Source organism: Streptomyces sp. NPDC026092 (assembly GCF_040638605.1).
In the GTDB taxonomy this organism is placed as follows: domain Bacteria; phylum Actinomycetota; class Actinomycetes; order Streptomycetales; family Streptomycetaceae; genus Streptomyces.
On record NZ_JBEZYN010000006.1, the window covers coordinates 167433 to 223447 of the forward strand.

52 protein-coding genes and 1 pseudogene (2 of these 53 cut by a window edge) are annotated in these 56015 nt (G+C 72.9%); 29 read left to right on the top strand and 24 right to left on the bottom strand.

What is annotated here, in order from left to right:
* A protein-coding gene (locus AB0F56_RS12120; protein WP_362007318.1) for an MFS transporter crosses the window boundary here: on the bottom strand, window positions 1–714 show its 5' portion. 624 nt of this gene lie to the left of the window's left edge; only the first 714 of its 1338 coding nucleotides appear in the window; its start codon is at window positions 712–714; its stop codon lies off the left edge, out of view.
* A gap of 27 nt (window positions 715–741) precedes the next feature.
* Window positions 742–1185: a MarR family transcriptional regulator gene (locus AB0F56_RS12125; protein ID WP_362007321.1), complete on the bottom strand. Its 444-nt coding sequence runs from the start codon at window positions 1183–1185 to the stop codon at window positions 742–744.
* 132 nt (window positions 1186–1317) lie between these two features.
* On the opposite strand from AB0F56_RS12125, the gene AB0F56_RS12130 reads away from it, so the two are divergent.
* Entirely contained in the window at window positions 1318–1530 is a 213-nt protein-coding gene (locus AB0F56_RS12130; protein WP_362007323.1) for a ribbon-helix-helix protein, CopG family, read from the top strand.
* 3 nt (window positions 1531–1533) lie between these two features.
* On the opposite strand, the gene AB0F56_RS12135 is transcribed toward AB0F56_RS12130, so the two are convergent.
* A complete protein-coding gene (locus AB0F56_RS12135; RefSeq protein ID WP_362007872.1) occupies window positions 1534–2958 on the bottom strand; it encodes an NCS2 family permease in 1425 nt (474 codons plus the stop codon).
* 167 nt (window positions 2959–3125) lie between these two features.
* Between AB0F56_RS12135 and AB0F56_RS12140 the strand changes: the two genes are divergently transcribed.
* A complete protein-coding gene (locus AB0F56_RS12140) occupies window positions 3126–3392 on the top strand; it encodes a DUF2530 domain-containing protein (RefSeq protein ID WP_362007326.1) in 267 nt (88 codons plus the stop codon).
* A 104-nt stretch (window positions 3393–3496) separates the two neighbouring features.
* Window positions 3497–5905: a cation-translocating P-type ATPase gene (locus tag AB0F56_RS12145; protein ID WP_362007329.1), complete on the top strand. Its 2409-nt coding sequence runs from the start codon at window positions 3497–3499 to the stop codon at window positions 5903–5905.
* A gap of 15 nt (window positions 5906–5920) precedes the next feature.
* On the opposite strand, the gene AB0F56_RS12150 is transcribed toward AB0F56_RS12145, so the two are convergent.
* A complete protein-coding gene (locus AB0F56_RS12150) occupies window positions 5921–7042 on the bottom strand; it encodes a glycosyltransferase family 87 protein (protein WP_362007875.1) in 1122 nt (373 codons plus the stop codon).
* 356 nt (window positions 7043–7398) lie between these two features.
* Here AB0F56_RS12150 and AB0F56_RS12155 point away from each other — a divergent pair, with 356 nt between their 5' ends.
* Window positions 7399–7971 (top strand): dihydrofolate reductase family protein, encoded by a 573-nt coding sequence (locus AB0F56_RS12155; protein WP_362007332.1) that lies wholly within the window; start codon window positions 7399–7401, stop codon window positions 7969–7971.
* A 13-nt stretch (window positions 7972–7984) separates the two neighbouring features.
* On the opposite strand, the gene AB0F56_RS12160 is transcribed toward AB0F56_RS12155, so the two are convergent.
* A complete protein-coding gene (locus AB0F56_RS12160; RefSeq protein WP_362007335.1) occupies window positions 7985–11158 on the bottom strand; it encodes a molecular chaperone Hsp90 in 3174 nt (1057 codons plus the stop codon).
* A gap of 191 nt (window positions 11159–11349) precedes the next feature.
* Window positions 11350–12270 carry a DUF3027 domain-containing protein gene (locus AB0F56_RS12165; protein WP_362007338.1) on the bottom strand — a complete coding sequence of 307 codons (921 nt, stop codon included), beginning with the start codon at window positions 12268–12270 and terminating at the stop codon, window positions 11350–11352.
* Window positions 12271–12597: 327 nt separating this feature from the next.
* Between AB0F56_RS12165 and AB0F56_RS12170 the strand changes: the two genes are divergently transcribed.
* From AB0F56_RS12170 to AB0F56_RS12185, 4 genes are all read left to right on the top strand, one after another.
* Window positions 12598–13968 (top strand): MFS transporter, encoded by a 1371-nt coding sequence (locus tag AB0F56_RS12170; RefSeq protein WP_362007341.1) that lies wholly within the window; start codon window positions 12598–12600, stop codon window positions 13966–13968.
* Between the two features lie 100 nt (window positions 13969–14068).
* Window positions 14069–14551, top strand: a complete 483-nt coding sequence (locus tag AB0F56_RS12175) for a DUF2771 domain-containing protein (protein ID WP_362007342.1) — start codon at window positions 14069–14071, stop codon at window positions 14549–14551.
* 7 nt (window positions 14552–14558) lie between these two features.
* Window positions 14559–15329: a futalosine hydrolase gene (locus AB0F56_RS12180; protein ID WP_362007344.1), complete on the top strand. Its 771-nt coding sequence runs from the start codon at window positions 14559–14561 to the stop codon at window positions 15327–15329.
* Window positions 15326–16177 (top strand): 1,4-dihydroxy-6-naphthoate synthase, encoded by an 852-nt coding sequence (locus AB0F56_RS12185; protein WP_362007347.1) that lies wholly within the window; start codon window positions 15326–15328, stop codon window positions 16175–16177. Before AB0F56_RS12180 ends, AB0F56_RS12185 begins: the two co-directional genes overlap by 4 nt.
* Before the next feature lie 24 nt (window positions 16178–16201).
* On the opposite strand, the gene AB0F56_RS12190 is transcribed toward AB0F56_RS12185, so the two are convergent.
* Window positions 16202–16585, bottom strand: coding sequence for a cold-shock protein (locus tag AB0F56_RS12190; RefSeq protein WP_308354918.1), 384 nt, complete (start codon window positions 16583–16585; stop codon window positions 16202–16204).
* A 162-nt stretch (window positions 16586–16747) separates the two neighbouring features.
* On the opposite strand from AB0F56_RS12190, the gene AB0F56_RS12195 reads away from it, so the two are divergent.
* On the top strand, window positions 16748–17017 hold the full coding sequence (locus tag AB0F56_RS12195; protein WP_362007349.1) for a hypothetical protein: 270 nt from the start codon (window positions 16748–16750) through the stop codon (window positions 17015–17017).
* Here the strand turns inward: AB0F56_RS12195 and AB0F56_RS12200 are convergent.
* Complete coding sequence (locus AB0F56_RS12200; RefSeq protein WP_362007351.1) at window positions 17014–17640, bottom strand: HAD family hydrolase; 627 nt, start codon at window positions 17638–17640, stop codon at window positions 17014–17016. The genes AB0F56_RS12195 and AB0F56_RS12200 overlap by 4 nt on opposite strands.
* A 113-nt stretch (window positions 17641–17753) precedes the next feature.
* Here AB0F56_RS12200 and AB0F56_RS12205 point away from each other — a divergent pair, with 113 nt between their 5' ends.
* The 4 genes from AB0F56_RS12205 to AB0F56_RS12220 all read left to right on the top strand — a co-directional run bounded on the left by AB0F56_RS12205 (window position 17754) and on the right by AB0F56_RS12220 (window position 22143).
* On the top strand, window positions 17754–18758 hold the full coding sequence (locus AB0F56_RS12205) for an iron chelate uptake ABC transporter family permease subunit (protein ID WP_362007354.1): 1005 nt from the start codon (window positions 17754–17756) through the stop codon (window positions 18756–18758).
* On the top strand, window positions 18755–19810 hold the full coding sequence (locus tag AB0F56_RS12210; RefSeq protein ID WP_362007356.1) for an iron chelate uptake ABC transporter family permease subunit: 1056 nt from the start codon (window positions 18755–18757) through the stop codon (window positions 19808–19810). The genes AB0F56_RS12205 and AB0F56_RS12210 overlap by 4 nt, the downstream gene beginning before the upstream one ends.
* Window positions 19807–20616, top strand: a complete 810-nt coding sequence (locus AB0F56_RS12215; protein WP_362007358.1) for an ABC transporter ATP-binding protein — start codon at window positions 19807–19809, stop codon at window positions 20614–20616. The genes AB0F56_RS12210 and AB0F56_RS12215 overlap by 4 nt, the downstream gene beginning before the upstream one ends.
* A 63-nt stretch (window positions 20617–20679) precedes the next feature.
* Window positions 20680–22143: a hypothetical protein gene (locus tag AB0F56_RS12220; protein ID WP_362007360.1), complete on the top strand. Its 1464-nt coding sequence runs from the start codon at window positions 20680–20682 to the stop codon at window positions 22141–22143.
* 7 nt (window positions 22144–22150) lie between these two features.
* Here the strand turns inward: AB0F56_RS12220 and AB0F56_RS12225 are convergent, their stop codons facing one another.
* Complete coding sequence (locus tag AB0F56_RS12225; protein WP_362007362.1) at window positions 22151–23113, bottom strand: hypothetical protein; 963 nt, start codon at window positions 23111–23113, stop codon at window positions 22151–22153.
* Between the two features lie 62 nt (window positions 23114–23175).
* Between AB0F56_RS12225 and AB0F56_RS12230 the strand changes: the two genes are divergently transcribed.
* Window positions 23176–25719, top strand: coding sequence for a helicase C-terminal domain-containing protein (locus tag AB0F56_RS12230; protein WP_362007365.1), 2544 nt, complete (start codon window positions 23176–23178; stop codon window positions 25717–25719).
* A 21-nt stretch (window positions 25720–25740) separates the two neighbouring features.
* On the opposite strand, the gene AB0F56_RS12235 is transcribed toward AB0F56_RS12230, so the two are convergent.
* Window positions 25741–26319 carry a Uma2 family endonuclease gene (locus AB0F56_RS12235; protein WP_362007368.1) on the bottom strand — a complete coding sequence of 193 codons (579 nt, stop codon included), beginning with the start codon at window positions 26317–26319 and terminating at the stop codon, window positions 25741–25743.
* A gap of 112 nt (window positions 26320–26431) precedes the next feature.
* Between AB0F56_RS12235 and AB0F56_RS12240 the strand changes: the two genes are divergently transcribed.
* On the top strand, window positions 26432–28084 hold the full coding sequence (locus AB0F56_RS12240) for a DNA repair helicase XPB (protein WP_362007370.1): 1653 nt from the start codon (window positions 26432–26434) through the stop codon (window positions 28082–28084).
* A 92-nt stretch (window positions 28085–28176) separates the two neighbouring features.
* On the opposite strand, the gene AB0F56_RS12245 is transcribed toward AB0F56_RS12240, so the two are convergent.
* Together AB0F56_RS12245 and AB0F56_RS12250 are read right to left on the bottom strand one after the other, a co-directional pair.
* Entirely contained in the window at window positions 28177–29529 is a 1353-nt protein-coding gene (locus AB0F56_RS12245; protein WP_362007371.1) for a hypothetical protein, read from the bottom strand.
* A 128-nt stretch (window positions 29530–29657) separates the two neighbouring features.
* Window positions 29658–29843 carry a hypothetical protein gene (locus AB0F56_RS12250; protein WP_362007373.1) on the bottom strand — a complete coding sequence of 62 codons (186 nt, stop codon included), beginning with the start codon at window positions 29841–29843 and terminating at the stop codon, window positions 29658–29660.
* Between the two features lie 233 nt (window positions 29844–30076).
* Here AB0F56_RS12250 and AB0F56_RS12255 point away from each other — a divergent pair, with 233 nt between their 5' ends.
* Together AB0F56_RS12255 and AB0F56_RS12260 are read left to right on the top strand one after the other, a co-directional pair.
* Complete coding sequence (locus AB0F56_RS12255) at window positions 30077–32104, top strand: UvrD-helicase domain-containing protein (protein ID WP_362007375.1); 2028 nt, start codon at window positions 30077–30079, stop codon at window positions 32102–32104.
* 137 nt (window positions 32105–32241) lie between these two features.
* A complete protein-coding gene (locus tag AB0F56_RS12260) occupies window positions 32242–33831 on the top strand; it encodes a serine/threonine-protein kinase (RefSeq protein WP_362007377.1) in 1590 nt (529 codons plus the stop codon).
* 19 nt (window positions 33832–33850) lie between these two features.
* Here AB0F56_RS12260 and AB0F56_RS12265 read toward each other — a convergent pair whose 3' ends face one another.
* Both AB0F56_RS12265 and AB0F56_RS12270 read right to left on the bottom strand, forming a co-directional pair.
* Window positions 33851–34576: an alpha/beta fold hydrolase gene (locus AB0F56_RS12265; protein ID WP_362007379.1), complete on the bottom strand. Its 726-nt coding sequence runs from the start codon at window positions 34574–34576 to the stop codon at window positions 33851–33853.
* A gap of 119 nt (window positions 34577–34695) precedes the next feature.
* A complete protein-coding gene (locus AB0F56_RS12270) occupies window positions 34696–35574 on the bottom strand; it encodes an aminoglycoside phosphotransferase family protein (protein ID WP_362007380.1) in 879 nt (292 codons plus the stop codon).
* An 84-nt stretch (window positions 35575–35658) separates the two neighbouring features.
* Between AB0F56_RS12270 and AB0F56_RS12275 the strand changes: the two genes are divergently transcribed.
* The gene (locus AB0F56_RS12275; protein WP_362007383.1) at window positions 35659–36405 is read left to right on the top strand and encodes an SDR family oxidoreductase; all 747 of its coding nucleotides are present in this window, start codon (window positions 35659–35661) and stop codon (window positions 36403–36405) included.
* 116 nt (window positions 36406–36521) lie between these two features.
* On the opposite strand, the gene AB0F56_RS12280 is transcribed toward AB0F56_RS12275, so the two are convergent.
* From AB0F56_RS12280 to AB0F56_RS12290, 3 genes are all read right to left on the bottom strand, one after another.
* Window positions 36522–37274, bottom strand: coding sequence for a VOC family protein (locus AB0F56_RS12280; RefSeq protein ID WP_362007878.1), 753 nt, complete (start codon window positions 37272–37274; stop codon window positions 36522–36524).
* Window positions 37275–37460: 186 nt separating this feature from the next.
* Complete coding sequence (locus AB0F56_RS12285; protein WP_362007386.1) at window positions 37461–38150, bottom strand: copper homeostasis protein CutC; 690 nt, start codon at window positions 38148–38150, stop codon at window positions 37461–37463.
* Between the two features lie 70 nt (window positions 38151–38220).
* On the bottom strand, window positions 38221–39150 hold the full coding sequence (locus AB0F56_RS12290) for a hypothetical protein (RefSeq protein ID WP_362007389.1): 930 nt from the start codon (window positions 39148–39150) through the stop codon (window positions 38221–38223).
* Window positions 39151–39338: 188 nt separating this feature from the next.
* Between AB0F56_RS12290 and AB0F56_RS12295 the strand changes: the two genes are divergently transcribed.
* From AB0F56_RS12295 to AB0F56_RS12305, 3 genes are all read left to right on the top strand, one after another.
* Entirely contained in the window at window positions 39339–39629 is a 291-nt protein-coding gene (locus AB0F56_RS12295) for a heavy-metal-associated domain-containing protein (RefSeq protein ID WP_362007391.1), read from the top strand.
* An 89-nt stretch (window positions 39630–39718) separates the two neighbouring features.
* Entirely contained in the window at window positions 39719–42001 is a 2283-nt protein-coding gene (locus AB0F56_RS12300) for a heavy metal translocating P-type ATPase (RefSeq protein ID WP_362007393.1), read from the top strand.
* Window positions 42002–42029: 28 nt separating this feature from the next.
* Complete coding sequence (locus AB0F56_RS12305; RefSeq protein WP_015035316.1) at window positions 42030–42311, top strand: metal-sensitive transcriptional regulator; 282 nt, start codon at window positions 42030–42032, stop codon at window positions 42309–42311.
* 19 nt (window positions 42312–42330) lie between these two features.
* Here the strand turns inward: AB0F56_RS12305 and AB0F56_RS12310 are convergent, their stop codons facing one another.
* A complete protein-coding gene (locus AB0F56_RS12310) occupies window positions 42331–42486 on the bottom strand; it encodes a hypothetical protein (RefSeq protein WP_362007396.1) in 156 nt (51 codons plus the stop codon).
* Window positions 42487–42589: 103 nt separating this feature from the next.
* Between AB0F56_RS12310 and AB0F56_RS12315 the strand changes: the two are divergent.
* The 7 genes and pseudogenes from AB0F56_RS12315 to AB0F56_RS12345 all read left to right on the top strand — a co-directional run.
* Window positions 42590–42931 (top strand): annotated as a pseudogene (locus tag AB0F56_RS12315) (BlaI/MecI/CopY family transcriptional regulator); the annotation flags it as partial.
* Window positions 42932–43140: 209 nt separating this feature from the next.
* Window positions 43141–44052, top strand: coding sequence for a M56 family metallopeptidase (locus tag AB0F56_RS12320; RefSeq protein WP_362007398.1), 912 nt, complete (start codon window positions 43141–43143; stop codon window positions 44050–44052).
* 136 nt (window positions 44053–44188) lie between these two features.
* Window positions 44189–44674 (top strand): GNAT family N-acetyltransferase, encoded by a 486-nt coding sequence (locus AB0F56_RS12325; protein WP_362007401.1) that lies wholly within the window; start codon window positions 44189–44191, stop codon window positions 44672–44674.
* Window positions 44675–44852: 178 nt separating this feature from the next.
* Window positions 44853–45737, top strand: coding sequence for a class I SAM-dependent methyltransferase (locus AB0F56_RS12330; protein ID WP_362007403.1), 885 nt, complete (start codon window positions 44853–44855; stop codon window positions 45735–45737).
* 32 nt (window positions 45738–45769) lie between these two features.
* Window positions 45770–46198: a transcriptional repressor gene (locus AB0F56_RS12335; RefSeq protein WP_362007406.1), complete on the top strand. Its 429-nt coding sequence runs from the start codon at window positions 45770–45772 to the stop codon at window positions 46196–46198.
* Window positions 46199–46286: 88 nt separating this feature from the next.
* Window positions 46287–47423, top strand: a complete 1137-nt coding sequence (locus tag AB0F56_RS12340) for a LuxR C-terminal-related transcriptional regulator (protein ID WP_362007408.1) — start codon at window positions 46287–46289, stop codon at window positions 47421–47423.
* A gap of 124 nt (window positions 47424–47547) precedes the next feature.
* On the top strand, window positions 47548–48621 hold the full coding sequence (locus tag AB0F56_RS12345) for a helix-turn-helix domain-containing protein (RefSeq protein ID WP_362007410.1): 1074 nt from the start codon (window positions 47548–47550) through the stop codon (window positions 48619–48621).
* Window positions 48622–48749: 128 nt separating this feature from the next.
* Here AB0F56_RS12345 and AB0F56_RS12350 read toward each other — a convergent pair whose 3' ends face one another.
* From AB0F56_RS12350 to asnB, 6 genes are all read right to left on the bottom strand, one after another.
* Entirely contained in the window at window positions 48750–48953 is a 204-nt protein-coding gene (locus tag AB0F56_RS12350; protein WP_362007412.1) for a hypothetical protein, read from the bottom strand.
* Between the two features lie 216 nt (window positions 48954–49169).
* Window positions 49170–50459, bottom strand: a complete 1290-nt coding sequence (mshA, locus tag AB0F56_RS12355; protein WP_362007880.1) for a D-inositol-3-phosphate glycosyltransferase — start codon at window positions 50457–50459, stop codon at window positions 49170–49172.
* A gap of 136 nt (window positions 50460–50595) precedes the next feature.
* A complete protein-coding gene (locus tag AB0F56_RS12360) occupies window positions 50596–52161 on the bottom strand; it encodes a class I tRNA ligase family protein (protein ID WP_362007413.1) in 1566 nt (521 codons plus the stop codon).
* A gap of 84 nt (window positions 52162–52245) precedes the next feature.
* On the bottom strand, window positions 52246–52992 hold the full coding sequence (locus tag AB0F56_RS12365; RefSeq protein WP_362007416.1) for an SDR family oxidoreductase: 747 nt from the start codon (window positions 52990–52992) through the stop codon (window positions 52246–52248).
* A gap of 92 nt (window positions 52993–53084) precedes the next feature.
* Window positions 53085–54020: a PrpF domain-containing protein gene (locus AB0F56_RS12370; protein ID WP_362007418.1), complete on the bottom strand. Its 936-nt coding sequence runs from the start codon at window positions 54018–54020 to the stop codon at window positions 53085–53087.
* Window positions 54017–55825, bottom strand: a complete 1809-nt coding sequence (gene asnB, locus AB0F56_RS12375; protein ID WP_362007421.1) for an asparagine synthase (glutamine-hydrolyzing) — start codon at window positions 55823–55825, stop codon at window positions 54017–54019. Before asnB ends, AB0F56_RS12370 begins: the two co-directional genes overlap by 4 nt.
* Window positions 55826–55969: 144 nt before the next feature.
* On the opposite strand from asnB, the gene AB0F56_RS12380 reads away from it, so the two are divergent.
* On the top strand, window positions 55970–56015 hold the 5' portion of the coding sequence (locus AB0F56_RS12380) for a PIG-L deacetylase family protein (protein ID WP_362007424.1). 680 nt of this gene lie beyond the right edge of the window; the window shows 46 of its 726 coding nt (coding positions 1–46); its start codon is at window positions 55970–55972; its stop codon lies off the right edge, out of view.

The window sequence follows — 56015 nt, forward strand, 5'->3', positions numbered from 1 at the left end:
CCCGGCGACGTACCGCAGGCCCTCTCTCAGCTGGCCCTTGCCGCGCGGTGCGCGCTCCACCTTGTGGAACTCGGCGGGGCGCATCAGCAGCAGGCCGGTGAGCGGGGCGAGGAAGAACAGTCCGTTGAGGAGGAAGGACCAGCCGCTGCCGATCGTGGCGATCAGCAGACCGGCGACGGCGGGGCCGACGAGCCGGGCGGACTGGAAGTTCGCGGAGTTCAGCGAGACGGCGTTGCGGAGCTGGTCCGGGCCGACCATTTCGGAGACGAAGGACTGCCGGGTCGGGTTGTCGACGACGGTGACCATGCCGAGCAGGAAGGCGACCAGGTAGACGTGCCAGACCTGGATGTGGCCGGAGAGCGTCAGGACGGCGAGCGCGAGTCCGCAGAGGCCGAGGGCGGCCTGGGTGATCAGGAGGATCTGCCGCTTCGGGTAGCGGTCGGCGAGGACTCCGCCGTACAGGCCGAAGAGGAGCATCGGGAGGAACTGGAGCGCCGTCGTGATGCCGACGGCGGTGGCGGAGCCGGTGAGGCTCAGGACCAGCCAGTCCTGGGTGATACGGGCCATCCAGGTGCCGGTGTTGGAGACGATGGCACCGGTGAAGAACAGCCGGTAGTTGCGTATGCGGAGTGAGGAGAAGGTTTCTCCCCGCCCGCGGGTGTGGGTAGCGGGTTTGTGGACGGGTGCGGAGTCTGCTCCGGGTCCCGTACTCAAAGTGCGTCGCCTCCTCGGCGTAGGGGTCTAGAGGTGGGCGAGCTTCTCCAGGACGGGGGCGGCGGCGCGGAGCTTGGCCCATTCGTCCTCGTCCAGGCCGTCGGCGAGGGTGGCCAGCCAGGCGTTCCGCTTGCGGCGGGACTCTTCGAGCATGGCTTCGGCCCGCTCGGTCTGGCTGACGACCTTCTGCCTGCGGTCGTCGGGGTGAGGCTCGAGCCGGACCAGTCCCTTGGCTTCGAGCAGCGCGACGATGCGGGTCATCGACGGCGGCTGCACGTGCTCCTTGCGGGCCAGCTCACCGGGGGTGGCGTGGCCGCAGAGGGCGAGGGTGCCGAGGACCGACATCTCGGTCGGGCTCAGCGATTCGTCGACGCGCTGGTGCTTGAGTCGTCGGCTGAGGCGCATGACGGCGGAGCGGAGCGCGTTCACGGCGGCGGCGTCGTCGGCGGTGCCGTGGGACAGGTCAGGCATGGTCCTTAGCGTAACTCATTAGACGGTCTAAATACCATTCGGAATGCCGCCGACCGAATCTGTCACCCAAACGAGTGAGAAGTATTCGGAAAGTGACGCACCGGGCCTGTCTGTGCCGCGACCCTGACGGGCATGGGATCGACCGTGCTCAGCCTGCGCATCGACGGTGAGCTGCTCGACCGTCTCAAGGGACACGCCGCCAAACGCGGAATGAGCGTCCAGGACTATGTGGTCCGGACGCTCATCCGCGATGACTTCGACGAACGGTTCAAGTCGGCCGTCGACGAGACGGAGAAGTTCTACGGGCTGCAGGAGAAGCCCGCGGACACCGCTCCTACCGCCTGAGGGTCACGTGAGGCCCAGCGCCGGCATCGCGTAGTAGAAGACGAAGACCGCCGAGACGACGTACATCGCCACCGGGACCTCACGACCCCGGCCGGCCGCGAGCCGCAGCACGCTGAACGCGATGAAGCCGATGCCGATGCCGTTCGTGATGGAGTACGTGAACGGCATCATCACCATCGCCAGGAACGCCGGCACCGCGATGGTGAAGTCGCTCCAGTCGATCTCCTTGACCGAACCGGCCAGGATCAGGAAGCCGACCGCGAGCAGCGCGGGCGTCGCGGCCTGGGACGGGACCATCGTCGCGAGCGGCGTGAGGAACAGCGCCACCGAGAACAGCGCGCCGGTGACCACCGAGGCGAGGCCGGTACGGGCTCCCTCGCCGACGCCCGCCGTCGACTCCACGAAGCACGTGGTGGCGGAGGACGAGGTCGCGCCGCCGGAGGCGACCGCCAGGCCGTCGACGAGCAGGACCTTGTTGATGCCGGGGAAGTTGCCGTCCTTGTCCATCAGCTTCGCCTCGTCGCCGACGCCGAGGATGGTGCCCATCGCGTCGAAGAAGCAGGACAGCAGCACGGTGAAGACGAAGAGGACGCCGGTCAGCATGCCGACCTTGTCGAAGCCGCCGAAGAGGCTCACCTGGCCGACGAGCCCGAAGTCGGGCGAGGCCACCGGGTTGCCGGGCCAGGTCGGGGTGGTCAGACCCCAGGACGGGACGGTCGCGACCGCGTTGATCACCATCGCGACGATCGTCATCACGACGATGGAGATGAGGATCGCGCCCGGCACCTTGCGGATGATCAGCGCGAGCGTGAGCAGCGTGCCGAGGACGAAGACCAGGACCGGCCAGCCGGTGAGGTGACCGTCGGCGCCGAGCTGGAGCGGGACGGTGGTGTGCGCGGCGTCGGGGATACGGGAGACGAAGCCCGAGTCGACGAGGCCGATGAGCATGATGAAGAGGCCGATGCCGATCGCGATGCCCTTGCGCAGGCCGACCGGGACCGCGTTCATCACGCGCTCGCGCAGCCCGGTCGCGACGAGCAGCATCACGACGATGCCGGCGAGGACGACCATGCCCATGGCGTCCGGCCAGGACATCCGGGGCGCGAGCTGGAGCGCGACGACCGTGTTGACGCCGAGACCGGCCGCGAGGGCGATCGGGACGTTGCCGATGACGCCCATGAGGAGCGTCGAGAAGGCCGCGGTGAGCACGGTCGCGGTGACGAGCTGGCCGCTGTCGAGCTGGTGCCCGTACATGTCCTTGGCGCTGCCGAGGATGATCGGGTTCAGCACGATGATGTAGGCCATCGCGAAGAAGGTGGCGAAACCGCCGCGGACCTCGCGGGCGACGGTGGAACCGCGCTCGGAGATCTTGAAGAAGCGGTCGAGTCCTCCGGAGGGCGGAGTGCGGTCCTCGGGGGACGGGGGCATGGCCTTGGCGGCGGCCGTGGTGCTCATGGGGGTTCCTCGTGGGGTTGAGATTGGCGGTTCATACGAAGGAAACCCGCCAGAAGCAAACCGTTTCAGTATGAACACATGAACGAGCGAGCGTCCATCTCCGCGCGTAGACCCTCGGAAACGACGCCTAGACTGACCGCATGGCGAAGTGGACCCCCAAGCACGAGGCACCCGAGCCCCTGGAGGGGCCGGTCGTCGCCACCATCACGGGCGGCACGATCCTCTGGTTCGTGCTCTTCCTCGTCCAGGTCCCCTTCTACGGCTGGTTCGACGACCGCGACCTGACCTGGTGGGTCTGGACGTGCCTGGCCGGCGCGGGCCTCGGGCTGATCGGCATCTGGTACGTACGGAAGCGGGACGCGGCGATCAAGCGCGCGGAGGCGGCGAAGGACACGCCCGCGTCGTAGGGCGGTCGTGCCGTAGTACCGGGGAACGATTTCGATCCTCCCGCGGTCTGATGTTCACCGTTCCCGGCAGGTGAACGCTCGCTTCCGGTCGTACCGTCGGAAACATGACTCAGCGGGCGAAGATCGACACCGACGGCAGCGAGAACACCGCGGACGAACCACCCGTCGTCCACCGGGCCGCCGGACTGACCTCCGCCGAAGTCGCCGAACGCGTCGCGCGCGGCGAGGTGAACGACGTACCCGTCCGCAGCTCGCGCTCCACCGCCGACATCGTCCGCGGCAACGTCTTCACCCGCTTCAACGCGATCATCGGCGTGCTCTGGGTGATCATGCTCTTCGTCGCGCCGATCCAGGACAGCCTCTTCGGCTTCGTGATCATCGCCAACACCGGCATCGGCATCATCCAGGAACTCCGCGCCAAGAAGACCCTCGACGGGCTCGCCGTCATCGGCGAGGCGAAACCCACGGTCCGCCGCGACGGGGCCGCGACCGAGGTCTCCACCTCCGAGATCGTCCTCGGCGACCTCATCGAACTCGGGCCGGGCGACAAGGTCGTCGTCGACGGCGAGGTGGCCGAGGTCGACAGCCTGGAGGTCGACGAGTCGCTGCTGACCGGCGAGGCCGACCCGGTGGTGAAGAAGCCCGGCGACACGATGATGTCGGGCTCGTTCGTGGTCGCGGGCGGCGGCGCGTTCACCGCCACGAAGGTCGGGCGAGAGGCGTACGCGGCCCAGCTCGCCGAGGAGGCCTCCCGCTTCACCCTCGTCCACTCCGAGCTGCGCTCCGGCATCTCCACGATCCTCAAGTACGTGACGTGGATGATGGTCCCGACCGCGATCGGCCTCATCATCAGCCAGCTCGTCGTCAAGGACACCGACTTCAAGGAGTCCGTCGCCCGGACCGTCGGCGGCATCGTCCCGATGATCCCCGAGGGGCTCGTCCTCCTCACCTCCGTCGCCTTCGCGATCGGCGTGATCCGGCTCGGCCGCAAGCAGTGCCTCGTGCAGGAGCTGCCGGCCATCGAGGGCCTCGCGCGCGTCGACGTCGTCTGCCTCGACAAGACGGGCACGCTCACCGAGGGCGGCATGGACGTCACCGAGTTGCGCGCGCTGAACGGCAGCGACGAGACGTACGTACGGAAGGTCCTCGGCGCCCTCGGCGAGTCCGACCCGCGCCCCAACGCCTCCCTCCAGGCCATCATCGACGCCTACCCGGACGCGGAGGAGTGGCGCTGCACCGAGTCGCTGCCGTTCTCCTCGGCCCGCAAGTACAGCGGCGCGGCCTTCAGCGAGGGCAACGGCGACACCTCGACCTGGCTGCTCGGCGCACCCGACGTGCTTCTGAAGGCCGGCGACCCGACGCTCGCCGAGATCGACCACCTCAACGAGCAGGGGCTCCGCGTCCTGCTCCTCGCCCGCACGGCCCGCGAGCTCGACTCCCCGGAGGTCGCCGCCGAGGCGCGCCCGACGGCCCTGGTGGTCCTGGAGCAGCGCCTGCGCCCCGACGCGGCGGACACGCTCGCCTACTTCGCCGACCAGAACGTCGCCGCCAAGGTCATCTCGGGCGACAACGCGGTCTCGGTCGGAGCGGTGGCGGGCAAGCTGGGCCTGCCGGGCGCCGAGCACACGGTCGACGCCCGCCGCCTGCCCACGGAGCAAGCGGCGATGGCGGACGAACTGGACCGCAACACCGTCTTCGGCCGGGTCACCCCGCAGCAGAAGCGGGACATGGTCGGCGCGCTCCAGTCCCACGGCCACACGGTCGCCATGACGGGCGACGGCGTCAACGACGTGCTCGCGCTGAAGGACGCGGACATCGGCGTCTCGATGGGCTCGGGCTCGGAGGCGACCAAGGCGGTGGCCCAGATCGTGTTGTTGAACAACTCCTTCGCGACGCTCCCGTCGGTGGTCGCGGAGGGCCGCCGGGTCATCGGCAACATCACCCGGGTCGCGACCCTCTTCCTGACGAAGACGGTCTACTCGGTGCTGCTGGCGGTCCTGGTGGTCTGCAGCCAGGTCGAGTACCCGTTCCTACCCCGACACCTGACGCTGCTCTCCACCCTGACGATCGGCGTCCCGGCCTTCTTCCTCGCGCTCGCCCCCAACAAGGAGCGCGCGAAGCCGCACTTCGTGAAACGGGTGATGCGGTACGCGATCCCCGGCGGCATCGTCGCGGCGGCCGCCACCTTCGCCACGTACCTCGTGGCCCGCTCGTACTACAGCGGCCCGGGCGCCCTGGACGCCGAGACGAGCGCGGCGACGCTGACCCTGTTCCTGGTCTCCATGTGGGTCCTGGCGATCGTCGCCCGCCCCTACACCTGGTGGCGCATCGCCCTGGTCGCCACCATGGGCGGCGCCTTCCTCCTGGTCCTCGTCGTCCCCTGGCTCCAGGACTTCTTCGCCCTGAAGCTGGTCGGCGTGACGATGCCGTGGACAGCGGTCGCGATCGCGGCGGCGGGCGCGGCCCTGATCGAGTTCAGCTTCCGCTGGGTGGACCACAGGTTCCCGGCCTGAGCCCGTAGGTGGGCCTCACTCCGGACCCGGGCCGGGGTCCGCTGCCGTGGCCCGCCACAGGCGGAAGCAGGAGAGGACCACCGCCGCGAGCAGCAGCCCGTTCCGGAGGACCATCAGCGTGTTGCCCAGGGCGGAACCCTGCATGACCTCCAGGTAGTACGTCGGGAAGGCGAGGGCCGTCACCGCCGTCGCGGCGAGGAGGACCCAGGCGACCGGGCGTTGCGTGGTGTGGCGGGAGGTGAGGCAGACCGCGGCCAGGCCCAGGAGCCAGACCATGTACTGGGGGCTGATGACCCGGCTGGTGACCGTGAACAGGAGGATCGCGGTGAGCGCCGCGTCGAACGGGGTCGCCTCCGTCCAGCGCGAGGCGCGGCCCCGCCAGAACATCAGCCAGCCGAAGGCCGCCGCCGTCAGCATCAGCGACAGCTGCGCCACGCTCCCCACGTGCTCACCGGCGAACTCCAGGGCGCCGTACCGCGTTTCGACCCAGATCGGCAGCCCGGCCGCCCGCATCAGCGACAGCACCGTGCCGCCGAGCGACTCGATCTGCACGCCCCGCGCGCCCTGCTGCTGGAGGAAGTCGAAGCTGTGCCGGAAGGCGACGGCGAGGACGGTCAGGAGCGCCGCGGCGGCCGCGGCGGCCGACACCCAGGCGTCCCTGGTCGTACGGCCCCGCTCCAGGCCCACGAGGGTGAGCAGCGGCCACACCTTGATCAGCGCGCCGAACGCGGCGAGCGCCCCGCCGAGGCGCGGGCTGCGGCGCCCGGCGAGCAGCGCGAGGACGGCGAGGGCCGTCACCTGGATGTCGAACCGCCCGTGCGGCAGGTTCAGGAGCAGCGGCAGCCCCGCGGTCCACAGCCAGGCCCCCGCGAGCCTGCGGCCCGGGCGGGCCAGCGCCACCGTGACCACGGCGTCCGCGACGAGCGTGAGCACGAGGAACGCCGCGAAGTAGTCGAGGAAGGGCAGGAGCGAGGGCGAGAGGAACAGCGGGCCCGCGCCCGGCGGGTACTGCCAGGTGACGTCGCCGACCGGGTACGAGCCGCCGGCCAGTTGCTCCGCCCAGCGCGGGTAGAGGAACTCCACCTCGGAGGAGACGTTGCTGACCCCGATGTCGTCCTGGACCAGCAGGTACACCATGACGATCCGGGTCAGCGCCCAGACCGCCGCGATCGCGGTACGGGACGTCCCGTACGACCGGACGGCGTCCCAGGGAGCCGGGGCGGGGCCCTTCGGGTTCGGGTCCTGCTCGGGAGGGGCGCCGACCAGAAGGCCGGCCTTCTGCTGCATCATGGACCGGAACGTAGGCCGATACGACCCCCGTCTCCATGAACGCACCGGCCGCGCCCGCCCACGTCCCCCGTCGGGCGGGCACCCGGAGGGCCAGGTGGCCCCACCGGGTCCGGGTCCGAACACGACCGATGAGTTTTTCTGCGCTCCCCAGTCATAGATCACGACCGAAGCAGCCGACCGACCAAGACGCCTAGGAAGCCATCATGCGCACTCTCATCAGCACCGCCTTCATCTCCCTCGACGGCGTCGTGGAGGGCCCCGGCGGCGAGCCCGGCTACCGGAACTCCGGGTGGACCTTCAAGGACATCGACTTCCTCCCCGAGGCGTACGAGATCAAGGGCCGTGAGCAGAAGGAGGCCTCCGCGATGCTCCTCGGCCGGGCCAGTTACGAGGCCTTCAGCGCGGTCTGGCCCGACATGGCGGAGTTCGCCGACTACAAGGCGATGCCGAAGTACGTCGTCTCCACCACCCTCACCGAGGACGACCTCGTCACCAACTGGAGCGAGACCACGATCCTGCGCTCCCTCGACGAGGTCGCCGCTCTCAAGGAGACCGAGGGCGGCCCGATCATCGTCCACGGCAGCGCGAGCCTGAACCAGGCCCTCTCGGACGCCGGCCTGATCGACCGCTACCACCTGCTCGTCTTCCCGCTCCTGCTCGGCGCGGGCAAGCGGCTCTTCAGCGCCACGGACAAGGACGTCCAGAAGCTGAAGCTGGTCGAGCACGAGACCTACGCCAACGGCCTGCAGAAGCAGGTCTTCGACGTCGTCCGCTGATCAGGGCCACCCCCTAGTCGAACCAGCGGTCGCGCGCCAGCTCCGCCGTGCGCGACGGGTCCTCCAGGAGGGCCGCGACCTCGAAGCGGCGGGGCCACTGGCCCGCCGCCCAGGCGAGGCCGGCGGCGACGCCCTCCAGGGTGGCGGCGTGGATCGTGTCGTCGGGGGTACGGCGCCAGTCCAGTTCGACGCCCGCCGCGCGGAGCTCCTCGTGCTCGACGTACGCGTCCGGGGTCGCCGGGCCGAGGAGCGCGTGGACCGAGGCCGGGACCTCGTGCTCCTCGCCGACCGTCGTCACCTCCGCCTCGACGGCCTCGCTCAGCCGCCGCACCTGGAACAGCTCCGCGAGGTCGGCCGCGCGCGACGGGGAGACCGGGAGCAGGGGCAGGCCGCCCGCGAGCGGCAGGAGGTCGGGGGCGTCGGCGACCAGGGCCTCGGCGGCGTCGACCACGACGAGTTCGCCGTCCACGACCGCGCGCAGCTCGTCGGGGAGGGTGACCTGCTCGGGGTCCAGGTCGGCCAGGGCCGTGTACAGGGCGTGCAGTTGGGCGCCGGACACCTCCCGGTCCGGGTCGGCCAGACGGCCGAGGAGTTCGGCCGCGCCGCCGGGCTCGTCGAGGAGCGCCGGGACCGAGGTGCGGACGCCCAGGGCCCGCAGCACCTGCTCGTCCTCGAAGCCGGTCGCGTCGGCGGAGTCGTACAGGCCGATGAGCAACGGGTCCGTACCGGCGGCGCGCAGGCCGGCGGGGCGGCGGCCGTCGAGGACCGGGTGGTCGCGGAGCCACCAGGCGGTGTACGACCGTACGGTCTCCGTCGTGCCGTCCGGCATCAGGACCCGTACGGGCTGGGTGAGCGCGTCCCGCAGGGGCGGCTGGGCGAGCAGGGCGAGCGCCTGCGGCCAGGCGTCGTCGTCGACCAGGTCCAGGTCCCGTACGGCGACGATCTCGGTCGCCACCGGCGGTACCGGGGTGTCCGCGAGGCGGTCGAGGACGTCCTCGCACCAGACGTCGACGGCGTCGAGCAGCCCGGCGTCGTCGGGTTCGGCGAAGTCCCCGTCGCGGGGCTCCATCTCGTCCGGGTCGAGGACCAGGTCGGTGGCCCGGACCAGCGCGAAGCCGGCGAGCACGCCGCAGGCGGCGAGGGGCTGTTCGCCCCAGCGGTCGGCCAGTTCGGCGTCGCAGAGGGCGAGTTCGCCCTCGCTCATCACGGCGGCGAAGGCGCTGCCGGGCAGGACCAGTTCGCCGGCGGGCGCCAGCTCCCCGTCCTCGTCCGGGAGGGCGAGCGCGCCGAGCCACGGCTCGTCGCCGGGCTCCAGCTCCGCGTCCCGTACGAGCGCGAGCACGGTCTCGGCCAGCTCGTCGGCGTCCAGGGCGTCCGCGTCCTCGTCCCAGATGTCGCCCGCGTCGAGCGAGCCGGCGACCGCCGCCCGCACCTGGGGCGTCGTCAGGACCGCGCGGGGCGTGGCCGGGAGCGCGCCCAGCTTCTCCAGGAGGGGGTGGGCGGCGTCCGGGTGGGCGACCTTGAGGCCGAGGCGGGTGAGGTCGGCGGGGGTGCGGTCCTGGGGCAGGAGGACGTGGCGGGGGCCGATGGTGGTACGGGTGGGGTGGGTGGCGCGGGCGTCACTGTCGGGGCCCTCGCCGACCGCCCCCGCGTCCGGGTCCGCCAGCGGGACCGGGAGGCCGGTGAGCCGGTCCGGATCAACCCCGGCCAGCGAGTCGTACAGGCGCCACCACCAGGACGGCGCCCGGTCGACCCCGGCGAGCCGGTCGATCGCCTCGGTCAGCGGGACGCGGCCGACGCCGAGCGTGCGCAGTTCCACGCGCCGTTCGAGCCCGGCGGGCAGCAGGGTCGGGAAGACCTCCGCGAGGACGGCGACGGTCTCGTGCCCCGCGCCCTCCACGACCTCGGCCTCGACCGCCCGCAGCGCGGGCACCTCCTCCGAGGGCGCCTCGGGCGCCAGGAACGCGACGCGCGGCAGCCGCTGCAGGATCGCCTCGCGCAGCGCGCCGTCGAGGGCGGCCTTGCCGAGCGGTCCGGGGACGAGGTCGATCGTGGCGACCGACACCGGCTCCCAGTCGGCGAGGAGTTCGGCGTACGCGTCGGCGGCGCGCTCGACGAGGAAGTCGGTGAGCGGGCCGGGGGCCGGGTGGCGCCGGGCGGTGTCGAGCGGGAGGGAGGCGATGAGGAGCGCGGGCAGGCCGAGCGGCTCGTCGGTGGGGGTCGGGGCGTGGACGACGGGCTCGGTACGGGGGAACAGCGGGGCGCCCTCGGCGTCCACGGGCACGGCCCAGGTCACCGACCAGTAGGGGCGCAGCCGTTCCTCGACCGGCCGGTCCTTGAGGAGCGCGGGGTCGAGGGGGCCGCCGTGGGTGACGGTCCGCCAGCGGTGGGTGCCGGTCGCGGAGTCGGCGATGTGGACGTAGCCGTCCGCCTCGGAGCGGCGCAGCGTCCGGACGCCCTCGGGGGTGTCGACGACGACCTCGGCGAGGCCGGGGAGGGTGAGCAGAAGCGCGTCGTCGATGGAGGCGAGGAGCCGGCCGGCGAGGCCGACGGCGGCGGAGTCCCGGAGCGGGAGGACGACGACGGTGTCGTAGCCGTCGGGGGCGGTGCCCTCGGCGGGCAGCGGGAGGCGGAGCAGCGGTACGTGGCCGTCACGGCGGCGCAGCTCGTCCCCGAGGCCGGGGCTGTGCCGGGCGGCGTCGGCGGCGAGCTCGCGGGCCTCGGCGAGGGACCAGCGGACGCCGCCGTGGCGGCCGAGGACGGCGGGCTCGTCGGAGACGGCGAGGACGGCGGCGAAGCCGACGCCGAAGCGGCCGACGGCGTTCGTGTCGGACTCACCGCGCTTGGCGGAGGCGCGGAGGGTGGAGAGCGATTCGACGCCGGTCGCGTCGAGCGGGGCGCCGGTGTTGGCGGCGGCGAGGACGGCGGGCGCGTCGGGGCCGGCGTCGTGGAGGGTGAGCCGGAGGCGTCCGGTGACGCCCGCGCGGTGGGCGGCGTCGGCGGCGTTCTGGGCGAGCTCGACGACGAGGCGGTCGCGGTAGCCGCCGAGGGCGAGGTCCTCCTCGGCGTTGGCGTCCTCCCGGAACCGGGCGGGCCCGGCGCCCCAGGCATCGAGCACGCCCCTCCGCAGCCGGGCGGTGCCGAAGGGGTCGGCTCCGTCGGTCGACGTCCTGACGCTGACGCTCACGTCTGCTCCACTCTGCGGGCGGTTTGAAGTTGCCGGGTGCCCGAAGGTACCGCGCCCCTCACCAGCGACGCGCCGCGCCTCCATCCGGACCCGCCCTTGGGCCCCCTACGCCTTCCCACCCCGCGCCGGAGCAATCACCCCAGGTGAACGGTCACCCCGCGCCGGCCCCACGGGGAGGCCGGCGCCTGCCGCTACGAGTGGCCCAGGTCTTCCGAGGTGCCGTCCGGTTCCGTCGTCGAGCCGGAGTCCTTCGCCGGGCGGAGGGGGAACGCGTCCGCGCCCATCGAGTCCAGGACCGGCGGCGCCGGACGCGGAGGCTTCGGCATGATCGCGGCCTCCGAGTGCCCGCCGCAGCCGTACGAGAGCGACACGACACGCCCGTCCGCCGGCGAGAACTCGTTCGCGCAGACGCCGAACGCCTGCTTCAGCGACCCCGCGAGCGGCACCAGGAACGCGCACGTGTCGCACGACGCGGGCGCCGCCTGCGCCATCGGGGTCTTCGCCCCGAAGGACTCGTCCCAGCGGTCCGCCGCCACATGCAGCCCGTACCGCGAAAGGACCCGCGCCCGCCGCATGCCGAGTTCCTCGGCGACCGAGGCGATCGCGCCCCGGGACGGCGTACGGGAGGTGATCTCGGCGTCCTCGACGTCGAGGTGGTCCACCATCTCGTCCGAGACCGGCGAGTTCGGCGGCGGCACGTCCTCGCCCGTGTACCCGGGTTCGAGCCGCAGGTCGTCCTGCTCCGTCGGCAGCAGGTCCCCCGGGCCCATGTCGCCCGGCCGCAGCCGCTCGCTCCACGGCACCCACTCGGGGGCCAGGAGCGCGTCGGAGCCGGGCAGCAGGACGGTTTCGTCGAGGGTGACGTTCTTCGCCCGGGACGCCCGGGTGACCGTCACCGCCCAGCGCCAACCCCGATAGCCGGGCTCCTTGCACTCGAAGAAGTGCGTGACGACCCGGTCGCCCTCGGCGACGGTCTCCACATGGGCACCGACGATTCCGGGAGCGGCAGCCTCCTCGGCGGCCTCCCTCGCCAGGTCTACCGCCTCGGCGCACAGGCGGTCGGGGGTACGCGGGGTACGCGGGGTACGGCTTCGCGTCGTCGCAGCACTCACAGGTCTCGCTTCTCTCCTACGCCGTCTCACGGGTGCGCCGGCCGAGGAGCGGGAGCGAAGAGACCCGGGCGGCGGGCGGAGCGGACCAGAGGGCCGCATCGACGTCCGCGCCCGACCTCGTCTCGCGTCTCTCGGGCACACCTATCGTCATCCATTCTGCGGGATGCCGAAGAGGCGCGCGGCCGAGATCTTCCGCCGGTGGCGCGCTACGCACGCTACCCCCTCCGCCGCCCGCCGCCCACCTGCCCGCCCCAAGTGGCCCGGATCGTGGACCTCCGGCCGCCGCGCCACGGTTCACAAGTCAGGGGCGTGGGGCACTATGACGGAGTGGCAGCCGCACGGTCGTCCGCACGATCCCACGATCTTGCCGGGCCGCTCCGCCGAGTGGGCCGGACGGTGGGGCGCGCCCTTCATCTGCCGTTCACCGGTACGGCGCGCGGCATCCGCAAGGCGACCCACGCGCACGGCGCGGGCGAGTCGGGGCTCGGGAAACTGATCGAGCTGCACGCCGTGAACGGGGCCGGCGATGTCATGATCACGGTCGCGCTCGCCTCCACGGTCTTCTTCTCCGTACCGACGGACGAGGCCCGCGGCCGGGTCGCGCTGTACCTGGGCATCACGATGCTCCCGTTCACCCTGCTGGCCCCCGTCGTCGGCCCGCTCCTGGACCGCCTGCCGCACGGGCGGCGCGCGGCGATGGCCGCGGCGATGTGGACCCGGGCGGTCCTCGCGATCACCATGTCGGGCGCGGTGGCCACGGGCGGCCTGGAGCTGTATCCGGCGGCGCTCGGCGTGCTCGTGGCCTCGAAGGCGTACGGAGTCGTCCGCAGCGCGGTCGTGCCACGGCTGCTCCCGCACGGCTTCTCGCTGGTCAAGGCGAACTCCCGGGTCACCCTCGCGGGGCTGCTCGCGACCGGGATCGCGGCGCCGATCGGCGCGGGGCTCCAGCAGATCGGGCCGCCGTACCCGCTGTACGGAGCGTGCGCGCTGTTCCTGCTCGGCGGGTACTGGGCGTTCCGGATGCCGCACAAGGTCGACTCGGCGAAGGGCGAACGGCGGGCACACCTGCTGACCCACGGCGAGAAGAAACCGAGCCTGCGGACGGTGGGGCCCTCGGTGCTGCACGGGCTCCAGGCGAACGCGGCGCAGCGGATGCTGTCCGGGTTCCTGATCTTCTTCCTGGCGTTCCTGCTGCGCGAGCATCCGCTCTCCGGGCAGAGCGCGGCCGTCTCGCTGGCGATGGTGGCCGTGGCGGCGGGCGTGGGCAACGCCTGCGGGACGGCCGTCGGCTCGCTCCTGAAGGAACGCGGCCACGCGCCGGAGGTGATCATCGCCACGATGATCACGACCGTGTGCGGGGCGGCGATCCTCGCGGCGGTCTTCTTCAGCGGGGCGATGGTGGCCGTGCTCGGCGCGGTGGCGGGACTGACACAGGCCCTGTCGAAGCTGTCCCTCGACGCGCTGATCCAGCGGGACGTGCCGGAGGTGGTGCGGACGTCCGCGTTCGCCCGTTCGGAGACGCTGCTGCAGATGTCGTGGGTGGTGGGCGGCGCGATCGGCATCTCCCTGCCGCTGAGCGGCCCGATGGGCATGTCGGTCGCCGCCTGCATCCTGGGCCTGGGCGCCCTGCTGGCGGTACGGGGCCTGGTGGCAGCGGCCCGCGCGGAAACCAAAAAGAAGGCGACCACGGAGGCGTGAGCCGCTCGGGCAGGGCGCTGAGCCATGTGAGCGCCCCCGAAAACGCGGCGCGCCGCACCCCCGCGTGGCGGAGTTCGGTGGGCCCGATAGCCTTCGGGCCATGACCGTAGCGTTCTTCACCGGCTCGCGCCGCCGGGCCGCCGCCGCCCTCGGGGCCGTCTCCGTCGGGCTCCTCACCCTCTCCGCCTGCGGCGAAAAGCCGACTCCGCTCGCGACGCTGACGGTGGGGACCAACTCGATCCACTCCGAGGCCGCCTGCTACAACGACGGCGACGCCATCAAGGAGTCCCAGATCCAGGAGTGCCTCAACAGGAAGGCCGAGAAGTCGATCACGGTCGCCGCGGACGACAAGGTCCGCTTCGGCGTGGACCCGTCGATCGCGGAGAACGGCTGGACCATCTTCCTCGGCGGCCAGAACGCCGAGCCGGAGCCGTACAAGAAGACGTACCGGACCATCCCGGCCAGCGCCTTCTTCTCCTCCCAGACCGGCGAGGCGACCAACCAGACCCAGGTCACCATCGTCGAGAACGACGGCAAGAAGCTGACCGGCATCTGGCACTTCGAGCTGAAGAAGGACTCCTGATCCTCCGGTGACCCTCCGGACCCTGATCGTGACGGCCGTGGCGGCGGAGGCGGACTCCGTCGTACGCGGCCTTCCCTTCGACGGTCCGGGCCCGGAGCGCCACGGTCCTGAGCCGGAGCACGGTCCTGAGCCGGTCGACGTCCCGCTCCCCGGCGGGTACGTGCTCCGCCGCCTCCGCCATCCCGCCGGCGCCGTCGTCGACGTGCTCGTCGGCGGTGTCGGGCCCGCCTCGGTCGCCGCCGCCACCGCCACCGCCCTCGCGGGGGCCGCCACCCCCTACGACCTCGTCGTCTCCGCCGGGATCGCCGGCGGGTTCCAGCCGCTCGCCCCGATCGGCTCCGTCGTCGTGTCCGACGCGATCGTCGCCGCCGACCTCGGCGCCCAGACACCCGACGGCTACCTGACCGTCGAGGAGCTCGGCTTCGGGCGCTCCACCCACCCGGTCTCCGCCGCCCTCACCCAGCGCGTCTCCGCCGCCCTCGGCGAGGCGCGCCACACCGTCGCCCCGGTCCTCACCGTCTCCACCGTCACCGGCACCGCCGAGCGCGCCGCCGAGCTGGCCGCCCGGTATCCCGGCGCCTCCGCAGAGGCGATGGAGGGGTTCGGCGTGGCCGAGGCCGCCGCCGCCCACGGCGTGCCCGTGGTCGAGATCCGGGCCGTCTCCAACGCCGTCGGCCCCCGCGACCGCGCCGCCTGGCGCATCGGCGAGGCCCTGGACGCCCTGCGGTCCACGTTCCAGCAGCTCAGCCACTCCGTCCTCGTGGAGCCTCTCCGATGACCCCCAAGCTGAAGATCGCGTACTCCCCCTGCCCGAACGACACCTTCGTCTTCGACGCCTGGGCCCACGGCCGGGTCCCCGGCGCGCCCCGCCTCGACGTGACGTTCGCCGACATCGACCTCACCAACGGCTGGGCCGAGCGCGGAACGGCCGACTACGACGTCCTGAAGGTCTCGTACGCCGTTCTGCCGTGGGTCCTCGACGAGTACGCCCTGCTGCCCTGCGGCGGCGCCCTGGGGCGCGGCTGCGGCCCCCTGGTGCTCACCCGGGAGCCGGGCGTGGACCTGCGCGGGAAGACGGTCGCGGTGCCGAGCGAGCGCTCGACCGCGTACCTGCTCTTCCGGCTGTGGGCCGCGGACGTCGTACCGGGCGGGGTCGGCGACGTCGTCGTCATGCCGTTCCACGAGATCATGCCCGCCGTACGGGACGGGAAGGTCGACGCGGGGCTCGTCATCCACGAGGCCCGGTTCACGTACCAGAGCTACGGTCTGCACGCCCTCGCCGACATGGGCGCCCACTGGGAGGACACCACCGGCCTCCCGATCCCGCTCGGCGCGATCATCGCCCGCCGCTCGCTCGGCCCCGACGTGCTGCGGAGCCTCGCCGACGCGGCCCGCACGTCGGTCCGGATGGCCTGGGACGACCCGGCCGTCTCACGCCCGTACGTACTCGAGCACGCGCAGGAGATGGACCCCAAGGTGGCCGATCAGCACATCGGCCTCTACGTCAACGAGTTCACGGCCGACCTCGGCGAGGCCGGTTACGCGGCCGTGCGCGGGCTGCTCACGCGCGCGGCGGCCGAGGGGCTGGTGCCGCCCCTCGGCCCGGACGCGCTGTCGTTCCCGTAGGAACGCGGCGCGTCACCCGTCGAGCTACACGTCGAGCTGGTCCGCGACCGCCCGCAGCAGGCCCGCGATCTTCGCGCCCTGCGCCTTGTCGGGGTAGCGGCCCCGCTCCAGCATCGGCGTGATGTTCTCCAGGAGCGTCGTCAGGTCCTGCACGATGGACGCCAGTTCGTCGGGCTTACGGCGCTGCGCCGCGGCGACGGAGGGGGTCGGGTCGAGGACCGTCACGGAGAGGGCCTGGTCGCCGCGCTGGCCCGCGACCACCCCGAACTCCACACGCTGCCCCGGCTTGAGGGCGTCGACTCCGGCAGGGAGCACCGACGAGTGGACGAAGACGTCGCCGCCGTCGTCCCGGGAGAGAAAGCCGAAGCCCTTCTCGCTGTTGAACCATTTGACCTTGCCGGTAGGCACGTCTGTCCTCGTCCTCGTACTCGATGGGAATGCGCCGGGAATCCGGCTCTGGATAGCAATACAGCGGGTCGTGAGACCCGCCGCCACCAAGGCTAATGGGCTTCCGGCTGGTGACAAGACGTCGCCGGTTTGTTCATACGGGCTGGGAACTACCCTGGCCGAATGCGTAGTGAAACCCCTTCGGCCCCCTCGGACGACAGCGCGCCGGGTGACGGTCTCGTCCGCGCCGGTGCGATTGTCTTCATCATCGGTGCGGTGGCCACCCTGGTCACGGTCGCGCCGCTCTTCCTCGGCACCGACCCGTTCCCGCCGATCGCCTACGGCGTGTGCATGCTGATGGGCGTCGGATTCCTCGTCGCCGGCGCCGGCGTGCTGCGCTCGATCGCCGCCCAGCGCCGCCAGGCGAAGACGGTGACGGCGCAGGGCGGCTAGCCCCGGTACGCCTCCCACCAGGCACGGAACTGCGTCAGGTCGCTCAGGACGACGTCCGCGCCGGCCTCGCGCAGCTCGGTCGCGTCGCACGGTCCGGTCGCCACGGCCACCGACAGGGCGCCCGCGTGCGCGGCGCCGCGCACGTCGCCGGTGTGGTCGCCGACGTACACCCCCGCGCCGAACTCGCGCAGCGCCTGCGCCTTGCCCTCGGCCCACAGGCCGCCGATGACGGCGTCGGGGTCGATGCCGAGGTGGGAGAGGTGCAGCTTGGCGTGCGGCTCGTTCTTGGCGGTCACGACGATCGCCCGGCCGCCCGCCTCGCGAACGGCTTGAATCGCATCCCTGGCGCCCGGCAGCGCGAGCGAGGGCTCGATCGCGTACGTCGGGTAGAGCGCGCGGTACTGGACGACCCGCTCCGCGATCTCCGCCTCCGGGAACCAGTTCGCCAGCTCGTGCTCCAGCGGCGGGCCGAGCCGGGAGACGGCGAGGTCGGCGTCGATCGCCACGCCGACCTGCGCGGAGAAGGCCTGGTAGGTGGCCTTGATGCCGGGGCGGGAGTCGATCAGGGTCATGTCGAGGTCGAAGCCGACGGTGGGGATGCCAGGGGTAGCCATGGAGGACATTGTGCCTACATGTTCGAATCGCCCTTCGGGCCGCTGCTTAGACTGAGCCACTGAGCCACGCCTTACCTGAGCAACGCCCGCACCTCGCACCTCGTACTTCCTGATGGGCCTCGATGACCGCCGCCTTCCGTTCCAGACGAGTTCTGGCCATCGCCGTAGCCGTCATCGCCCTCCTCGTCGCGATCCTGCTGAGCCTCGCCGTGGGCGCCCGGGCCATCGCCCCGTCCACGGTCCTCGACGCGCTGCTGCACGGCGGGACGAGCGCCGACGCCGAGGTCGTCCGGCAGATGCGGGTGCCCAGGACGCTCATCGGGCTGATGGTCGGCGCCGCCCTCGCGCTGGCCGGCACGGCCCTGCAGGGCATCACCCGCAACCCGATCGCCGACCCCGGCATCCTCGGCATCAGCCAGGGCGCCTCGGTGGGCGTGGTCCTCGCGATCGCCTTCGCCGGCGTGCACACGCTGACCGGGTACGTGTGGTTCGCCTTCGCGGGCGCCGCGCTCGCCTCGGTCGCGGTGTACGCGATCGCCTCCAGCGGGCGCGGCGGGGCGACCCCGGTGAAGCTCGCGCTCGGCGGCGCCGCGATCAACGCGCTGCTGCTCTCCGTGACGACCGGGGTGCTCACGACCAGGGCCTCGGCGCTCGACGAGTTCCGGTTCTGGCAGATCGGCTCGCTCGACGGGCGGGACGCCGAGGTCGTCGGCCAGATCTGGCCCTTCCTGCTGCTCGGCGCGGTGCTCGTGCTCTCCGTCGCCCGGGGCCTGGACGCGCTCGCGCTCGGCGAGGACGTGGCGAAGGGGCTCGGGCAGCGGGTCGCGACGGTACGGATCGTGGGCGGGCTCGGCGCGACCGTGCTGACCGGGGCGGGGGTCGCGGCGGCGGGCCCGATCGCGTTCGTCGGCCTCGCGGTGCCGCACATCGCCCGCGCGATCGTGGGCGGCGACCACCGCTGGGTGCTGCCGATGGCGGCGCTCGTGGGGCCCGTGATGCTGCTGGTGTCGGACGTGATCGGCCGGGTGCTCTTCCCGCCGGGCGAGGTCCCGGCAGGGGTGATGACGGCGCTCATCGGGGTGCCGTTCCTGGTGACGCTCGTACGCCGGAAGGCGGTGCCGGCATGACGACGACGTCGGTACGTCCCGCGGGGTACGGGGTCGTGCGCGCCGGGGGCGGATCGTTCCTGCTCCATCGGCGCTCGGCTTTCGTGGCCCTGGGCCTGGTGCTGCTCCTGGCGGCGGTCTCGGTCGCGTACCTCTGCGTGGGCGAGAAGTTCGTGGCGCCGGACGAGGTCCTGAAGGTGGTCTTCGGGCAGGAGTCCCGTTCGACGTTCGTCGTCGAGGAGCTGCGGATGCCGCGGCTCGCGGTCGGGCTGATGGTCGGCGCCGCGTTCGGGATCGCGGGCGCCCTCATCCAGACCGTCGCCCGCAACCCGCTCGCCAGCCCCGACATCATCGGCATCAGCCAGGGCGCGGGGGCGCTGACGGTCGGCGCGATGACCTTCGGCCTCACCTCGTACACCGTCCTGCCGTACCTCTCGATCGTCGGCGGGATCGCGGCCGCCGCGCTCGTGTACGTCGTCGCCTGGCGCGGCGGGCTGCACGCGACGCGGTTCGTGCTCATCGGGATCGGATTCGCGATCGCGCTGCGGTCGCTGATCACCCTGTTCATGACCAAGGGCGACTACCTGGTCGCCCAGCAGGCCCAGGTCTGGATGACGGGCTCGTTCAACGGCCGCGGCTGGGACGAGGCCGCGCCGATCCGCTGGACGCTGCTCCTGCTGCTCCCCGCGATCCTGTGGGCGGCGCGGGCGCAGCGCACGGTGTCGTTGGACGACGACACGGCGACGGCGCTCGGCGTCTCGCTGGGGCGGGTCCGGCTGGGCCTGGTGGTCGTGGGCGTCGTCCTGGCGTCGGTGGCGACGGGGGTGGCGGGCCCGGTGGACTTCGTGGCGCTGCTCGCGCCGCAGATCGCCCGGCGGATGACGCGTACGGCGCAGATTCCGCTGCTGTCCTCGGCGCTGATGGGCGCGTTCGTGGTGGTCCTCGCGGACCTGCTGGGGCGGCGCCTGTTCGCACCGACGGAGTTGCCGGTGGGCGTCCTGACGGCGGCGGTGGGCGCCCCGTACCTGATCTGGCTCATCGTCCGGAGCCGAAGCGTGGGAGGAGCGCAGTGAGCAGGCTGACCGCGCGCGGGCTGACGCTCGCGTACGAGGACCGTACGGTCGTGAAGGACCTGGACCTCGCCGTACCGGACGGCAAGGTGACCGTGATCGTCGGCCCGAACGCGTGCGGGAAGTCGACGTCGCTGCGCGCGCTCGGGCGGCTGCTCAAGCCGGCGGGCGGGGCGGTGCTGCTCGACGGGGAGTCGCTGGCGAAGCTGCCGACGAAGCGGATCGCGCAGTCGATCGGCCTGCTGCCGCAGACGCCGGTCGCACCGGAGGCGATCACGGTCGCCGACCTGGTGTCGCGGGGGCGGCAGCCGCACCAGGCGTGGTGGAAGCAGTGGTCGGAGGCGGACGAGCGGGCGGTCGTGGAGGCGATGGCCTCGACGGACGTCGCGGCGCTCGCCGACCGCTCGGTGGACGAGCTGTCGGGCGGTCAGCGGCAGCGGGTCTGGATCGCGATGGCCCTCGCGCAGGACACGGACCTGCTGCTCCTCGACGAACCGACGACGTACCTGGACATCGCCCATCAGGTCGAGGTCCTGGACCTGGTCCGCCGCCTGAACGTCTCACGGGGCCGCACGATCGTGCTCGTCCTCCACGACCTGAACCAGGCGGCGCGGTACGCGGACCACCTGGTCGCGATGAAGTCGGGCGCGGTCGTGGCGGAGGGCGCGCCGGCCGACGTGGTGACGGCGGACCTGGTCCGCGACGTCTTCGGCCTGGACTCGGTGGTGGTCCCGGACCCCGTGACGGGGTCACCGCTGGTGGTGCCGGGGGCGCCGTGGGGAGCGGACGTGGCGGAGGTGCGGGCCTAGGCCGGCACTCCAATGGGGCCCCACCGCCTGCGGCGGGCGCCTTCCGGCACGACGCTGGAGGGCATGCACGACCGGACGAAGGTCAAGGTCACGGTGCTGCCGCCCGACAGCCGTGGCCTGCGCGAGGTGCGCATCGGCGCCGAAACGGTGGGCAGCGCCTGGTCTCTGCCGGATCTGCGGCGCGCACTCGGCCGCCACGGCTACCCGAAGGACCTGGACCTGGAGGACCGGTCCTCCGTCGCCTGGCAGGGAGGCGGCAGCGACACCTGGCCCGACCACACACGACGCAGACGCGCGACGATCGTCCTGATGGTGGCGGGGCTCGTGGGCGGTTGGGCTCTGATGACCTCCGTCGGCATCCCGGACGCTTTCGACGCGCTGACGTTCGCGGGGCGGATCACGGGATTCGTGTTCATGCTGGGAGGCGTGGCCGAGGTCGCGGCGGCCGTGGCGGTATTCGACTACTGGGGCAAGCGCAGCCTCCGCGTCTCCGGAGCGATCGTCTTCCTGGGCGTCCTCATCGCGCTCACAGTCACGACCACGCTCGTCTTCCTGTGGTTCCAGGAGTTGGAATACACGCACTACATGCTGGGCGTCTTCCCTCTCTTCGCCTGGTCCCTGTGGGCACTGTGCCTGTGCGTCCGGGAGAAGGTGTGGCGAGGCACGCCGCACCCGACGAAGATCGCGGCGGGGGTGCTGGCCACGGTGCTCCTTGCCGCCGTGAACATCGCCTACTCCTCGCTCTACCAGCCCACCGCCGCACCGGCGAACCTGTCCTTCAAGGTGAGGTTCGGCGTCCCTCGCACGGACCCCGAGCGGTCGATCGTCCATCTTCCGCTCACGCTTCAGCTGGAGAACACCGGCAGCGTTCCGGTGTACATCCTCACCGACAGTTGGGCGCTGTACGGGCACACGGGAAAGTACGTCGAGAAGAGCGAGGAGCTGAGGGACCGTCGAGCGGAGCTGGAGTACGACCTCGAGATGGACATGTCACGCCATGTCGAATCCGTCGAGTTCTCTCAACTCGCCGGGGGCCCGTTCGCGGGGGCCGGGTCCTGGTTCGAACCAGGTGAGCAGTACAGCGAGGAGAAGGTGGTCCAGATTCCGAAGAACGCGGCATACGACATGCTGGACGCCGACCTGGAAGCCCATGTCATGAGGATGGATCGCGGACGCATCGACGTAGCCGAATTCAGCGGAGCATGGCTGTCATGGGACAAGGAGTCGCCGCTCTACTGCCCTCCGGAGGAGTGCCCCGACCTTGCCATCCATCACGCGAGGGTCCGCTACAACAACAACCTCGTCAACGTCACGCGAAAGCCCCGCTATGTGACCGCCTGGTGGGGAGCCGCTCCGGAAGGTTCCCTTTGGGGCGCCTTCATCACCACGTTCCAGGGGAAGGGATTCTTCGAGAACTGGGAGCACGACGTGGAGGCCGCGAAGGAATCGGACCGGTTCGACCTGTTCATCGTGACCGGCGACGCCGCCGTCCCCTTCGCGGCCGTCGTGAACCCTGCCCGTCCCTGACCCGCCCTCAGACCCTCCGCGCGCGCCACAGCAGGAACACCGCCGAGGCGATCGCCGCCGCCTTCAGGGTCCACGGCCAGGTTTCCGAGATCGCCGCGCCCATCGCCTCGCCGCCCTGGGCCACCGGGGTGCCCCAGCGGCCCTCCACGCGGCCCCAGAGCCAGACCACGCCGGCCGCTGCCGTGAGGCCCGGGAGGATGATGACCGCCCACTGGCTCTCCGTACGGGAGAGGCGGCGCGAGGCGTAGGCCAGGAGCCAGCCCAACGCCACGGCGATCAGGGAGCCGAAGATCACGCCGCCCAGGAGGAGCAGCGCGGCCAGGACCACGCCCGGGCTGCCCAGTCTGAAACCGGCGGGAGTCCCGTCCTCCGTGTTCGGGCGCTGCCTTCGCAGGATCCGGCGCCACGGGGGCCGCCGGGCCGTCTCCGCCTCCTCCTCTACGAAGTCGGCCTCCTCGTCCTCCTCCGTCGCCGGCGGCTTCAGGAGTTCCGGGATCTCCACCCCGCCCCGGAAGCCCGGCACCAGGTCGTCGCCCGGCAGGGGTTCCTCGACGTCGAGGGCGTCCAGGCGCCACCAGTCCGGGTCGTCCGCCGCACCGACCTCGTCCATGCCCGCCAGGTGCGGAGGCGTGGGCCAGGCTGCCGCCTCAGGAGCGCGCGGCTTCGGGACCGGGGGCTTTCGCTTCCGTAGGCGGCCGCCCCCAGTACCGGCACCAGCCCCCGCCCCGTCCCGCTGCGTCGGCAGGCCCGCCGCCCTGTCCACGACCTCCGCCGGTGAGCCCAGTTCGTCGAGGAGGTTCCGTACCGCCGTCGGACTCTCCTGGCCGAACGTGGCGCGCCGGCGGTCGATCTCGCCCCGGAGCGAGGAGACGAGCTTCATCCGGTCCCCCGACGGCAGCTGCCGTTGCTGGGCCAGATCGCCCACCCGGCTCAGATAGTCGAAGACCAACTGGTCGCTCTCGATCCCCACAGTCCCCTCCACGGCCGGTACGCCCCGACGTTAGCGCCCGTGCAGGGGCTAACGTGGTCCGGATGGGGATCGGTGAGCTCGATCGGGAGGCGTACGTGCCCGGAGGAACTGACGCCGCCGCGCCGCGCACGCTCGCGGAGGCGCTGCGCGCGCGGGGCGACGAGGGGCTCGCCGCGCTGCTGCGCGCACGCCCGGATCTGCTCTCCCCCGTACCGAACGACCTGACCCAGCTCGCGACCCGGGCCGGCACCCGCGGCTCCGTCGTGCGCGCGCTCGAACGGCTCGACCGGTTCACCCTCCAGACCGCCGAGGCGCTCGCCGTCGCCCCGGACCCCGCCCCGTACACCGTGCTGCTCGCCCTGCTGTCCGGCGACGACGGCCACCCGGGCGTCGAGAAGGCGCTGCCCCGCGCCGTGGAGGTGCTGCGCGAACAGGCCCTGGTCTGGGGCGAGGACGACCGGCTGCGGCTCGTACGGACCGCCCGCGAGCTGCTCGCGCCCTCCCCGCAGCACCCGTCCCCGACCGGTCTCGGGCCGACCGTCTCCGAGGCGACGGCCGGGATGTCCCCGGGCCGGATCCAGGAGATCATCGCCACCGCCGGGCTGCCCGCGACGCACGACCCGGTCTCGGCCGTCGCGGCGCTCACCGGGCTCTTCACCGACCGGGACCGGATGGGCGCGCTGCTCGACACCGCGCCGTCGGAGGCGCTCGCGGTGCTGGACCGGCTGGTGTGGGGTCCGCCGTACGGCGAGGTGACCGCGAACCCGGCCCCGCCCGTCCAGTGGCTGCGCGACCGCGGCCTGCTGCTCCCCGCATCGCCCCGTACCGTCGTCCTGCCCCGCGAGGCCGCACTCCATCTGCGCGGCGGCCGCGCGCACCGCTCGCCCGAGCCGCAGGCGCCCGAGCTGACCGTGCTGCGCGAGTACCGTCCCCAGGTTGTGGACAACGCGGCCGCCGGCCAGGCGCACGCGGCGCTCTCCACAGTCGAGGAGCTCCTGAAGAGCTGGGACCAGGGCGGCCCGGCGGTGCTCCGCGCGGGCGGGATGTCCGTACGGGACCTCAAGCGGACCGCCGTCGCGCTCGACGTGGGCGAGCCGATCGCGGCGTTCTGGCTGGAGCTGACGTACGGGGCGGGGCTGCTCGCCTCGGACGGCGAGGCGGACGAGCGGTACGCGCCGACGCCCGCGTACGACGACTGGCTCGACCTGCCGCCCGCCGAGCGCTGGGGCCGGCTCGTCACGGCCTGGCTCATGGGGACGAGGACGGCCGGCCTGGTCGGCGGCCAGGACGCGAAGGGCCGCACCCTCTCGGCCCTCGGCCCGGACCTGGACCGGGGCGGCGCGCCGGAGGTACGGCGCCGCGTCCTCACCCTGCAGGCGACGCTGCCGCCGGGCTCGGCGGCGGACCCTGAGGCCCTGCTGACCCGGTTGCGCTGGGAACGCCCGCTGCGCGGCGCGGGTACGACGCCTCCGTCGAACGCGGGCGGCGACCTCCGCTCCCGGCTCGCCCACTGGACCCTCACCGAGGCCGAGCTGCTCGGGGTCACCGGGCGCGGCGCCCTCGCCTCGCCCGCGCGGGCGCTGCTCAACCTGCCGCTCGCCGAGGCCGCCCCGGAGCCGGTGGCCGAGCACGGGGTCGAGTTGTCCGTCGCCGCCGCGCGGGCCGCGACCCTGCTCGCGCCGCTCCTGCCCGAGGCCGTCGACCACGTCCTCCTCCAGGCCGACCTCACGGCCGTCGCGCCCGGCCCGCTGCGGCGCCCGCTGGCCGACACGCTCTCGGTCCTCGCGGACGTCGAGTCGAAGGGCGGCGCGACGGTCTACCGCTTCACGCCCGGCTCGGTGCGGCGTGCGCTCGACGCCGGGCGCAGCGCGTCCGACCTGCACGACTTCCTGACCGCCCACTCCCGTACGCCGGTGCCGCAGCCGCTCTCGTACCTGATCGACGACGTGGCGCGGAGGCACGGCCACCTCAGGATCGGCGCCGCGTCCGCGTACGTGCGCTGCGACGACGACACGGTCCTCGGCGAGATCCTGGCCGACAAGCGGTCCGCGTCCCTGCGGCTGCGCCGCCTCGCGCCGACGGTCCTCGCGGCGCAGACGGACCCGGCGGCGCTGCTCGACGGGCTGCGGTCGATGGGGTACGCCCCGGCCGCCGAGTCCGCGGCCGGCGACGTCCTGATCACCCGCGCCGACGCCTACCGCACCGGAGCCCGCACCGCCCCCGCGCCCGTCCCCGACGGCCCGCCCTCCCCCGACGCGACGCTGCTCGGCGCGGCGGTCCGCGCGATCCGGGCGGGCGACCTGGCCGCGACGGCCGTCCGCAAGGAGCGCCCCGAGACCGCGGAGGCCCCGGCCCGCGCGGCCGGCGAGCTCCCCCGTACCTCCCCCGCCGAGACCCTGGCCACGGTCCAGGCCGCCGCGCTGACCGGCACGGCCGTCTGGATCGGCTACGTCAACGCCGAGGGCGCCGCCAGCCAGCGCGTGATCGCCCCCGTGCGCGTGGAGGGCGGCTTCGTCACGGGCTACGACCACACGGCGGACGAAGTCCGCACGTACCCCCTGCACCGCATCACGGGCGTCGCGGAACTGGCGGAGGACCAGGTCTAGCGACAGCCGGTCGGCCAGACCCTAGGACCTCGGGCTGACGAGTGCCGCCGGATCGACCTCCACCGGGAACGGCTTCTCGATCAGCGTCGCCCGCCCCGCCTCGGCGACCGTCCGCTCGGCGTAGCGGCCGTCCTGCAGCTCGCAGACGACCAGTGTCGGCACCGGCTCCAGTTCGAGCCGCCAGAGGTGCTCGATGCCCGCCTCCGCGTAGTACGGCGGCTTCAGCAGCCGGTCGGTACGGCGCCCGGACGACGAGGGCGAGACGATCTCCACGACGAGCAGCACGTCGTCGGCGTTGTAGGTGATCGGGTCGGCCGCCGCAGCGGCCGCCTCGACCACCACGATGTCCGGGATGAAGAGTCCGTCGGGCAGGATGAGATTGACCGCTTCCAGGACTTCGGCGGACAAGCCCTCCGCCTGGACGGCGCGGTCCATCAGACTCCAGAGACGCGACGACGCCCGCTGGTGCTTGGTTCCCGGAGCCGGAGACATCACGAGCGCTTCGCCCATCAATTCACGACGCTGACCACGGTCCTCCGGCAATGCCAGGACTTCTTCTATGGTCCAGGGCCCATAGTGCGGATCGTGCGCGACGCTCATCTCGCCACCTCCCTCTCGTGGAACCGGTCGCCTTCAGTGTGGCAGGCCCCACCGACAACCGCCGGACCTCAGGCACACTGGATGTTTGGCCGTGCGGAAGGGATGTACGTACGTGAACGGACCACTCATCGTCCAGAGCGACAAGACGCTGCTCCTGGAGGTCGACCACGAGCAGGCGGACGCCTGCCGCCGGGCCATCGCGCCGTTCGCGGAGCTGGAGCGGGCGCCCGAGCACATCCACACGTACCGGGTGACGCCGCTCGGGCTGTGGAACGCGCGGGCGGCCGGGCACGACGCCGAGCAGGTCGTCGACGCGCTCGTGGAGTTCTCGCGGTACCCCGTGCCCCACGCGCTGCTCGTGGACGTCGCCGAGACCATGGCCCGGTACGGGCGGCTCACGCTCTCCAAGCACCCCACCCACGGGCTCGTCCTGACCAGCACCGACCGGCCCGTCCTGGAGGAGATCCTCCGGTCGAAGAAGGTGCAGCCGCTCGTCGGGGCGCGCATCGACGACGACACCGTCGCCGTGCACCCCTCCGAGCGCGGGCAGATCAAGCAGACGCTCCTGAAGCTGGGCTGGCCGGCCGAGGACCTCGCCGGATACGTCGACGGCGAGGCGCACCCGATCGAGCTCGCCGAGGACGGCTGGGCGCTGCGCCCGTACCAGAAGCAGGCCGTCGAGGGCTTCTGGCACGGCGGCTCCGGTGTCGTCGTGCTGCCCTGTGGCGCGGGAAAGACGCTGGTCGGCGCCGGGGCTATGGCCCAGGCGAAGGCCACCACGCTGATCCTCGTGACCAACACCGTCTCCGCGCGGCAGTGGAAGCACGAGCTGGTGAAGCGGACCTCGCTCACCGAGGACGAGATCGGCGAGTACTCCGGTACGAAGAAGGAGATCCGGCCGGTCACCATCGCCACGTACCAGGTCCTCACGACCAAGCGGAAGGGCATCTATCCGCACCTGGAGCTCTTCGACTCCCGCGACTGGGGCCTCATCGTCTACGACGAGGTGCACCTGCTGCCCGCGCCGGTCTTCAAGTTCACCGCCGACCTGCAGGCCCGGCGGCGGCTCGGCCTCACGGCCACGCTCGTGCGCGAGGACGGGCGCGAGTCGGACGTCTTCTCGCTCATCGGTCCGAAGCGCTTCGACGCGCCGTGGAAGGAGATCGAGGCGCAGGGGTACATCGCGCCCGCCGACTGCGTCGAGGTCCGGGTCAACCTCACGGACTCCGAGCGGCTCGCCTACGCGACCGCCGAGCAGGAGGAGAAGTACCGCTTCTGCGCCACGACGGCCACCAAGCGGAAGGTGACCGAGGCGCTGGTGCGGAAGTTCGCCGGGCAGCAGATCCTCGTCATCGGCCAGTACATCGACCAGCTGGACGAGCTCGGCGAGCACCTGAACGCGCCGGTCATCAAGGGCGAGACGCCGAACGCGCAGCGCGAGAAGCTCTTCGACGCGTTCCGGCAGGGCGAGATCAGCGTCCTCGTCGTCTCGAAGGTCGCCAACTTCTCCATCGACCTGCCCGAGGCCACGGTCGCCATCCAGGTCTCCGGCACCTTCGGCTCCCGGCAGGAGGAGGCGCAGCGGCTCGGACGGGTGCTGCGCCCGAAGGCCGACGGCCACCAGGCGCACTTCTACTCGGTCGTCGCGCGCGACACGATCGACCAGGACTTCGCGGCGCACCGCCAGCGGTTCCTGGCCGAGCAGGGGTACGCGTACCGGATCGTGGACGCGGACGAGCTGCTCGCGGGCGATTCGCCGAGCTGACGGCAGGCGTACGGCGTGTACGTGGAAGGGCCCCGTCCTCGTGGAAACGTGGACGGGGCCCTTCGTCGTACGACGTGAGCCGTACGCCGTGCTCAGACCGCCGGGTTGAGGACCAGCTTCGCCTGGTTGTTCGTCGGGTTCGGGTCGAACGGGAACGGCCCGTCGCCGTAGGCCTGCTTGAGCGTGATCGCGCCCTTCGCGCCACGGATCACGGTGTCGATCCGCAGCTGGAACGGGAACGTCACGGTCTGCTTCTCGGCCACCCACATCGGCAGGTTGCAGACGTAGCGCGGGGCGCCGGTCCGGGTCTCGCTCTCCCACCAGCCGCCGTCCGCCGTGCGGGGCTCGCAGCCCTCCGGTACGGAGGTGACGGTGGCGCCCCTGGGGACGGTCAGGTCGACCGCGCCGACGGGGTCCCCGGAGCCCAGGTTGGCGACCCAGGCCGGGCCGCGGTTGCGGAAGGTCAGTGCGGCGGTCACCGTCTCCCCCGCGGCGCCGCTCGCGCGGACGCCGCCGACGGCGAAGTCGGCCGTGTTGGTGACGCCGATGGAGGCGACCTGACCGTTGTTCTCGGGCGTCACGTCCTCGGCTCCGCCGCGGGCCGTGACGCCGATGTCGATCCGCTCGGCGAAGGCGTACCGGGCGACGCTCGCGCGGAGCGGGGTCGGCAGGGTGAAGGTGGAGCCGGGTGCGACGACGTCGTCGAAGAGGCACTCGACCTTGGTGAGCGCGGCCGGCACGCTCTCGCCCTCGGGCGTGCTCACGCACTGCGGGGCGACGGTGCCGAGGGAGAGGCCGCGCGTGACGTACAGGGTGACCTGGACGCCGTTCGCGGCCTCGTTGCCGTTGTTGACCACGGAGAACGGCACGGCCACGGTGGAGCGCGGGGCGACGTCCGTGACGGCGGGGATCCGGCTCAGGACCAGGTCGGGGCCGGAGGCGACCCGGACGGTGGACCAGCCCTCGGAGGCCGTGAGGGTGCCCTCGGGCGCGTTCGTGGTGGCGGTCGCCCCGTAGGTGATCCGGCCGCCGACCCCGGTCTCGGCGCCCGAGGCCGCGCGGAGCTTCAGCTCCACCGGGGACTCGGGGGACTCGCCCGTGAGCGGCACGTCGGGTAGGGAGCAGACGGCGGTGGCGCCGGTCGGCGCGCAGTTCTCGGGCCAGGTGACGTCGGCGACACCGGTCAGCTCGGAGACGTCGACGGTGAGCCGTCCGTCCGTCACGCGGTGGTTGGCGTTGTCGTGGTACAGGCTCAGGGCGACGGTCGTGGCCGGGACCTGACCGCCGGCGACGGCCTTGGGCAGCGCCACTTCCCACGGCGACGCGATCCAGAGCTGGTCGCTGTCGGCGGCGGCCGGGGTGGCGGTCAGGCCGACCGTGACCAGACCGGCGGCGGTGAGACAGGCACCGAGCCGCGCGACGCGGCCGGCGAAAGGCATTCCCATGATCTCCTCTGTTCCTCTGCTCCATGGGGAGACGGCGGTGCGATGAGGAGACCTGTGAGAGTGGGGAAGGGTTGCGCTCCGAGTTCTGTGAAGATCGCCGGAGGTCAGCTGGGCATCCGTCCGGCCTATCAGGGCCGTCCGACGTACTGAGGCCGGGGGTCACGGACGCCCGTGCGCTCTCCGTACGGGCCGTGGTCGCCGAGGACGACGACGGACACGGCCGCCGAGCCGTAGGCGCGTATCGCCCGTAGCGCGAGGCCGAGGCGGCGGGAGCGCGGGATCGTGCGGTCTGGGGTGAACGTCGCGGTGGTCATGTCTCCATGATGGAATCCGGACATTCCGAACACATCAGGCTGGGGATGGAACCCTCGTCCCCCTCAGGTCGGAGACCACCCCCTACGGGCCCTCCCCCGGAATATTCGGTCGCCCCGTCCGCCCCACAGAGCTACAATCTCCGACTTCCCCGCCTCCCTCCGTGGAGCGCGCTGCCCCCGGTCGGAAACCGGCGGCCGCCCCGTCACGCTCACGCACCTCCGGAGGCTTCCGCATGTCCACGCCCGCCGACCCGCTCGCGCGCGAGCGCGCCCATCTCGCCGACTCGCGTGCCGCGCTGCGCGCGATGCGCGAGGACGTCGAGGCGCTCGACATCAAGGACGTCACCGCGAACTGGGTCAACGCCGCCGTGCTCGGCCGTCAGATCGAGGAGCGGATCAAGGCGCTCGCCGACCTCTCCCACACCCCGCTCTTCTTCGGGCGGCTCGACTACCTGCACACCACGCAGGAGGGGCAGCGCTTCTACATCGGCCGCCGGCACGTCCACGACGCCGACGGGGACCCGATGGTGATCGACTGGCGCGCGCCGGTCTCCCAGCCGTTCTACCGGGCGTCGCGGAAGAACCCGCAGGACGTGGGGCTCCGGCGCCGGTTCGGGTACACGGGCGGCGACCTCACCGCGTACGAGGACGAGCACCTCTCCGACCCCGCCGAGCTGGAGCGGACCAGCAAGCTGCTCCAGGCCGAGATCGAGCGGCCCCGCGTCGGCCCGATGCGGGACATCGTCGCCACCATCCAGCCCGAGCAGGACGAGATCGTCCGGTCCGGGCTCTCCGGCACCGTCTGCGTCCAGGGCGGTCCCGGCACCGGAAAGACCGCCGTCGGCCTGCACCGGGTCGCGTACCTGCTCTACGCGCACCGGGAGCGGCTCGCCCGCACCGGCACCCTCGTCATCGGGCCGAACCGGTCCTTCCTCCACTACATCGAGCAGGTCCTGCCCGCCCTCGGCGAGCTGGAGGTCCAGCAGGCGACCGTCGACGACCTCGTCGCGCACGTCGAGGTCCGGGGCGCGGACGAGGCGGCGACGGCGGTCGTCAAGGGCGACGCGAGGATGGCGGAGGTGCTGCGGCGGGCGGTGCGCTCGCACGTCACGCTGCCGACCGAGCCGCTCGTCGTGGTACGCGGCTCGCGCCGCTGGCGGGTCCCGGCGTACGAACTGGAGGAGATCGTCCGCGAGTTGCTCGACCGCGACATCCGTTACGGTGCCGCCCGCGACGCGCTCCCGCAGCGCATCGCGCACACGGTCCTGGTGCGGATGGAGCAGGCGGGCGAGGCGCCCGACGACCGGGTGCAGGACGCGGTGGCCCGCAACGCGGCGGTGAAGGCGGTCGTGAAGACGCTCTGGCCGCCGGTCGACCCGGCGAAGCTGGTGCTGCGGCTGCTGAGCGACGCCGAGTTCCTCGCCGAGCACGCGGACGGCGTCCTGACGGACGACGAGCAGAAGCTGCTGCTGTGGGCGAAGCCGGGCCGCTCGGTGAAGTCGGCGAAGTGGTCGGCGGCGGACGCGGTCCTGATCGACGAGGCGAAGGACCTGGTGGAGCGGACGCACTCGCTCGGGCACGTGGTCCTGGACGAGGCGCAGGACCTGTCCCCGATGCAGTACCGGGCCGTCGGCCGCCGCTGCACGACCGGTTCGGCGACGATCCTGGGCGACCTCGCGCAGGGCACCACGCCCTGGGCGACAGGGAGTTGGGCGCAGGCGCTCGGGCACCTGGGCAAGCCGGAGGCCGTGGTGGAGGAGCTGACCGCCGGCTTCCGCGTACCGCGCGAGGTCATCGCGTACGCGTCGAGGCTGCTGCCGCACATGTCGCCGGGGCTCGCCGCCGTCGAGTCGGTCCGGGAGAACCCGGGTTCGCTGTCGATCCTCCACCACGAGCCCGCGGAGCTCGACGCGGCGGTCGTCGCCGCGTGCGCGGAGGCCCTGGAGCACGAGGGCTCGATCGGCCTGATCGCCGCCGACGCCCGGATCGCACCGCTCGCCGAGGCGCTGACCGCCGCAGGGCACGCGTACCTCTCGCCCGGCGAGGAGACGACGGCCGAGTCCCGCCTGACCCTCGTCCCGGCCTCGCTCGCCAAGGGCCTGGAGTACGACTACGTGGTCCTGGACGACCCGGCGGCCGTCGTGGACGGCGAACCGGACGAGCGGACGGGGCTGCGGCGGCTGTACGTGGCGCTGACGCGTGCGGTGTCGGGGCTGACGGTGGTTCACTCCTCGGCGCTCCCGGAGCAGTTGGACGCGTGATCGCCTCGTGTTGATCGCCAACCCTGGCGGCGGACGCCGGCGCTCTGCGGCCTAGGCTGCTGACCACGGGGGTCGGTCAAGAGTTCCGGGTTCGGGGTTCGGGGTTCGGGGTTCAGGGTTCGGGGGGACTGGTTCAGGTGGAGTACGCGACCGAGGTGTTCCAGCCGCTGCAGGCGGACGATCCGCCGGTGGTGGGGCGCTACCGGCTCGCCGCCCGGCTCGGCGCGGGCGGCATGGGCCGGGTGTACCTGTCGCACACGCCCGGCGGGCGGCCGGTGGCGATCAAGGTCGTACGGCCCGAGCTGGCCGACGACCCGGTCTTCCGGCGCCGGTTCCGCCGGGAGATCAAGGCGGCGCAGCGGGTCCGGGGCGCGTACACCGCCGAGTTGATCGACGCCGACGCGGACGCCTCACCGCCGTGGCTGGCGACCCTGTACGTACCCGGACCCTCCCTGGCCGAGGCCGTCGCCCGGCGCGGGCCGCTGCCGGTGGCCGCGGTGCTGTGGCTGATGGCGGGCGTCGCCGAGGCGCTGCAGGCCGTCCACGGCGCGGGCATCGTCCACCGGGACCTGAAGCCGGCGAACGTCCTGCTCGCCGCCGACGGTCCGCGCGTGATCGACTTCGGGATCTCGCTCGCCTCCGACATCACCTCGCAGACGGCGACGGGCACCGCCATCGGCACACCCTCGTTCATGGCTCCCGAGCAGGCGTCCGTGGGCGAACTCACCCCGGCGACCGACATCTTCGCGCTCGGTCAGACGGCGGCCTTCGCGGCGCTTGGCGAGCCGCTGTACGGCGACGGCCCCTCGGTCATGGTGCTGTACCGGATCGTGCACTCCGAGCCCGACCTGTCCCGCCTGCCCGCCGAGCTCCGTCCGCTGATCGCCCGCTGCCTGGCCGCCGATCCGGCGGACCGGGCCACCCCTGCGGAGGTCGTCGAGTGGTGCCGCCGGCACCTCGGCCCGGAGGCGGGCGCGGACCCGGCCGTCTGGCGCGAGGTCATGGGCCCGGAACTCGCGGTCCCGGGTCCCGTCCCCGAACCCACCCCGGTGGGCACACTGCCGCTGGTCCCGCGACGGGACGGCCGCCCCGAGACGGGGCCGGACGAGCGAAGGTCCCGAAGACGGCGCACCGTACTCGTCACGGCCGTCGCCGCCCTGGCGGGAGCCCTGCTGGTGACGGGCCTGACCTGGACGGTCACGGACGCGGTGGGCCGGTGGATCCGGGACCGGGAGGCGTCGGACTCGGCTTCGAAGGACGGCGGCCGCTCGTCGGGCCCGACGGGCTCGTCCTCGGGCCCCTCGTCGACTCCCTCCTCGACCCCGTCCTCGGCCGCGCCGCCCAAGAAGCCTCAAGCCGTCGCGTACCCCTTCCAAAGACTGGACGAGAAGAACTCCCTGAGCATCAAGGAGCCGGTCGAGCGCACGGACCGCAAGGGGGACATCCGCCTGGTCTGCAAGGAGTTGTGCGACCTGCAGAGCGACTCCACCCTGATGAGCATGCACGTCGGCAAGCCGGGGGCGACCCTCGACGACTGCCGCATCGCCGTCAAGGTCGTTCCCACGCGCCGCCTCTCCCTGCTCACGGCGGCGGCAGGCAGCGAGATCTGCGTCAAGCACCCCTCAGGAGACATCGGTCTGTTCGTCGTCCAGATCAAGTCGACGTACCTGCCGGACAGCGGGGTCAACTTCCTGACCGGTGACCTGACGGTCTGGCGGGCGCCGTAGCCGCCCGGCCACCGGTCGGCTACGAGGCGAGGAAGGCCCGCACCCCCGCCGACACCCCGTCGTCGCCGAGCAGCGCGTTGTGGTCGAGGCAGCCGGCCGCGTTGTTGGTGGCGCCGGTCAGGGGGACGCTGTTGTCGGGGTTGATGACCTCGTCGCAGTTCGACCACCACGTGGCGTAGCGGACGGCGCCCGGGGTCTCGTCGCCCTCGGCGAGCTTCTTCTGTACGTACGAGCCCGGGGTCATGTCGCGGCAGGCCTGGTCCCACAGGGCGCACGCCCAGGCGGTGCTGGTGCCGTGGTTGGGGCCCGCGAGGGAGACCCAGTGGGCCACGGAGGACTGGCCGGCGCCCTCGAACTTCACGTACCAGCGCGAGACGAGGCTGCCGAAGGAGTGCGAGACGAGGTCGACCCGGCTCGCGCCGGTCCGCCGCTTGACGTCGGCGACGTACGCGGCCAGCTCGCCGGCGATGGCCTCGTTGACGGAGCGGTGGGTGTCGTAGCCGAAGGAGAAGAGCTCGGCGTCGGTGTAGCCGTCCGCCTTGAGGTCCTCGCGCAGGCCGCCCCAGACACCCGGGTCGGCGTTGTAGCCGTGGACGAAGACGACGGGGGTACGGGCCACGGCCTGAGCCGAAGCGGAAGCGGACGGGGCGGCCTGGCCGGCCTGGGTGACGAACACGGACGCCATCAGGGCAAGGAGCGCCACGAGGCCGACACGGGCACGGAGACGGGCACGGAGTCTCAACACGCTTCTCCCTACGGGGTGTTACGCACGAGTAGTGAGGAGCATGGTGGGGTCCGGGAGCGCGGAAGAACAGTCCCGCGGCGGCTAAAACTTCATGGCCGCGGAGCGGCCGCGGGAAGCGCTTACTGCGCGCCGTACTCCGGCAGCGCCTCCGACCACGCACGGTGGGCCACGGCCGCCAGGACCGGATTCGTACCGCGGTACTCGTGTTCCGTGACCACGCCCCAGCACAGCGCCCAGCCGCGCCCGCGCGCCCAGGTCGCGTCGTCGACCTCCGCCGCCGCCCGGAACAGCGGGCGGGTCTCGGCGGTGAGGAGGGTCCAGGCGGCCATCATGTCGCAGGCGGGGTCGCCCGTACCGACCGCGCCGAAGTCGATGACGGCGCTCAGCCGGCCGTCCCTGGCCAGCAGGTTGCCGGGCAGCAGGTCGCCGTGGACCCATCGGGGCGGGCCCTCCCACTGCGGCAGCCGAAGCACCGACTCCCAGGCGGCTGTCACCCGGTCCGCGTCGAGGAGCCCATGCGCGCCGAGATCCCGGATCGCCCTCTCCGTCACCCCCGCCGACGCCCACTCGGTGACGTGGCCGCCCCGGAACGACCTCGGCCCGTCCGTCGCGTCCACGCGGCGCAGCGCCGCTCCGAACCGGCCCAACTCGACCGCCGCGTGGGCGAGATCGGCGATCGGCTCGTCGTAGGCGTTGGCGCCGTGGAGCCAGTCGTACACCGACCAGGGCAGGTCGAAGCCCTCCCCGGGCACGCCGTGGCCGACCGGCACCGGTACGGGCAGCGGCAGGTGCGGGGCGAGGTGCGGCAGCCAGCGCTGCTCCTTGGCGATGGACCCGGCGTTCGCGGCGGTCCTGGGCAGCCGGACGGCGAGGCGGTCGCCGAGGCGGTACATGTCGTTGTCCGTACCGGCCGACGGCACGCGCCTGACGGGCAGCCCGGACCACTGCGGGAACTGGGCGGCGACGAGGGTGCGGACGGTGCGTACGGGGTCGGCCATGGCGGGGAGGGTAGCCAGCCGCGGACCGGCCGGGCCACCGCTTTACGGTGGGGGCGGCGCGACCGAGAGGAAGGTGGGACCACCATGTCTGACCCCCGAAATGTCACCGTCGTCACGGGCGGCAGCCGCGGGATCGGCGCGGCGACCTGCGTACGGCTGGCGGCCGAGGGGCACGATCTGGCGCTCGGGTACGTACGGGACGCGGCCGCCGCCGAGTCGACGGCGGCGGCGGTCCGGGCGGCGGGCGCGCGGTGTGTGATCGTCCGGGTGGACACGTCGGACGAGGCGGACGTGGAGCGGCTCTTCGACACGGCGGAGGCCGAACTCGGCCCGGTGACCGGCCTGGTGAACAACGCGGGCGTGACCGGCCCGTTGGGGCGCCTCGCCGATGCCACGACGGAGGACCTGCGCCGCGTGGTGGAGGTCAACCTCCTTGGCTACCTGCTCTGTTGCCGCCGCGCCGCCCACGACATGGGCGCCCGGGGTGGCGGTGCGATCGTGAACGTCTCCTCCGCGGCCGCCACGCTCGGCAGCCCCGGCGACTACGTCCACTACGCGGCGACGAAGGCGGCGACCGACGCGCTGACCGTGGGCCTCTCCAAGGAGCTGGGCCCGGACGGCATCCGGGTCAACGCGGTGGCGCCCGGCATCATCGAGACCGACATGCACGCGGCGATGGGCGACCCGGACCGCCCCGCGAAGGCGGCGGCGACGATCCCGCTGGGCCGGCCGGGCCGCCCGGACGAGATCGCGGCGGCGGTGGCGTGGCTCCTGTCGGCCGACGCCTCGTACACGACGGGGACGATCCTGCGGGTGGCGGGCGGCCGCTGAGGGCGGCTCCGTACGCGTACGGTCGGCGGCGTACGCGTACGGTCGGCGGCGGCGGCGCCGGGCACCCAGGAGGGCGGACGAACTGGCCGCCGTCCCCCGGCCCGGACAGGGCGACGTCAGGCGGGCTGCTCCGGCTCGGACGCCGTGATGACGGAGAACGCGCCGCCCTGGGGGTCGGCCAGCACGGCCATGCGGCCGGCCGCCATGTCGAAGGCCGGGGCCAGGACCGTGCCGCCCGCACGGACGGCGGCCGCCTGGACGTCGTCCACGCTGTCCACGTGGAAGTACGGCTGCCAGTGCGGCGGTACGCCCGGCGGAAGCGCGCTCAGGTCCATCATTCCGCCCACGGCACGGCCCGCGACCTGGAACTCGATGTACTCCTCCGCTCCGGGAATCTCGGACCGCGCGGTGGTGACGGGCAGGATCGCCGAGTAGAAGGCGGAGGCGGCCGGGAGGTCGCTGGTGACCACCTCGTTCCAGATCAGCGCGCCGTGCTCGTTGACGATGCCGGCGCCGGGGAAGGTGCCGGCCTGCCACAGGCCGATGACGGCGCCGGTCGGGTCGACCACCACGGCCATCCGCCCCAGCTCCATGACGTCCATCGGCTCCACCATGACCGTGCCGCCCGCGTCGGCGACGGACTTGACCGTGGACCCGAGGTCGTCGGTCGCCAGATACGTCGTCCACACCACCGGCGGCAGCGGGTCGGGCACCGTCCCGTCCGGGTTCATCGCCTTCATGATCCCCGCGACCGGCTGCCCCTTGAGGGTGCAGACGGAGTAGCCCCCCGTCTCCGCCGGCCCGATCTCGCCCTGCCACCCGAAGAGGTCGCGGTAGAAGTCGAGGGCCGCCTGCTGATCGGGAACCATCAGGTCGATCCAGCACGGGGTGCCGGGCTTGTAGTGACCATGCTTTTCGGGCACGGGTGCCTCCGTCGATAGCGCTGCGGGGAAGAACGGTCCACCCCCTACCCGGCCCCGCCGCCCGAAATCGGGCCGTTCAGGTGACACCGCGGGCGCCTGGGGCGGGCGGGCCGGGGCCTCCGTGCCTCAGCCCTACGCGTCCAGGGCCTCGCGCCAGACGCGGACCGCTTCCGGGGAGACCGGGGCCGTCCAGCCGTGGGGGCGGGCTGCGCCGCCGATGTGGAAGGCGGAGAGGCCGGCGGTGCGGAGGTGGGGGAGGTGGTCGAGGCGGAGGCCGCCGCCCACCAGGATCTGGGGCTCGTAGCCGGGCTCGCCCGCGCGGGCCGCCTCCGCGAGGAGGACGGGGAGGCCGTCGTCGACGCCGGTCGGCGAGCCCGCCGTGAGGTAGGTGTCGAGGCCCGGCAGGTCGGCGAGCTGCTTGCGCAGGGCGTCGCGGTCGGGCGTGCGGTCGATCGCCCGGTGGAAGGTCCAGCGGCAGCCGTCCAGGACGGCGATCAGCCGCTCCACCGCCACCAGGTCGGCGTCGCCGTCCGGGGTGAGGAAGCCGAGGACGAACTCGTCCGCGCCCGCGTCCCGGAGGTCGGTCGCGCGGGCCACGAGCGCGTCGATGTCGCCCGCGGCGAAGCCGTCCGTCAGCCTGAGCATCACGCGCAGCGGGATGTCCACGGCGGCACGGATCGCGGCGAAGCCGGTCCGCGACGGGGTCAGCCCGTCGGCCGCCATGTCGGTGACCAGCTCGAGGCGGTCCGCCCCACCGGCCTGGGCGGCGACCGCGTCCTCCTCGTCGAGGGCGATCACCTCTAGGACTGCACGGTTGCTCATCGAGCCCATTCCTCCATGAATGACGGCTACAGGTCTGCAGGGTCTACAGGTCTAGTCCAATGACCCCACCCTAGCCGTGCTCGTGGCCTCCCGCATCGTGCCCTGCCTCATCCGGCGTCGAGATCGCCGGCGCCCCGCCCTGCCCCGCCTGCACCGTGAACGCCGCCGTCCGCACCTTTCCGCCGTGCTGGAAGTCCAGGAACAGGCGGTACGACCCCGCGCTCGGCGCCGTCGCCGTGAAGGAGACGTCCGGGCCCGGGCCGCCCTCGTTGGGGTGGACGTGGAGGTAGGCGAGGTCGCCGGCGCGCAGGGCGACCAGGTGGCCGTACGCCCCGAGGTACGGCTCCAGGTCCGTCACCGGCTTCCCGGCCTTGCTGACCGTGAGCTTCAGTTCGCCCGCCCGGCCGGGGGCCAGGGTGCCGCCCAGATTCACCTCGTAGCCGTCCACCGTCGCCGTTCGCGTGGGCGTCGGCAGGGGCTGCGGGGCGCTCATGCCCGGTACGGACAGGTCCGCGCCCAGCGTGATGCCCTTCGCGTTCTTCGCCGCCGGCTTGAAGTCCGCGAAGGCCTTGTAGCCCCCCGCCGCCGGCAGGTCGACCGGCGTCGACCACGTGCCGTCCGCCGCCCGCACCGGGTGCAGGTGACGGAAGACCGTCAGGTCGCGCGAGGCCACGATGAAGTGCAGCTCCTTGCCGTGCTCGGTCGTGTACGCGGTGACCTTCTTGCCGGCCGCGTCCTTGACCGCGAACTTCAGGACGCTCCTCCCCTGCGCCGGGGTCGGCGTCTCCAGGGCCAGCGTGTAGCCGCCCTCCGAGACCTGGAGGCCCCCTGCCACGGGGGCGTTCGCCGCGGGGGCCGCTTCCGCCTCCGCGTGTTCGCCGTGTGACGCCTTCGCCGGGGGCTCGCCCACGGGGCCTACGCCTTTGCCCACGCCGTACGCCGTCCCGAACGTCGCGGCGATCGCGGCGGCGAAGGCGGTGATCTTCACTCCGGTGTTCATGGCTGCTCTCCCGTACGTCAGTGACCCGATGAGCGACGCGATGTCGTTCCAGTTGCACTTCACCATACCCCTGGGGGGTATGGTGTCAAGCTGGAGCCACCCTTGCGCTGGATACCACGGGGGGGTATACATGGACTCATTCCCGGATACCCCCTCAGGGTATCCGCGCCCACCATGAGGAGGAACCCATGTCTTCCTGCTGTACTCCTGACGGCAGCTGCTCCACCACCGGCGAGACCGCCACCACCGCCACCGCCGTCGCCGAGAGCACCGCCACCGTCTACGCCGTGTCCGGCATGACCTGCGGGCACTGCAAGACCGCGATCACCACCTCCGTCTCCGCCCTCGACGGCGTCATCTCCGTGGACGTCGACGTCGCCGGCGGCCTGGTGACCGTGACCACCGGCGGCGCGCCCGACGACGCCGCGATCACCGCCGCCGTCGACGACGCCGGCTACGAGCTGACCGGCCGCGCCTGACGGCGGCGGCCCACGCCCCATTCCGGCCGCCGGGGCCCGTCCGCCCATGGGCCCCGGCCCCCGCACCCCGCAGTACCGAGGAGCAGGAAATGACCACCACCACCCCAGGCGCCGCCCAGGTCGAGCTCGCCATCGGCGGCATGACCTGCGCCTCGTGCGCCGCCCGGATCGAGAAGAAGCTCAACCGCATGGACGGGGTCGAGGCCACCGTCAACTACGCCACCGAGAAGGCGAAGGTCACCTTCGACGCCGACGCCGACATCTCCGTCGACGACCTCATCGCCACCGTCGAGGCCACCGGGTACACCGCCGCCGAGCCCAAGCCCGAGCGCCCCGCGAACAGCGGCGACGACGGGCCCACCGACGACGAGAAGGCCGACGAAGAGCTCCGGCCCCTCAAGCAGCGGCTCGTCACCGCCGTCGCGCTCGCCGTCCCCGTCATCGCGATGGCGATGGTCCCGGCGCTCCAGATCGAGTACTGGCAGTGGCTCAGCCTCACCCTCGCGGCGCCGGTCGTCGTCTACGCAGCCTGGCCCTTCCACAAGGCCGCCTGGACCAACGCCAAGCACGGCGCGGCCACCATGGACACCCTGATCTCCGTCGGCACGATCGCCGCGTTCCTGTGGTCCCTGTGGGCGCTGTTCTTCGGCACCGCCGGTACGCCGGGCATGACCCACCCCTTCGAGTTCACGATCGCCCGCACCGACGGCGCCGGGAACATCTATCTCGAAGCCGCCGCCGGCGTCACCGCCTTCATCCTGGCCGGCCGCTACTTCGAGGCCCGCTCCAAGCGCAAGGCGGGCGCCGCCCTCAAGGCGCTCATGCAGCTCGGCGCCAAGGAGGTCACGGTCCTCAAGGACGGGCGCGAGATCACCGTGCCCACCGGCGAACTCCAGGTCGGGGACCGCTTCCTGGTCCGGCCCGGCGAGAAGATCGCCACCGACGGCACCGTCGTCGAGGGCTCCTCCGCCGTCGACGCGTCCATGCTCACCGGCGAGTCCGTACCCGTCGAGGTCGGCGTCGGCGACGCCGTCACCGGTGCCACCCTGAACGCCGGCGGCCGGCTCGTCGTCGAGGCCACCCGCGTCGGCGCCGACACCCAACTGGCCCGCATGGCCAAGCTCGTGGAGGACGCCCAGAACGGCAAGGCCGCAGCCCAGCGCCTCGCCGACAGGATCTCCGCCGTCTTCGTCCCCGTCGTCATCGCGCTCGCGCTCGGCACCCTCGGCTTCTGGCTCGGCACCGGTGCCGGCCTGACGGCCGCCTTCACCGCCGCCGTCGCCGTACTGATCATCGCCTGCCCCTGCGCCCTCGGCCTGGCCACGCCGACCGCGCTCATGGTCGGCACCGGGCGCGGCGCGCAGCTCGGCATCCTGATCAAGGGGCCCGAGGTCCTGGAGACCACGCGCAAGGTCGACACGATCGTCCTGGACAAGACCGGTACGGTCACCACCGGCCGGATGACGCTCATCAAGGTCCACACCGCCGCCGGTACGGACGAGACGGACGTGCTGCGCCTTGCGGGCGCCCTGGAGCACTCCTCCGAGCACCCCATCGCGCAGGCCGTCGCCACGGGCGCCGCCGCCAAGGTCGGTACGCTCCCCACCCCCGAGGACTTCGCCAACCTCCCCGGGCTCGGCGTCCAGGGCGTCGTGGAGGGCCACGCGGTCCTCGTCGGCCGGGAGATGCTGCTCACGGAGTGGGCGATGGAGCTGCCCGCCTCGCTCAAGTCCGCCAAGGAAGCGGCCGAGACCGCCGGCAAGACCGCGATCGCCGTCGCCTGGGACGGCGAGGCCCGCGCGGTCCTGGAGGTCGCCGACGCCGTCAAGGAGACCAGCCCCGAGGCGATCCGCCGGCTGCGCGGCCTCGGCCTCACCCCGATCCTCCTCACCGGCGACAACAAGGCGGTCGCGGAGGCCGTCGCCGCCGAGGTCGGCATCGACGAGGTCATCGCGGAGGTCATGCCGCAGGACAAGGTCGACGTCGTCAAGCGGCTGCAGGCGGAGGGGCGTTCGGTCGCCATGGTCGGCGACGGGGTCAACGACGCCGCCGCGCTCGCCCAGGCCGACCTGGGCCTGGCGATGGGCACCGGCACGGACGCCGCGATCGAGGCCGGCGACCTGACGCTCGTACGGGGAGACCTGCGGGCCGCGGCCGACGCGATCCGGCTCTCCCGGCGCACGCTCGGCACGATCCGCTCGAACCTGTTCTGGGCCTTCGCCTACAACGTGGCCGCCCTGCCGCTCGCCGCGGCCGGACTGCTCAACCCGATGATCGCGGGCGCCGCGATGGCCTTCTCCTCGGTCTTCGTCGTCGGCAACAGCCTGCGCCTGCGCGGCTTCCAGGCCGCCGACAAGCAGCTCGACAAGTAGAGCTCGACAAGCAGCCGAGGAGCCTGCCATGGCCGGGTACGGACAGCACAAGGAAGACATCATCAGACGCCTGAGGCGCATCGAGGGGCAGGTGCGGGGGGTGCAGCGGATGGTCGACGAGGACGTCTACTGCATCGACGTCCTGACCCAGGTCTCCGCGATCAACGCGGCGCTGCAGTCCTGCGCCGTGGCCCTCCTGGACGAGCACCTCAGCTGCTGCGTGACCGAGGCGATCGCCCAGGGCGGGGACCAGGCGAAGGTGAAGGTGGGCGAGGCGTCGAAGGCGATCGCCCGGCTGATCAGGACGTAGGCGCAGCGCCTCGCGGGGCTCAACCGCCCTTGCGTGAAGGGCAGTCGGCGGTCACGGTGACGCTCAGGCGGAGACAGAGCCCGAGCACCGCCCGGAGGAGCGTCAGCTCCACCGAACCGGGCAGACCGGGGCCGCAGACCTTCGCGCAGGGGCGGTTCTTCATGAGGGTCGACATCCGGTCATCGTACCCCTAGGGGGTATATCTGCGCCGGGTTGACGGCCCGTACGATGGGCCGCCCCCATGGGGACGCGAGGGGGGTCGAGGGGAGGGGATCCGCGTGCGCCGACTGGGCGAGCTGGAGGCGGAGATCATGGACCGGCTGTGGGCCTGGCAACGGCCCGCCACGGTCCGCGAGATCGTCGACGACATCAATCTGGGGCGCAGGGTCGCCTACACGACGGTGATGACGGTGGCGGACATCCTCCACCGCAAGGGCTGGCTCCGTCGCGAGAAGGCGGGCCGCGCCTGGCTGTACGAACCGGTCCGCAGCCGCGAGGAGTACACCGCGGCCCTCATGCAGGACGCCCTCGGCGACAGCGCCGACCGCCCGGCCGCGCTCCTCCGTTTCGTGGAGACCATCTCCCCCGAGGACATGCGCGCCTTGGACGCGGCGCTGCGGATGGCGCGTGGGGGCGGGAGCGGGGGCGGGGATCCCTCGGCCCCGGGGCAGGACGGGCCGGGGGTGGGCGGTCCCGGTCGCCGCGACAGCACGGAGGGCGGCCCGGGTCGCGGCGGCCCTGGCGGCGGCGCGCGCGGCGCCGACGCGCCCCGTGGTGACCACCAGCCGCTCGGCGACTCGTCTCGCCGCGACCTGCGCGGCGGTGACGCGTGAGTCATCATGTCCTGCTGCCGCTCGGGCTCGCGCTCGTCTGTGGGGTGCTGATCCCCTGGCTCCTCGTACGGGCCCGCTGGGCGCAGCAGGTGCCGCGGCTCGGGCTCGCGGTGTGGGCGGTGATCGGGACCGTGTTCGCCGGGGCCGCCGCGCTGCTGCCCGCCCAACTCGTCCTCGACGGGGACAGCAGCCACCGGCTGACCGACCGGGTCGTCACCCTCGACCTCCCCTCCCCCGCCGCGCTCCTCGACCTGAGCGCCCGCCAGTACACGGCCGCCGGCCTGGCCCTCGCCGTCCTCGCGCTGCCCACCGCCGGTTTCGTACGGGAGCTCCTGCGCGCCCGCCGCTCGCGACTGCGGCACGCGGGCGTACTGCGCCTGGTCGGGCGGTACGACCCGGACCTGCGGGCCACCGTGCTCGACCACGCCCGCCCCGCCGTCTACTGCCTGCCGGGCCGTTCCCGGCGCGTCGTCGTCTCCTCCGGCGCCCTCGACACCCTCACCGCACCCCAGTTGGCGGCCGCACTCGCGCACGAGCGCGCGCACATCGCCGGACGGCACCACCTCCTCGTCGCGGCGACGGAGGCCTTCGCGACCGTCTTCCCCCGCCTCCCCCTCGCCCGCCACGGCGGAACCGCCGTACCGCTGCTGCTCGAAATGGCCGCCGACGACCGGGCGTTGCGCCGCTGCTCGCGCGACGCGCTCGCGACGGCGCTGTACGCGCTCGCGGCCGGCCAGGCACCGCGCGAGGCGTTCGCGGCGGGCGGGCCTTCGGCGGCCCTGCGGATGCGGCGCATTCTCACTCCGTACAGCGCGGGACACCCGGTGCTGCGCGGCCTGCTCGCGATCTCGACGGCCGCGGGGGCGATGGCTCCGTTGATCGTCGCGTGTTGTTCCGTACCCGGATAATCGACTCGTTTCAGCGGCTCATTACTAAGTGAATTCGTAGATTTCACATCGGTCACCATCCGTCCCGCGGCCCTGAATTCCCGGCTAGTGTGGGTATGTTGACGCTGGGGCTCGGCACGTCGAAGGGTACGAACCAATGCAGCTGGCTGACGTGCGGGCGGCGGCGGCCGCCGACGCGGCGACGATATCCAGGCTGCTGGCGGATGCCATTCGGGGCAGTTACCACGAAATCCTCGGTGAAATCCCGGTGCACCGACTGGTGTCCACCCAATGCGCACTTCCCCGCATCCGCGCGGAAATTGAAATTCCGGGTGGCGCGCCCGGCTGGCTCGGCTGGCTCGTCGCCACCGGCGAGGACGGCACGATCGTCGGCGCGGCGGCCGGCGGGGTCCCGGTGCCGGGCGAGGGCGAGGTGTACGCGCTCGCCGTGGCGGAGTCCTCGCGCCGACGGGGCGTCGGCTCGGCGCTCCTGGGCGCGGCGACGGAACGGATGCGCGGGTTCGGGGCGGTCGCGCAGCGCGTGACACTCCCCTCGGACGTGGACGAGGACCCGTCCCTCCCCTTCTACGAGAGCCGGGGCTTCGCCCCCCTCAACCCCACGCGCCTCGGCCGCCCGCTGTAACTCGCGCTCCTCGCAGGGCTCCTCGCTTGGCAGATGAACGCCATCGCGTGTTCACGCCGTCGCCGAACCTGGAAGCGGCGCGCTCTCCCCCGGCACCATGGACGCGCGACGCGGTCGCCCGGCGGCACGGGTTCCCGCTTCGCGGACGGCATGGACCGAGCGAGCCCCTGGAGGAGCGATGCAGACACCGAGCGGCGCCGCGCTCGCGCCGGTCCTGCCGTCCCGATACGACCCCCACACCGACGCGCTCCCGGGCCTCGAGTCCGTCTCCCCCTGGGGCGAGGACGCCGTCTGGCTGTACGACGCCCTCCTCGGGCCCCACAGCGCCGACATCCTCCGCTACCTCGACCTCGCCCGCGCCACGACCACCGGTACAACCAGCACCAGCAGCCCCGTCCTCGACCTGGGCTCGGGTGCCGGGCGCCTCGCCGTCCCGTTCGCCCGGCACGGCTTCGCCGTCGAGGCCGTCGACCGCGACCCCGCCGCCCTGGCCCGGCTCGACGCCTGGGCGCGGCGCATCGGCCCCCAGGTCGCCCGGCTCGTCGTCACCACGCGCGCCGACCTCACCGAACTCCGCCTGCACCGCAGTTACCGCCTCGCGCTCCTGGCCGGCGCCATGGTCTCCGCCGTACCGCCGCGCGCCCGCCCCGCGCTGCTCCGCGAGATCGCCACGCACCTGGACACCGGCGGCGCCCTCGCCCTCGACTACACCTCCCACCTGCGCCACGGCCTCGTCACCGAGCCGTCGCGCACCTGGACCTTCCAGGTCCCCCGGTTCGACGGGGTCGACGAGTGGGTGGTCGCCCGGCAGGTCTTCGACCTGCCCACGATGAGCGAGCGGATCACCTACTACGCGGCCAGGACCGGCAAGCGCTCCCCCGAGCGGGTCGTGCTCACCACCGACAAGTGGATCGTCGACCCCGAACGCCTCGCGGCCGAGCTGCGCTCCGCGGGCCTGCACATCGAGGGCCGGCGGCGGCACCGTATCGACGAACGGACCGAGAGCGTGCTCCTCATCTGCCGCGCCGGGGAGACAAGAGGTACGATGCCCGCAAAAGTTTGAGCCGACCAGATCGACCGTGCCGGGCGGAGAAGATGGCAGTCGTGGAAGAACTCTCGGACCGCGAGGCGGTGATCCAGCGCCTGCGCGACGTGGGCCTCCGGGTCACGGGCCCCCGCCTCGAGGTGCTCACGGTGCTCGCCTCCGCCGGCCATCTCGACGTGGAGGCGATCGCCGCCGCCGCGCGCGAACGCCTCGGCACGCTCACCAGCCAGGCCGTGTACGAGATGCTGCGGCACTTCCAGGAGACCGGCCTGGTCACCAAGTTCGACCGGCCCGGCCTGCCCGCCGTCTTCGAGATCTCGGGGACCCCGCACCAGCACGCCCTCTGCGTCCGGTGCGGCCGCGTGGAGAACGTCGACGCGCCCGCCCCCAAGCCCCCGCGCGGCGCCCTGCCCGGCTGGCGGACCAGCGACGCCGAGATCGTCTTCAAGGGGCTGTGCCCCGACTGCGCGGCCGGTTGAACCCCGTGCGGGGCGTTCGAATGTGTGGCAGGGTCTAGCGGGGCGATTCAACGGGACCCGTACGGGTCCGGGGGGAGTCTGCTGCTCAGTGTCCAAACACGCCACCGGGACGCGTACGGGAAGCGAACAGGCTCTCGCGGTCTACCTCGAACTCCGTGCCCGGCCCACCGCCGTCTTCGACGACGTCGCGGACGGCCTCGGGCTCTCCGCCACCGACCGGCAGCGCTGCCGCGCCGAACTCACCGCCCTCGGCCTGATCGAACCGGCGCCGGAGCACCCTGAGGCCCAGACCCAGACCACGCCGCCGGAGCACCCTGAGGCGCAGACCCAGACCACGCCGCCGGAGCACCCTGAGGCGCAGACCCCGCCGGAGTGCCCCGACACACAGGCCCCGCCCGCCCCGCAGGCCGTCGTCGAGCCCGACGTCGCGCTCGTGCGGCTCCTCCAGCGCGAGCGGGAGCGGCTCGAGCACCGGCTCGCCGAGACCAGCCGGGCCCAGACCACCCTCGCCACGCTGGCAGGACCGTTTCTCCGGGCCGGGTCGGCGCCCCGCTCCGCCGTCGACGTCGAGGTCGTCGCCGACCCCGCGCGCGTACGGCAGGAACTGGCCGCGCTCGGCGACTCGGTCCGCGCCTCCGTGCACTCCATGCACACGGGCTCGGTACGGCGCGAGGACATGGCCGCCGAGCTGGCGCGCGACCGGGCCCTGAGCGGGCGCGGGGTGCGCGTCCACGCGATGTACAGCCGCCGGATCAGCTCCGTCCCGGACATGGCGCAGCACCTGGAGGAGCGGGCCGCGCTCGGCGTGGAGATCCGGCTCTCCCCCGTCGTGCCGATGAACATGGTGCTCGCCGACGAGAACTTCGCCCTGCTGCCCACCGATCCCCACGACCCGGACTCCGCCTCCCTCCTGGCGCGCGGGCCCGGCCTGGTCCGCTCGTACCTCGCCCTCTACGCGTACTGCTGGCAGGCCGCCGGTCGGTACGGCGACGAGGAGAAGCCCGAGCGCGGTGGCGACGGGCTCTCCGAGCAGCAGCGGGCGGCCCTGCGGATGCTCGCCTCCGGCATCAAGGACGAGCAGATCGCGAAGAACCTCGGGGTGTCGCTGCGGACCGTCAGCCGGCTGCTCTCCGAGGTCATGCACGAACTGGGCGCCGCCAGCCGCTTCGAGGCCGGGGTGAAGGCGGCCAGGCTCGGGCTGCTCGACGGCGAGGGCGAGGCGTGACGAGCGACCGTGACGCACGACAGTGACGCACGACACATCCAAGATCGGCATCTCGGCTCGTCGCCGGACCCTGTGACAAGGTGAGGCGGGGCGGCGACTCGGACGAAGAGGGGGTCACTTCGCCATGGTCACGGACGCGGGCACCGGCACGACGGACAGCGCGATCGACGCGCCCGGGCGGGATGACGACGTCCTGACCCTCTATCAGGAGCTGCGCAGGCGCGGCGTGTCCGGCTTCGGCGAGGCGTACGCGGACTTACGGCTCGCGCCCGAGGAGTACGAGCGATGTCGTGACGCCCTCGTCCAGCTGGGCCTGATCGTGCCGACCGGCGCCGCGCACGCCACCGTCACCGCCGTCCAGGACGGCAGTTGGCGCTCCGACACCGATGTCGTCGCCGCGGTCGACCCCGAGATCGCGCTGCTGCGGCTCCTCGAACGGGAGCGGGAGCGGCTGCGCGAGCACCTCGCCGAGGCCGACCGGGCGTACAGCACCCTGGAGACCCTGGCCGGCACCTTCCTGCGGGCCGACGCGCTGACCCGGGCGGAGGCGGAGGTCGAGGCGCTCACCGACTACCGCCGCATCCAGCAGGCGATCGAGGACATCACCGATGTGATGCAGGAGAGTTCGGCCTCCCTGCACCCCGGGACGCCCGGGCGCCAGAACCCGGAGCGGATGCTCGACCGCGACCGCCGGCAGATCGGCAACGGAGTGCGGGTCCGCGCCATCTACGGGCGGCAGGAGGCGGCGCTCCCGGAGATGGCGGAGTTCCTCGGCCGGCGCGCCGAGCTGGGGGTGGAGATCCGGCTCGCCCCGTCCGTCCCGCTGAACCTGATCATCGCCGACCGGCAGTTCGCCCTGGTGCCCATCCGCCCGGAGGACCCCGGCGAGGGCGCGATCCTGGCCCGGGGCAGTGCGCTCGTACGGCCGTATCTGAGCCTGTACGAGCACTGCTGGCACACGGCCACGCCGTACGGCGACGACGCGGCGCCCGAGCGGGGCGGCGACGGGCTCTCGGAGCAGCAGCGGGCGGCGCTGCACATGCTCGCGTCGGGAATGAAGGACGAGAAGATCGCCCGCACGCTCGGGGTGTCGCTGCGGACGGTGAGCCGGATGATCTCCGAACTCATGCAGGAACTGGGCGCGTCGAGCCGATTCGAGGCGGGGGCACGCGCGGTTCGCCTCGGCTGGCTGGACTGACCGCGGGAGAATTCGGGCCCGGACACGGGTCGGGCCCCGCAATCGCGCGCGGCGATCGCGGGGCCCGATTCGACTCCCCGGTACGAATTCCGTTCGGCAGGTGCCCAGTTGATACGTCGATCAGGTGGTCAGTTGACGGTCGGGGCCGGGGACGGCGGCGGGACGGGCCAGCCGTTGTCCTGACCGTCGGCCACCATGCGCGGGCCGACGGGCGCGGTGCCGTCGGGGGCCGCGACCAGCGCCGCGCCACCGGCGACGGCCGTACAGGCCACGATCGCGACGGCGAACTGGCGGACCGTCTTCCGAATACCCGCTATACGCGCAGCAGACATGTTTCCTCCAGGAGTTGGAATGCGAATTCCGACTTCGGGGGCCCGTGCCGCCGGGCGCTCCCTGAAGACATCTCCATATTGGCCCGCACCGGGAAAGGGATCCAGAGTTTCTCCATGCGTGGATCCGCCATGGCGTGGATGCGTCAATGCGCCTGCGCAGTATCGGAATTGGGGGATCCGGAGCGATCCACACCTTTGGTCCAACCAAAACAAATGCTAGACTCGTGCGACGGCCTTCTCGTTCCTCCAGGAGAGAGGGGCCGCCGGGGCAGGGGCGTGCCGCCGCCCCTGCCCCATCCGCCCGCTGTCCCGACGCGCCGCCTCGTACACCTCGACCGTCCGCGCGGCCGAGGCCCGCCAGCTCATCCCCCGGGCGTGCGCGACCGCCGCCTCCCCCATCGTCGCCCCCGCCCGGGGATGCGCCGCGAGCCACCGCAGCCGGCGGGCGTACTCCAGCGGGTCATGGCCGCGTACGAGCAGTCCGGTCACCCCGTCCCACACCGCCGTCGGCAGCCCGCCGACCGCCGCCGCGAGCACCGGCGTCCCGCACGCCTGCGCCTCCAGGGCCACAAGACCGAAGGACTCGCTGCGCGAGGGCACCACGAGCACATCGGCCGCCCGGTACCAGTCCGCGAGCCGCTCCCGCGGTACGGGAGGGCTGGGCCGCAGCACATCGTCGACCCCGAGCTCCCGCGCGAGCCACCAGGCCGAACCCTCCCGGGTCGCCCCCGAGTGACCCCCGACCACCGGGACCAGGAGCCTGCGGCGCAGCTCCGGGGCGAGGAACAGCAGCTCCGCCACGGCCCGTACGAGCACGTCCGGCCCCTTCAGGGGCTGGATGCGGCCGGCGTAGAGGGGCACGAAGGCGTCGGCGGGCAGTCCGAGACGCGCCCGGGCGGCCGCCCGGCCGCCCGGAGCGGGTCCGAACGTCCGCAGATCGACACCCGGCCGTACGACCTCCGTGCGCGGTCCCGCAGCCCCGTACAGCGAGGCGAGGGCGGCCGCCTCGTCGGCCGTGTTGGCGATCAACCGGTCGGCGCACTCGACCACTTGGTGCTCGCCGCGGATCCGCAGCTCGGGCTCGGGGGTGTCGCCCGCCGCGAGCGCCGCGTTCTTCACCCGGGCCAGGGTGTGCGCGGTGTGGACCAGGGGTATCCGCCAGCCGGCCGCGGCGATGCGCCCGGCCTGCCCGGAGAGCCAGTAGTGGGAGTGGACCAGGTCGTAGCGGGCGCTCTCCTTGAGCAGGGCGAGCGAGAACGGGACGACGAGCCCGGGCATGGCCTCCTTGGGGAGCGCCCGGCGCGGCCCGGCGTGCAAATGCCGGACCCGGACCCCGGGGGCGAGCTCGACCAGCGGGGGCCGGCCCTCGCCCCGGCAGCGGGTGAACAGGTCGACCTGGGCGCCCTGTTCGGCGAGGGCGCGGGAGAGTTCGACCATGTAGACGTTCATGCCACCGGCGTCGCCGGTGCCCGGCTGGTGCAGCGGGGAGGTGTGGACGCTGAGCATGGCGACGCGCAGGGACACGTGGGGCTCCTGGGAGGCGGGCCACGTGCCCCCGCGCGTCGCGCGCGCACGGTCCACGCGGCAGGGATGGGTGGGACGGCGCTGGGGTGGGGGGCGCTTGAGGAACTGAGGTGAGCGGTCAGAAACCGAAGACCGGTCCCGACGGTGGGGCGAGACGCGTACCCGGCGCGGGCGGGGTGAGCGCCGTCGCGTCGATCGGGCCGCCCGGCTCGGTCTTGAGCGCGGCGGCCAGGCGGTCGGCGCCCTCCGGCATCACCGGCCGCGCCCACGCCGAGAGCGCCGAGGCGACCGCCAACTGGGCGGCCAGTGCGGGCAGATGGGGGCAGGCGGTGGTGGGCCGGCAGCGTTCGTGGGCGTTGACGTGGCCGAAGTCGGCCACCGAGCGGACCATCTCGTCGAGGACGGCGACCGCGCGGCGCGGGTCGAAGGCATCGGGGCCGTACGCCTCGCGCAGGTCCTCCACCGCCCGGCGCAGCCGCCGTTCCAGGACCTCCCAGCCGGTGCCGCCGGGCAGCGCCTGCGGGGTGAGACCGGCGCACTCCTCGCGTACGGCGGTGAAGAGCCGGGCGAGCCAGCTGTTCCAGCTCTCGTCGAGCTCGTGGCGGGCCGCGGCGAGCCGGTCGCGGTGGAAGACCGTGCGGCGGCCCAGCGGGCGGGCCTGGAGCACGTGCCGGCGCAGGGTGTCGGAGCCGTACTCGGTGAGCAGGTCGAGCGCCCAGACGTTGCCCTCCTGGACGCCCTCCTCGACGACGTACGACTCGTTGACGCAGAAGTCCTGCGGCAGCTTGACGTCCTGGGCGAGGAGCAGCACCGGCAGCAGCACGGCGTGGCAGAAGGCGTGCCCGAAGCCGCAGAAGTGGATGGCGCGGCGCGGCAGCGGGCCCTTGGGGTCGTAGCCGAAGAGGTGCATGGCGGCGGCCTCGAAGCAGCCGTCGATGCGATGCTCGGGGAAGCCCTCGACGGGCACCTGGAGCCCCCACTCGGCCGGGTGGCCGACGGCGATGTCCGGCAGCCCGTCCTCCACGAGCGACTCGCACAGCGCGGCGAGCCGGGGCGGGAGACCGGCGGTGGCCCAGTAGTCGGCGAGCGCCTCGCGGAACGGTTCGAGGGGGACGTAGAGCCGGCGGCAGCGGCGCGACAGGGCGGGCGTCTCGCAGAGCGAGCAGCGCGCCTCGATCAGGTCGCCGCCGTCGTTGGGGCGCGCGCACTCGTGGCACATCCCGCCGCCGCTGACCGCGCCGCAGTGCGGGCAGGTGCCGGTGACGTGGGCGCCGTACAGCCACCGCTCGCACGGCTCGCAGTAGGGCAGCAGCCGCGTGCGGGGCGCGATGACCCCCTGCGCGTACAGCCGGCTGAAGAGCTCCTGCACCCAGCGTCCGTAGCCCCGGTCCCGGCGCGGCCGCACGATGTGGTCGAACTCCACGCCGGAGCGCAGCCAGTCGGCGGTGATCGCGGCGCGGTAGCCCTCCGCGACCTCCTCGGGCTTGCGGTGCAGCCGCAGCGCCCGGACCTCGACGGAGCTGGCGTGGTCGGCGGTGCCGGTGGTGAACCGCACGGGCTCGCCCTCCGCGCGCAGGAACCGGGTGAGGACGTCGGCGGCGACGTACGGCCCCGCGAGATGACCGATGTGCAGTTCGCCGTGGGTGGCCGGAGGGGTCGCGGTGATCCAGACGGGGGTGGTCATGGGACCTCCTTGATGAGCTGCTGGGTGCTGCTCCGAGGCTCAGCGAAGATCAGCGGGTTCAGCGGTTCAGCGGGTTCAGCGGTTTCAGCGGGGTTCGAAATGGAAGGAGCGGATGAAGCAGTCGCGGGGCTGCTCGACGGCGTAGACGACGCATTCGAAAAGGGCCTGCGTGGTGAGCTTCTCGTCGGGGCCGATTCCGTCCGCCGACGTCACTCCCTCCCATTCCGCGAACCTCGGGTCCGAGGTGGAGAAATCGGGCGGATAGAGGGAGAAGACGCGGACGCCGGAGGGGCGCAGGCGGCGCGCGAGAATGTCGGCGAAGCCCGCCTGCGCGCTCTTCGCCGCCCAGAACGCCTCGTGCGCGCCGCCGGTGGCGGCCGAGACGCCCTCGGCGTCGCGGACGGCCACCATGTTGACGATGTCGGGCCGGTGCGAGCCGCGGAGCAGCGGCAGGAAGTGCTTGACCATCAGGACCGTGCCGCCCGCCGTCGACTCGATCGTCTCGACGATCTCCTCGTCGCCGGCCGCCTCCAGGTCGATGGCGTCGAGCCAGCGGGCGCCGTTGTTGACGAGCAGGTCGACGCGGTCGGTGCGCTCGCGGACCTGGGCGGCGAACTCCCGGATCTCGGCGGGCCGGCTCAGGTCGCAGCCGAAGGCGTGGATGCGGTCGCGGGCGGACCCCATGACTTCCGTACGGGTGCGCTCGGCGGCCTCGACGGTTCGGGCCGACACATAGACCTCGGCGCCGAGATGGGCGAATCCGACGGCGAGGGCGCGGCCGAAATAGCGGGAGGCTCCGGTCACGACGACTCGCAGGTTCTCGAATTTCATTCTGGTCCGCTCTCCCCATGAATACCGATTTCCGGTCGTCATTCAGCGTGACAGAGGAAAGGCGGCCCAGGCCCGGTGAGAGGGGTGCGCATTCACGCCGTTGCGTGGATACGCCAGGGCAGTTCGAGCCGTTCGAGCACGGTCGCGCGCTTGTGCCGTACGGCGACATGGTCGGCGCCGGCGGAGACGCTGACGGTCCGCCCGCCGGGGGTCCGCACGGGCCGTCCGGCGAGGTCGGGTACGACGGTTCCGGGCAGCGCCCCGGCGGCGGCGAGGGCGGCCGCCCCGGTGAGCGCGAGGCGGGGGTGCCAGCCGCCGACGGTGAGCGCGCGGACGGCGATCCCGGTGGGGTGCGGCGCGAACGCGGCGACCTTGGGCAGCGCGGAACCCTCGTCGTACCCGAGGAGCCGGGCGGCATGGGCGCGCAGCGCGAGGAGGGCGTGGCGGACGTCGTCCCCGGCCCGGAAGAGTGCGCGGCGGGTCGGGAGGCCGAGGTGCCGGGCGTCCACGAAGACGTACGGGTTCCCGTACCGGACGAGGGAGACGGGCACCCCACCGAGGACACGGACGACGTCGACCGGGCGGCCGGTGGGGAGGGTGCCGGGGGCGGTGGGGGCGCGGAGGAAGGCGAGGGTGGTCTCCCCCGGCCCTTCCGGGGTGCAGCGGACCAGGTCGCCCGTCGTCAGCGCGTGGACCGTGACCGGGCCGGGGCGGGCGGCGGCCACCACGCAGGCGAGGAGCGAGTGGCCGCAGCCGGTACGGAAGTCGAAGGCGCCGCCCGGGAGGGCCTGCACGAAGCGGTAGTCGAGGTCGGCGCCCGGGCGCGCAGGCGGTCCGTACAGCGCGATCTTGTTCACGCGCCCGTACGGCGTGCGGGCCAGGGCCGCGCGCAGGGCGGCCAGTTCGCATGTGACCGCAAGCGCGCCCGGTGGCAGGCGCTCCACCTCGACGACGAGCGTCGGCCCGGGCGCGTCCTCGGCGCGCACGACGGCGACCTCGACGAGCCCGCAGGCACTCCGGTCGCTCACGCCACGCAACCCACCGGGATCCGCATGCCCTGGACCACGTCCGTCCACAGCTCGTGGACCGCGAGGGCCCAAAGGGCCTGGGCGTCACGCTGGTTGGGGCGTTCCAGCTGGCGGGCGAGGAGCCCCCGCACGCGGTCGGCGCGGAGCTTCCCGCCGAGGACCAGGCGGGCCGGCGAGAGGAGTTCGCGGACCGTGTCGAGGAGCGGGCTGCCCGGGGTCAGCATCGCCGCGACGGGGAGCGTGAACGGCTGCTTGGGCCGGGCGAGCACCGACGGCGGCAGGAGCTCGCGCCCCGCCTCGTACAGCGCCCGCTTGCCGCGCAGCGCCCCCGGGGGCAGGGCGCGCGCGTGCGCGACGACCCCGGGCTGGCAGAACGGCAGCCGGGTCTCCACGGCCCAGGCCATCGACAGGTGGTCGACGCGCCGCAGGTGGTACGCGGGGAGCCGCCAGCGCGTCTCGAAGGCGGTCAGCGCCGTGGCCCGGTCGGGTCCGCACGCGCGCAGCTCCTGCTCGATCCGGTCGGCGGCGGAGCCGTGTTCGGCGATGTAGGCGCGGTACGCGGGGGTGTAGAGGTGCTCGCGCAGCAGCCGGGGCGCGGCCGAGAGCGCGTCCACGTAGGCCGGGACCCACTCGGGCGTCTCCAGGGCGGCCCGCATCCGCTCGTACCCGCCGAACAGCTCGTCCGCCCCGTCCCCGGCGAGCGCGACCGTGAAGCCGGCCTCCCGTACGGCGCGGAACAGGGCGTACGTCGAGAGGGCGATCGGGTCGGCGTTGGGCTGCCCGAGATGGCGGACCGTACGGGTCAGGAGCGAGCCGAACTCGTCCGGGTCGAGGGAGACTTCGTGGTGGACCGTACGCGCGCGGCGGGCGACGGAGCGGGCGTGGGCGGCCTCGGAGTCGGGCCAGCGGCCCCGGTAGGTGAGGTGGAAGGTGTGGAGCGCCGGGGCGTCCGTCTCGCGGGCGTACTCGGCGGCGAGGGCCGTGACGAGCCCCGAGTCGAGCCCGCCGCTCGTGATCGCGCACACGGGCAGCTCGGACTCGGCGAGCCTGCGGACCTCCCGCCGCAACACGTCCTGCGTGCTCGAATCCCCAGCGGTGGCCCGGTGCGGAGCCCGGCGCCGTACGAGCGGGCGGCAGCCCGGCCGTACGACGGCGGTGGCGCCCGGCGCGAGGACCTCGATGCCGTCGAGGGCGGTCCGGGACGAGAAGGAGGTACGGGTGGCGAGGACCGTGTCGAGGGAGTCCTCGCGCGGGGCGATCCGTACGCCCTCGAAGGCGAGCAGGGCCGGGATCTCGGAGGCGAACCGCGTGGAGCCGTCCGCCGGGTCGTGGTGCCAGTGGACCGGCTTCATGCCCATGTCGTCGACGGCGAGGACGAGTTGGGTCCGACCGGGCCTGAGGTCGAGGACGGCGACGGCGAACATGCCCTCCAGGTGCTCGGCGAACGCGGGGCCGTACTCGGCGTAGAGCGCGGGCAGCACCGTGCCGTCGCAGCGGTCGGGGAAGCGGTGGCCCCGGGCGGCGAGGTGCAGGCGGAGCTCGGTGTGGTTGTAGATCTCGCCGTTGAGGACGGCGAGGATCCCGGGCAGGTGCGGTAGCCGGTACGGCTGCTGTCCTCCACAGGGCTCGGTGACGGCGAGCCGGTCGCAGCCGAGCGACCAGCCGGCCCCGCTGAGCACGTGGTGTTCGTCGGGGCCGCCGTGGCGCTGGCGCGCGGAGACGGCGGCGAGTTCGGCCGCGTCGGGCCGGGCGGCTGCCCCACCGCCCCCCGCGCCGGCTGCCAGGTTGCCGAAGATCCTGCACATGACGGTCGCCTCCGGGTCGTCCGTTTCCCTACCCGCTCATTGATTTGAACGTACCAAGTTTTTGAATGGCGCGTAAGTGCCATGTCCAGTTCACGCCACGGCATGGCCTTGCGACGCCCCCGCCCCCACCAACACGCTGGCCCCATGGAGGACTTCAACCGCACACCCCCCGAGTCCCTGCTGGTGGTCG

Excerpts from the sequence above, each read along its gene's own strand:
- AB0F56_RS12125 (WP_362007321.1), bottom strand. The coding sequence starts at position 1,185 with ATGCCTGACCTGTCCCACGGCACCGCCGACGACGCCGCCGCCGTGAAC.
- AB0F56_RS12130 (WP_362007323.1), top strand. The coding sequence starts at position 1,318 with ATGGGATCGACCGTGCTCAGCCTGCGCATCGACGGTGAGCTGCTCGAC.
- AB0F56_RS12135 (WP_362007872.1), bottom strand. The coding sequence starts at position 2,958 with ATGCCCCCGTCCCCCGAGGACCGCACTCCGCCCTCCGGAGGACTCGAC.
- AB0F56_RS12140 (WP_362007326.1), top strand. The coding sequence starts at position 3,126 with ATGGCGAAGTGGACCCCCAAGCACGAGGCACCCGAGCCCCTGGAGGGG.
- AB0F56_RS12145 (WP_362007329.1), top strand. The coding sequence starts at position 3,497 with ATGACTCAGCGGGCGAAGATCGACACCGACGGCAGCGAGAACACCGCG.
- AB0F56_RS12150 (WP_362007875.1), bottom strand. The coding sequence starts at position 7,042 with ATGGTGTACCTGCTGGTCCAGGACGACATCGGGGTCAGCAACGTCTCC.
- AB0F56_RS12155 (WP_362007332.1), top strand. The coding sequence starts at position 7,399 with ATGCGCACTCTCATCAGCACCGCCTTCATCTCCCTCGACGGCGTCGTG.
- AB0F56_RS12175 (WP_362007342.1), top strand. The coding sequence starts at position 14,069 with ATGACCGTAGCGTTCTTCACCGGCTCGCGCCGCCGGGCCGCCGCCGCC.
- AB0F56_RS12185 (WP_362007347.1), top strand. The coding sequence starts at position 15,326 with ATGACCCCCAAGCTGAAGATCGCGTACTCCCCCTGCCCGAACGACACC.
- AB0F56_RS12195 (WP_362007349.1), top strand. The coding sequence starts at position 16,748 with ATGCGTAGTGAAACCCCTTCGGCCCCCTCGGACGACAGCGCGCCGGGT.
- AB0F56_RS12200 (WP_362007351.1), bottom strand. The coding sequence starts at position 17,640 with ATGTCCTCCATGGCTACCCCTGGCATCCCCACCGTCGGCTTCGACCTC.
- AB0F56_RS12205 (WP_362007354.1), top strand. The coding sequence starts at position 17,754 with ATGACCGCCGCCTTCCGTTCCAGACGAGTTCTGGCCATCGCCGTAGCC.
- AB0F56_RS12210 (WP_362007356.1), top strand. The coding sequence starts at position 18,755 with ATGACGACGACGTCGGTACGTCCCGCGGGGTACGGGGTCGTGCGCGCC.
- AB0F56_RS12220 (WP_362007360.1), top strand. The coding sequence starts at position 20,680 with ATGCACGACCGGACGAAGGTCAAGGTCACGGTGCTGCCGCCCGACAGC.
- AB0F56_RS12230 (WP_362007365.1), top strand. The coding sequence starts at position 23,176 with ATGGGGATCGGTGAGCTCGATCGGGAGGCGTACGTGCCCGGAGGAACT.
- AB0F56_RS12235 (WP_362007368.1), bottom strand. The coding sequence starts at position 26,319 with ATGAGCGTCGCGCACGATCCGCACTATGGGCCCTGGACCATAGAAGAA.
- AB0F56_RS12245 (WP_362007371.1), bottom strand. The coding sequence starts at position 29,529 with ATGGGAATGCCTTTCGCCGGCCGCGTCGCGCGGCTCGGTGCCTGTCTC.
- AB0F56_RS12250 (WP_362007373.1), bottom strand. The coding sequence starts at position 29,843 with ATGACCACCGCGACGTTCACCCCAGACCGCACGATCCCGCGCTCCCGC.
- AB0F56_RS12255 (WP_362007375.1), top strand. The coding sequence starts at position 30,077 with ATGTCCACGCCCGCCGACCCGCTCGCGCGCGAGCGCGCCCATCTCGCC.
- AB0F56_RS12270 (WP_362007380.1), bottom strand. The coding sequence starts at position 35,574 with ATGGCCGACCCCGTACGCACCGTCCGCACCCTCGTCGCCGCCCAGTTC.
- AB0F56_RS12275 (WP_362007383.1), top strand. The coding sequence starts at position 35,659 with ATGTCTGACCCCCGAAATGTCACCGTCGTCACGGGCGGCAGCCGCGGG.
- AB0F56_RS12280 (WP_362007878.1), bottom strand. The coding sequence starts at position 37,274 with ATGGTTCCCGATCAGCAGGCGGCCCTCGACTTCTACCGCGACCTCTTC.
- AB0F56_RS12285 (WP_362007386.1), bottom strand. The coding sequence starts at position 38,150 with ATGAGCAACCGTGCAGTCCTAGAGGTGATCGCCCTCGACGAGGAGGAC.
- AB0F56_RS12290 (WP_362007389.1), bottom strand. The coding sequence starts at position 39,150 with ATGAACACCGGAGTGAAGATCACCGCCTTCGCCGCCGCGATCGCCGCG.
- AB0F56_RS12295 (WP_362007391.1), top strand. The coding sequence starts at position 39,339 with ATGTCTTCCTGCTGTACTCCTGACGGCAGCTGCTCCACCACCGGCGAG.
- AB0F56_RS12300 (WP_362007393.1), top strand. The coding sequence starts at position 39,719 with ATGACCACCACCACCCCAGGCGCCGCCCAGGTCGAGCTCGCCATCGGC.
- AB0F56_RS12305 (WP_015035316.1), top strand. The coding sequence starts at position 42,030 with ATGGCCGGGTACGGACAGCACAAGGAAGACATCATCAGACGCCTGAGG.
- AB0F56_RS12310 (WP_362007396.1), bottom strand. The coding sequence starts at position 42,486 with ATGTCGACCCTCATGAAGAACCGCCCCTGCGCGAAGGTCTGCGGCCCC.
- AB0F56_RS12325 (WP_362007401.1), top strand. The coding sequence starts at position 44,189 with ATGCAGCTGGCTGACGTGCGGGCGGCGGCGGCCGCCGACGCGGCGACG.
- AB0F56_RS12330 (WP_362007403.1), top strand. The coding sequence starts at position 44,853 with ATGCAGACACCGAGCGGCGCCGCGCTCGCGCCGGTCCTGCCGTCCCGA.
- AB0F56_RS12335 (WP_362007406.1), top strand. The coding sequence starts at position 45,770 with ATGGCAGTCGTGGAAGAACTCTCGGACCGCGAGGCGGTGATCCAGCGC.
- AB0F56_RS12345 (WP_362007410.1), top strand. The coding sequence starts at position 47,548 with ATGGTCACGGACGCGGGCACCGGCACGACGGACAGCGCGATCGACGCG.
- AB0F56_RS12350 (WP_362007412.1), bottom strand. The coding sequence starts at position 48,953 with ATGTCTGCTGCGCGTATAGCGGGTATTCGGAAGACGGTCCGCCAGTTC.
- mshA (WP_362007880.1), bottom strand. The coding sequence starts at position 50,459 with ATGCTCAGCGTCCACACCTCCCCGCTGCACCAGCCGGGCACCGGCGAC.
- AB0F56_RS12360 (WP_362007413.1), bottom strand. The coding sequence starts at position 52,161 with ATGACCACCCCCGTCTGGATCACCGCGACCCCTCCGGCCACCCACGGC.
- AB0F56_RS12365 (WP_362007416.1), bottom strand. The coding sequence starts at position 52,992 with ATGAAATTCGAGAACCTGCGAGTCGTCGTGACCGGAGCCTCCCGCTAT.
- asnB (WP_362007421.1), bottom strand. The coding sequence starts at position 55,825 with ATGTGCAGGATCTTCGGCAACCTGGCAGCCGGCGCGGGGGGCGGTGGG.